54 protein-coding genes, 1 tRNA gene and 1 riboswitch (2 of these 56 only partly in view) are annotated in these 57671 nt (G+C 53.2%); of the genes, 41 read left to right on the top strand and 14 right to left on the bottom strand.

Annotated features, from left to right (window positions below):
• Both NK662_RS05720 and NK662_RS05715 read left to right on the top strand, forming a co-directional pair.
• Positions 1-398 carry the 3' portion of a MarR family winged helix-turn-helix transcriptional regulator gene (locus NK662_RS05720; RefSeq protein ID WP_254757937.1) on the top strand. The gene continues 52 nt to the left of window position 1, outside the view, so 398 of the gene's 450 nt are visible here — the last part of the coding sequence; its start codon lies off the left edge, out of view; it ends in the stop codon at positions 396-398.
• 5 nt (positions 399-403) lie between these two features.
• Entirely contained in the window at positions 404-3562 is a 3159-nt protein-coding gene (locus NK662_RS05715; protein WP_254757936.1) for an MMPL family transporter, read from the top strand.
• 91 nt (positions 3563-3653) lie between these two features.
• Here NK662_RS05715 and NK662_RS05710 read toward each other — a convergent pair whose 3' ends face one another.
• Positions 3654-4055: a hypothetical protein gene (locus tag NK662_RS05710; RefSeq protein WP_254757935.1), complete on the bottom strand. Its 402-nt coding sequence runs from the start codon at positions 4053-4055 to the stop codon at positions 3654-3656.
• Between the two features lie 371 nt (positions 4056-4426).
• Between NK662_RS05710 and NK662_RS05705 the strand changes: the two genes are divergently transcribed.
• Complete coding sequence (locus NK662_RS05705) at positions 4427-4624, top strand: hypothetical protein (protein WP_254757934.1); 198 nt, start codon at positions 4427-4429, stop codon at positions 4622-4624.
• Positions 4625-4733: 109 nt separating this feature from the next.
• Here the strand turns inward: NK662_RS05705 and NK662_RS05700 are convergent.
• Positions 4734-4830: transfer RNA gene (locus NK662_RS05700), tRNA-Sec, on the bottom strand.
• Between the two features lie 114 nt (positions 4831-4944).
• Between NK662_RS05700 and selB the strand changes: the two genes are divergently transcribed.
• The 10 genes from selB to NK662_RS05650 all read left to right on the top strand — a co-directional run bounded on the left by selB (position 4945) and on the right by NK662_RS05650 (position 17037).
• Positions 4945-6822: a selenocysteine-specific translation elongation factor gene (gene selB, locus NK662_RS05695; RefSeq protein WP_254757933.1), complete on the top strand. Its 1878-nt coding sequence runs from the start codon at positions 4945-4947 to the stop codon at positions 6820-6822.
• Positions 6785-8182, top strand: coding sequence for an L-seryl-tRNA(Sec) selenium transferase (selA, locus tag NK662_RS05690; RefSeq protein ID WP_254757932.1), 1398 nt, complete (start codon positions 6785-6787; stop codon positions 8180-8182). The genes selB and selA overlap by 38 nt, the downstream gene beginning before the upstream one ends.
• A gap of 114 nt (positions 8183-8296) precedes the next feature.
• Positions 8297-8403, top strand: a riboswitch (SAM riboswitch).
• An 85-nt stretch (positions 8404-8488) separates the two neighbouring features.
• Positions 8489-9790: a bifunctional O-acetylhomoserine aminocarboxypropyltransferase/cysteine synthase gene (locus NK662_RS05685; RefSeq protein WP_254757931.1), complete on the top strand. Its 1302-nt coding sequence runs from the start codon at positions 8489-8491 to the stop codon at positions 9788-9790.
• Positions 9771-10676 carry a homoserine O-acetyltransferase MetA gene (metA, locus tag NK662_RS05680; RefSeq protein WP_254757930.1) on the top strand — a complete coding sequence of 302 codons (906 nt, stop codon included), beginning with the start codon at positions 9771-9773 and terminating at the stop codon, positions 10674-10676. The genes NK662_RS05685 and metA overlap by 20 nt, the downstream gene beginning before the upstream one ends.
• 216 nt (positions 10677-10892) lie before the next feature.
• Complete coding sequence (locus tag NK662_RS05675; RefSeq protein ID WP_254757929.1) at positions 10893-12188, top strand: homoserine dehydrogenase; 1296 nt, start codon at positions 10893-10895, stop codon at positions 12186-12188.
• A complete protein-coding gene (gene thrC, locus NK662_RS05670; RefSeq protein ID WP_254758039.1) occupies positions 12188-13246 on the top strand; it encodes a threonine synthase in 1059 nt (352 codons plus the stop codon). The genes NK662_RS05675 and thrC overlap by 1 nt, the downstream gene beginning before the upstream one ends.
• On the top strand, positions 13243-14166 hold the full coding sequence (gene thrB, locus NK662_RS05665; RefSeq protein ID WP_254757928.1) for a homoserine kinase: 924 nt from the start codon (positions 13243-13245) through the stop codon (positions 14164-14166). The genes thrC and thrB overlap by 4 nt, the downstream gene beginning before the upstream one ends.
• 165 nt (positions 14167-14331) lie before the next feature.
• Complete coding sequence (locus NK662_RS05660; protein ID WP_254757927.1) at positions 14332-15138, top strand: SGNH/GDSL hydrolase family protein; 807 nt, start codon at positions 14332-14334, stop codon at positions 15136-15138.
• On the top strand, positions 15135-16052 hold the full coding sequence (locus tag NK662_RS05655; protein ID WP_254757926.1) for an ABC transporter ATP-binding protein: 918 nt from the start codon (positions 15135-15137) through the stop codon (positions 16050-16052). Before NK662_RS05660 ends, NK662_RS05655 begins: the two co-directional genes overlap by 4 nt.
• Positions 16045-17037 (top strand): ABC transporter permease, encoded by a 993-nt coding sequence (locus NK662_RS05650; protein ID WP_254757925.1) that lies wholly within the window; start codon positions 16045-16047, stop codon positions 17035-17037. Before NK662_RS05655 ends, NK662_RS05650 begins: the two co-directional genes overlap by 8 nt.
• A 170-nt stretch (positions 17038-17207) precedes the next feature.
• Here NK662_RS05650 and NK662_RS05645 read toward each other — a convergent pair whose 3' ends face one another.
• The 3 genes from NK662_RS05645 to NK662_RS05635 all read right to left on the bottom strand — a co-directional run bounded on the left by NK662_RS05645 (position 17208) and on the right by NK662_RS05635 (position 19056).
• Positions 17208-17468: a hypothetical protein gene (locus NK662_RS05645; protein WP_254757924.1), complete on the bottom strand. Its 261-nt coding sequence runs from the start codon at positions 17466-17468 to the stop codon at positions 17208-17210.
• Positions 17469-17470: 2 nt separating this feature from the next.
• A complete protein-coding gene (locus NK662_RS05640) occupies positions 17471-17752 on the bottom strand; it encodes a hypothetical protein (RefSeq protein ID WP_254757923.1) in 282 nt (93 codons plus the stop codon).
• A gap of 68 nt (positions 17753-17820) precedes the next feature.
• Positions 17821-19056 carry an NADH:flavin oxidoreductase/NADH oxidase family protein gene (locus NK662_RS05635; protein ID WP_254757922.1) on the bottom strand — a complete coding sequence of 412 codons (1236 nt, stop codon included), beginning with the start codon at positions 19054-19056 and terminating at the stop codon, positions 17821-17823.
• 89 nt (positions 19057-19145) lie between these two features.
• On the opposite strand from NK662_RS05635, the gene NK662_RS05630 reads away from it, so the two are divergent.
• The 3 genes from NK662_RS05630 to NK662_RS05620 are packed head-to-tail and all read left to right on the top strand — an operon-like array spanning position 19146 to position 21705.
• A complete protein-coding gene (locus NK662_RS05630; protein ID WP_254757921.1) occupies positions 19146-19823 on the top strand; it encodes a uracil-DNA glycosylase in 678 nt (225 codons plus the stop codon).
• 11 nt (positions 19824-19834) lie between these two features.
• Positions 19835-20299: a CD3072 family TudS-related putative desulfidase gene (locus NK662_RS05625; protein WP_254757920.1), complete on the top strand. Its 465-nt coding sequence runs from the start codon at positions 19835-19837 to the stop codon at positions 20297-20299.
• 50 nt (positions 20300-20349) lie between these two features.
• Complete coding sequence (locus NK662_RS05620; protein WP_254757919.1) at positions 20350-21705, top strand: glycosyltransferase family 4 protein; 1356 nt, start codon at positions 20350-20352, stop codon at positions 21703-21705.
• Positions 21706-21807: 102 nt separating this feature from the next.
• Here the strand turns inward: NK662_RS05620 and NK662_RS05615 are convergent, their stop codons facing one another.
• Together NK662_RS05615 and NK662_RS05610 are read right to left on the bottom strand one after the other, a co-directional pair.
• Positions 21808-22629, bottom strand: coding sequence for a Cof-type HAD-IIB family hydrolase (locus NK662_RS05615; RefSeq protein WP_254757918.1), 822 nt, complete (start codon positions 22627-22629; stop codon positions 21808-21810).
• A gap of 78 nt (positions 22630-22707) precedes the next feature.
• Positions 22708-23985 (bottom strand): purine/pyrimidine permease, encoded by a 1278-nt coding sequence (locus tag NK662_RS05610; RefSeq protein ID WP_254757917.1) that lies wholly within the window; start codon positions 23983-23985, stop codon positions 22708-22710.
• 97 nt (positions 23986-24082) lie between these two features.
• On the opposite strand from NK662_RS05610, the gene NK662_RS05605 reads away from it, so the two are divergent.
• The 3 genes from NK662_RS05605 to NK662_RS05595 are packed head-to-tail and all read left to right on the top strand — an operon-like array spanning position 24083 to position 25745.
• The gene (locus NK662_RS05605; RefSeq protein ID WP_254757916.1) at positions 24083-25075 is read left to right on the top strand and encodes a potassium channel family protein; all 993 of its coding nucleotides are present in this window, start codon (positions 24083-24085) and stop codon (positions 25073-25075) included.
• Positions 25076-25085: 10 nt separating this feature from the next.
• Positions 25086-25331, top strand: coding sequence for a YwdI family protein (locus NK662_RS05600; RefSeq protein ID WP_254757915.1), 246 nt, complete (start codon positions 25086-25088; stop codon positions 25329-25331).
• Between the two features lie 42 nt (positions 25332-25373).
• The gene (locus NK662_RS05595; RefSeq protein WP_254757914.1) at positions 25374-25745 is read left to right on the top strand and encodes a DUF423 domain-containing protein; all 372 of its coding nucleotides are present in this window, start codon (positions 25374-25376) and stop codon (positions 25743-25745) included.
• A gap of 33 nt (positions 25746-25778) precedes the next feature.
• Here the strand turns inward: NK662_RS05595 and gerQ are convergent, their stop codons facing one another.
• The 3 genes from gerQ to hemQ form a co-directional block, all read right to left on the bottom strand.
• Positions 25779-26186, bottom strand: a complete 408-nt coding sequence (gene gerQ / locus NK662_RS05590; RefSeq protein ID WP_254757913.1) for a spore coat protein GerQ — start codon at positions 26184-26186, stop codon at positions 25779-25781.
• Between the two features lie 17 nt (positions 26187-26203).
• Positions 26204-26632, bottom strand: coding sequence for a cell wall hydrolase (locus tag NK662_RS05585; RefSeq protein WP_254757912.1), 429 nt, complete (start codon positions 26630-26632; stop codon positions 26204-26206).
• Between the two features lie 138 nt (positions 26633-26770).
• Entirely contained in the window at positions 26771-27514 is a 744-nt protein-coding gene (gene hemQ, locus NK662_RS05580; protein WP_254757911.1) for a hydrogen peroxide-dependent heme synthase, read from the bottom strand.
• Positions 27515-27723: 209 nt separating this feature from the next.
• On the opposite strand from hemQ, the gene pta reads away from it, so the two are divergent.
• Entirely contained in the window at positions 27724-28695 is a 972-nt protein-coding gene (gene pta, locus NK662_RS05575; RefSeq protein WP_254757910.1) for a phosphate acetyltransferase, read from the top strand.
• A gap of 144 nt (positions 28696-28839) precedes the next feature.
• Entirely contained in the window at positions 28840-29706 is an 867-nt protein-coding gene (locus NK662_RS05570) for a helix-turn-helix domain-containing protein (protein WP_254757909.1), read from the top strand.
• Here NK662_RS05570 and lipL read toward each other — a convergent pair.
• Positions 29698-30534, bottom strand: coding sequence for an octanoyl-[GcvH]:protein N-octanoyltransferase (lipL, locus tag NK662_RS05565; protein WP_254758038.1), 837 nt, complete (start codon positions 30532-30534; stop codon positions 29698-29700). The genes NK662_RS05570 and lipL overlap by 9 nt on opposite strands.
• Positions 30535-30606: 72 nt before the next feature.
• Positions 30607-31308, bottom strand: coding sequence for an RsfA family transcriptional regulator (locus NK662_RS05560; RefSeq protein ID WP_254757908.1), 702 nt, complete (start codon positions 31306-31308; stop codon positions 30607-30609).
• A gap of 223 nt (positions 31309-31531) precedes the next feature.
• On the opposite strand from NK662_RS05560, the gene NK662_RS05555 reads away from it, so the two are divergent.
• The 3 genes from NK662_RS05555 to NK662_RS05545 all read left to right on the top strand — a co-directional run bounded on the left by NK662_RS05555 (position 31532) and on the right by NK662_RS05545 (position 33627).
• The gene (locus NK662_RS05555; RefSeq protein ID WP_254757907.1) at positions 31532-31756 is read left to right on the top strand and encodes a YuzB family protein; all 225 of its coding nucleotides are present in this window, start codon (positions 31532-31534) and stop codon (positions 31754-31756) included.
• 93 nt (positions 31757-31849) lie between these two features.
• Positions 31850-32215: a hypothetical protein gene (locus tag NK662_RS05550; protein ID WP_254757906.1), complete on the top strand. Its 366-nt coding sequence runs from the start codon at positions 31850-31852 to the stop codon at positions 32213-32215.
• A gap of 110 nt (positions 32216-32325) precedes the next feature.
• Complete coding sequence (locus NK662_RS05545) at positions 32326-33627, top strand: HD domain-containing protein (protein WP_254757905.1); 1302 nt, start codon at positions 32326-32328, stop codon at positions 33625-33627.
• A gap of 24 nt (positions 33628-33651) precedes the next feature.
• On the opposite strand, the gene thmT is transcribed toward NK662_RS05545, so the two are convergent.
• Entirely contained in the window at positions 33652-33840 is a 189-nt protein-coding gene (gene thmT, locus NK662_RS05540) for a 2-hydroxymuconate tautomerase (protein ID WP_254757904.1), read from the bottom strand.
• Between the two features lie 83 nt (positions 33841-33923).
• Between thmT and NK662_RS05535 the strand changes: the two genes are divergently transcribed.
• Positions 33924-34598 (top strand): site-2 protease family protein, encoded by a 675-nt coding sequence (locus NK662_RS05535; protein ID WP_254757903.1) that lies wholly within the window; start codon positions 33924-33926, stop codon positions 34596-34598.
• Between the two features lie 12 nt (positions 34599-34610).
• Positions 34611-35114: a YwhD family protein gene (locus tag NK662_RS05530; protein WP_254757902.1), complete on the top strand. Its 504-nt coding sequence runs from the start codon at positions 34611-34613 to the stop codon at positions 35112-35114.
• Between the two features lie 322 nt (positions 35115-35436).
• Here NK662_RS05530 and NK662_RS05525 read toward each other — a convergent pair whose 3' ends face one another.
• Positions 35437-37497, bottom strand: a complete 2061-nt coding sequence (locus NK662_RS05525; RefSeq protein WP_254757901.1) for a transglycosylase domain-containing protein — start codon at positions 37495-37497, stop codon at positions 35437-35439.
• Positions 37498-37834: 337 nt separating this feature from the next.
• Here NK662_RS05525 and speE point away from each other — a divergent pair, with 337 nt between their 5' ends.
• The 15 genes from speE to NK662_RS05450 all read left to right on the top strand — a co-directional run.
• On the top strand, positions 37835-38662 hold the full coding sequence (speE, locus tag NK662_RS05520; RefSeq protein WP_254757900.1) for a spermidine synthase: 828 nt from the start codon (positions 37835-37837) through the stop codon (positions 38660-38662).
• 51 nt (positions 38663-38713) lie between these two features.
• The gene (gene speB / locus NK662_RS05515) at positions 38714-39592 is read left to right on the top strand and encodes an agmatinase (protein ID WP_254757899.1); all 879 of its coding nucleotides are present in this window, start codon (positions 38714-38716) and stop codon (positions 39590-39592) included.
• Positions 39593-39770: 178 nt separating this feature from the next.
• Positions 39771-41099 (top strand): glycosyltransferase family 2 protein, encoded by a 1329-nt coding sequence (locus NK662_RS05510; protein WP_254757898.1) that lies wholly within the window; start codon positions 39771-39773, stop codon positions 41097-41099.
• 247 nt (positions 41100-41346) lie between these two features.
• Complete coding sequence (locus NK662_RS05505) at positions 41347-42072, top strand: glycosyltransferase family 2 protein (protein WP_438503593.1); 726 nt, start codon at positions 41347-41349, stop codon at positions 42070-42072.
• Positions 42073-42074: 2 nt separating this feature from the next.
• The gene (locus tag NK662_RS05500) at positions 42075-42419 is read left to right on the top strand and encodes a DUF2304 domain-containing protein (RefSeq protein WP_254757896.1); all 345 of its coding nucleotides are present in this window, start codon (positions 42075-42077) and stop codon (positions 42417-42419) included.
• Positions 42416-42751 carry a DMT family transporter gene (locus NK662_RS05495; protein ID WP_254757895.1) on the top strand — a complete coding sequence of 112 codons (336 nt, stop codon included), beginning with the start codon at positions 42416-42418 and terminating at the stop codon, positions 42749-42751. The genes NK662_RS05500 and NK662_RS05495 overlap by 4 nt, the downstream gene beginning before the upstream one ends.
• Before the next feature lie 15 nt (positions 42752-42766).
• Entirely contained in the window at positions 42767-44047 is a 1281-nt protein-coding gene (locus NK662_RS05490; RefSeq protein WP_254757894.1) for an ArnT family glycosyltransferase, read from the top strand.
• A 495-nt stretch (positions 44048-44542) separates the two neighbouring features.
• On the top strand, positions 44543-44971 hold the full coding sequence (locus NK662_RS05485; protein ID WP_254757893.1) for a YwiB family protein: 429 nt from the start codon (positions 44543-44545) through the stop codon (positions 44969-44971).
• Positions 44968-46638, top strand: coding sequence for an arginine--tRNA ligase (argS, locus tag NK662_RS05480; protein WP_254757892.1), 1671 nt, complete (start codon positions 44968-44970; stop codon positions 46636-46638). The genes NK662_RS05485 and argS overlap by 4 nt, the downstream gene beginning before the upstream one ends.
• Before the next feature lie 221 nt (positions 46639-46859).
• Positions 46860-52136, top strand: coding sequence for an Ig-like domain-containing protein (locus tag NK662_RS05475; RefSeq protein WP_254757891.1), 5277 nt, complete (start codon positions 46860-46862; stop codon positions 52134-52136).
• A gap of 52 nt (positions 52137-52188) precedes the next feature.
• The gene (locus NK662_RS05470) at positions 52189-52776 is read left to right on the top strand and encodes a class D sortase (protein ID WP_254757890.1); all 588 of its coding nucleotides are present in this window, start codon (positions 52189-52191) and stop codon (positions 52774-52776) included.
• Between the two features lie 111 nt (positions 52777-52887).
• Positions 52888-53397 (top strand): PaaI family thioesterase, encoded by a 510-nt coding sequence (locus NK662_RS05465; RefSeq protein ID WP_254757889.1) that lies wholly within the window; start codon positions 52888-52890, stop codon positions 53395-53397.
• A 340-nt stretch (positions 53398-53737) separates the two neighbouring features.
• The gene (locus NK662_RS05460) at positions 53738-55177 is read left to right on the top strand and encodes a sigma-54 interaction domain-containing protein (protein WP_254757888.1); all 1440 of its coding nucleotides are present in this window, start codon (positions 53738-53740) and stop codon (positions 55175-55177) included.
• Between the two features lie 200 nt (positions 55178-55377).
• Positions 55378-56478 (top strand): DUF917 domain-containing protein, encoded by a 1101-nt coding sequence (locus tag NK662_RS05455; protein WP_254757887.1) that lies wholly within the window; start codon positions 55378-55380, stop codon positions 56476-56478.
• A protein-coding gene (locus tag NK662_RS05450; protein WP_254757886.1) for a hydantoinase/oxoprolinase N-terminal domain-containing protein crosses the window boundary here: on the top strand, positions 56475-57671 show its 5' portion. Its footprint extends 360 nt past the window's final position; only the first 1197 of its 1557 coding nucleotides appear in the window; the start codon lies at positions 56475-56477; its stop codon lies beyond the right edge, outside the window. The genes NK662_RS05455 and NK662_RS05450 overlap by 4 nt, the downstream gene beginning before the upstream one ends.

The following is a 57671-nucleotide window of genomic DNA, read 5'->3' as shown; positions in this document are numbered from 1 at the left end:
TGTTTGCCAACCGCAAGCTGAACAGCATGCTGTCCGGGCAGCTGTCAGACGATGTGACGAGCGAACAGTATAAGATGCTGCGGCTCATCAAGCATTACGGTCCCTGCACCTCCAGCAAGCTGTCGGAAATCAACCAGGTGAACCGGAGCGCCATTACCGCCATGATTGACCGGCTCGTGGCCAAGGGATATGTAGAGCGTTTGGCAGATCCGCAGGACCGCCGTGTCACGCTGCTGGAAACCACGCCTGCGGCAGAGCGCGTGCTGCAGGAGGGGGAAGAGAAGATCCGCCAGTTCGTGGGCACGTATATGCAGGAGCTGGAGGATGCGGAGATTGAAACCTTCGTCTCTATTTACGAGAAGATATGGCGTATCATCAACCAGAAAGAGGGGAACTAGACACGATGCGGACGTTGTTGAAGCTTCGTTGGGTATTTGTGCTTCTATGGGCTGTGGCCCTCACTGTGCTGCTCATGTTCCAGCCGAACATGAGCCAGCTTGTCCGGGATAAGGGGAACATCACCGTTCCGGGCGGCTACTCCTCAATGGATGCGAAGGATATCCTGAAGCGCCATAGCACGGAGGATGCCAAAACAATAACCGGCACACTCGTCTTCCATGACAAAAAGGGCATGGATGCGGCTGATGAGGCCGAAATCAAACAGGTGATCCAAGCTTTGGAGGATAAGAAGGAAAAGCTTGGCATCATCCAAATCACTTCTTTTGCGGATAATGAAGAAATTCGCAAGCAGGTCATTTCAAAGGACAACAAGACGATTCTTGTCCCGGTTGAAATTGATCCGCAGAAGCGCAAGGTGGCGGAAATCCGCACGCAGCTCCAGGATACAATCGGAAAGACAAAGGTGGAGCATTACCTCACCGGCGAGAGCTTCATCAGTGAGGACGTAGTGGCAAGCTCCCAGGAAGGCTTGCACAAAACAGAAGTGATTACCGTTGTCTTCATTCTGCTTGTGCTTGTCATTGTGTTCCGTTCCTTGGTGGCGCCGCTCATTCCGCTGATTACCGTCGGCCTGGCGTATGCCGGAAGTGCCGCGGTTGTGGCTTACTTGGTGGATTGGTTCAACTTCCCGTTGTCCAACTTCACCCAAATTTTCATGGTGGCCATCCTCTTCGGGATCGGCACAGACTATTGCATCCTGCTGCTGAGCCGCTTTAAGGAAGAGCTGCCGAAGCATGAGACGGTCACAGATGCGATTGTGAAAACCTATCAAACAGCCGGAAAAACGGTGTTTTTCAGTGCATTGGCTGTTTTGATCGGCTTTGCTTCCATCGGGCTGTCCAAATTCTCGCTGTACCGTTCCGCAACCGGGGTTGCCATCGGTATTTTGGTCATGCTGATCGCATTTGCCACCATCGTGCCATTCTTCATGGCGGTGCTGGGGCCAAAGCTGTTCTGGCCGGCGAAAAACATTGCCGACCACAGCGACAGCAAAATTTGGGGCTTCCTTGGCTCCTTCTCCCTGACAAAGCCGTTCCGCGCTTTGCTGGTGGTGGCGGTCATCATTGTGCCGCTGTTCATCAGCTATAAAGGAAATCTTTCCTTTAACTCCTTGAACGAAATTGGAGAAGGCTACGATTCGGTAAAGGGCTTCAACACGATTGCCGACAGCTTTGGGCCGGGGGAAATCATGCCGGTGCAGGTTGTCATTGAAAGCAAAAAGAATCTGAACAACGGCGAAGGTCTTGCGGCTATTGAAAAGGTAAGTGAGGAGCTGTCCAAGGTGAACGGTGTGGCCAAGGTGCGCAGTGCCTCCCGTCCGCTTGGCGAGGAAGTGAAGGATTTCACGGTTTCCGAGCAGGCGAAGAAGCTGAGTGACGGACTTGGGCAAGGAAAAGACGGCCTCGGCCAAATCGGCAGCGGCTTGACGGAGGCGAAGAACGGCCTCGCATCCAACGCGCCGAAGCTGCAGCAAGCAGTGGATGGGGTTGGCAAGCTGGCTGACGGCACCAAGACGGTCATTGAGAACCTGAACAAGGTGCAGACGGGTCTGCAGGCCATTGCCAAAGGACTGCAGGACGGCTCTATGGGTGCCGGTGAACTGAAAAAAGGTGTTACGCAAATGCGTGAACAGATGGAAGCAGCCGGCAGCCAAACAGGTGCCATGGTCACAAGCTATCAGCAGCTGGCATCGTCTCTGCAGCAATTGAGCGGCGGCTACGGACAGATTGCCGGCGGCCTGGAGGCTATCCAAGGACCGCTGAATGCGCTGAACGGTGCGTTCACCCGCCTGGAAGCACAGCCGGGCTTCGGCACATTTGCCGCAACAGCTGATTATCAGCAAATTAAAGGCACGGCGCTTGGCGCCCAGCAGACAGTCAACAGCCTGCTGGATCCAAAGCAAGGGCTTCCGGCGCTGAATGCGGGCTTGCAGCAGGCGGCGGATGGCGTGACAGCCGGCCAGGCGCAAATTGAAGCTTCTGTCAAAGGACAGCAGCAGCTCGTCGCAGGCCTGCGCCAAATCGAAACAGGACTGGATAAGCTGGCGACCGGCTTGAACCAAGGGGCGGCCGGACAGGTGCAAATCGTGAACGGTGTGCCGCAGCTTGTGGGCGGCTTGTCCAAGATTGAAGACGGCCAGCGCCAGACAAAGGACGGCTTCGGCCAGCTCGTATCCCAGCTGCAGACGCTGACGGACGGACTTGGCAAGAGTGTGGACGGCATCCAGAAGGTGTCCGACGGCCTGACACAGGCGAAGGATTATCTGGGTAATCTGTCCACAGCGGAAAATGCCGGCTTCTATGTGCCGAGCCAAGCCTTTGAAAACAGCGAATTCCAGCAGGTATTTGACCGCTATCTGTCCAAGGACAGCAAGGTGGCGAAGTTCGATGTAATTCTCAAGTACAATCCGTACAACATGAAGTCGCTGGACACGGCAAAAACAATTAAGGGCACTGTGGAGCGCTCTCTGAAGGGCACCGGCCTTGAAGGAGCAACATACGGAGTGACCGGCGCGTCCGCGATTTCCTCGGACCTGCTGGCAGCCTCGGACCGCGACTATACGCAAACTGTTGTGTATATGCTCGTCGGCATCGGGCTCATCCTGGTGCTGCTGCTGCGCTCTCTCGTCATGCCGCTGTATCTCATCGTGTCGCTGGTGCTGTGCTTCTACAGCTCCCTGGCACTGAACGAAGTCATCTTCGTGCGGATCCTCGGCTATGATGGCCTGAACTGGACCATGCCGTTCTTCGGCTTCGTATTGCTGATGGCGCTTGGCGTGGACTACAGCATCTTCCTCATGGACCGCTTCAATGAGTACAAGGGGATGCCGGTTGCCCAGGCGATGCTGCAGGCCATGCGCAACATGGGCACAGTCATCTTCTCTGCCGTCATCATCCTTGGCGGCACCTTTGCCGCGATGTATCCGGCAGGCGTACTTTCCCTGGCACAGATTGCGACGATTGTATTGGTGGGCTTGCTGCTCTATGCGCTCGTCTTCCTGCCATTCTTCGTGCCGGCCATGGTGAAGCTGTTCGGCCGGGCCAACTGGTTCCCGTTTGACCGGAGCCAAGAGGTGTATAAGAAGGACGATGTATCAATGTAACAAAAAAAACGAGGCCCAAAGCGGGTCTCGTTTTTTTGTTATATAGAGAATAGAATGCAGCGGTCTGCCGCACGATATGGAATGAAATGGTTCACACAAGCAGAAAAATGCTGGCATCCTCCTGCGGGCCAAAGCAGAGGTGCTCATAGAACTCTTGCGGAGATACGTTGGATTGGTTCACGGCCAGCATCCATTCATATACAAATTTCGGGCCGTATACACTTTCCAGAATATGAGCCGGGCTGCAGTCCTGGAACATTTCATCCAGGTTCAATCCCTGAATCGGATCCTCCTGCAGCTGAATCATGCAGCTGCGCTGGGATGCCGCCTTCTCCAGCAGGTAATTGATGAGCTCCCATTCACTTGCCTGCAGGGGGGCATCATAATATAAAAAGTCGTCTGAAACGGAAAAATTAATTTTACGCAGCTTCATGTCAAGCAGCGCAGCCTTTTGATGATAAGCTTGAATCGTTGTGAATAATGTATCCTTCATCCTAAAGTCCCCCTGATGTCTCTTTTATTTTAAGTATGTAACAGAATAGAAAAGCTTACGTATGGTAGTTTCTTGCACGTTTCATAATCTGTATATAAAGTTTTTCATGATAATCAATCAGATGAAATACACGATGCTAGAAAATACATAAAGAAAACTATCACGACCACATTTTACCTTAACTCTTTTCATTTTGGAAGTATCTATATAATATAATTAACGAAATATATATAAAAGTGAAAGATTTTTGAACTCTGTTAAGGGGGACTTGTCGGAGAAGTCTATATGTTTAATCTTTTTGAATGCTTTGACTGATGGGATCGAGAGAAGAAATGCTGGATACAGGGGGATGGGAGTGAAGGTGATAACTTATGCAGCCTGCGGCCCTCCGGATGCACTGGAGCTTTGGAGAATGGGAAGGCTATGCCTGTAATTGCCAGAAAGTACACGCTGCCGGACGGTTGTTCATCTTGTGCGGGTCTGTGCTGTTCCTGATTGGACCCGCCATGGCAGCCATATTGGCTTACGAAGATTTGCAGAAGAAGCCCGCTGATGCCGCAGTCCATTGAATGTACAGGATATGCTCGAGCTTCCTGCTTTCGGCAATGGGCAAGAAGCTTTTTTGTGCACAAAAAAACTCCTCGTTTTCAGCGGGAGCGGACAGCTTTTGAATGAAATTGGCGGGATTGCGTGGGAATCGAACCCACCGGAGACGTCACGCGCCTCCCGAGCAGTTTTGAAGACTGTGAGGGGCACCAGCACCCCAATCAACCCCAAGGAAACAATTCCTATACTACTACAGCAATCCCCCTCCATGCAACCAACTTGAATCTTCCTGTATTTCTCAGTAAAGTGAAAGCTATATATGAGGAAAGTAGTGAGGAATTTCATGCAAAAGCATTTTACCGTCGGCCTGGCCGGGCATGTGGACCATGGCAAGACGACTTTGACAAAGGCATTGACGGGCGTGGACACGGACCGTTTGAAGGAGGAGAAGGAGCGGCAGATTTCGATTGAGCCGGGCTTTGCCCCGCTGCATCTCGAGCAAGGCATCGTCAGCATCGTGGATGTGCCGGGGCACGAGCGTTTCATCCGGCAGATGATTGCCGGGGTGTCCGGGATTGACTTGATGCTGCTGGTGGTGGCGGCGGACGAGGGCGTGATGCCGCAGACGCGGGAGCACCTCGACATTCTGAAGCTGCTTGGCGTCGGGCAGGGCATCGTCGTGATGACGAAGGTGCATGCGATGCCGGAGGATTTGCGCGAGCTGGTAGAGGAGGAAATCCGGGAGGCGCTGCAGGGAACAGTGTTTGCGGATGCCCCCATTCTGCAGGTGGACAGCCTCGACGGAACGGGTATTGTGGAGGTGAAGTCCGCCATCGCGGCAAGGCTTGCGGAGACGAAGGAGCGGAATCATACGGTCCCGTTCCGTATGTCCATCGACCAGGTGTTCACGATTAAGGGAAGCGGAACGGTGGTGCGCGGCACGGTAACGGAAGGAATAGTCCGGGAAGGCGAGCATCTCAGCCTGCTGCCGGTTGGGACAGAGGTGCGGGTGCGGCAGGTGCAGGTGCACGGGCAGGCGCAGACAGAGGCAAGGGCCGGGCAGCGGGCCGCGCTGAATCTGGCGGGGCTTGGCAAGGATGAGGTGGCCCGCGGGGATGTGCTGGCAGCGCCGGATACCTGCCCGGTCACGGAGGTCGTGGACGTAAGGGTGGACTGGCTGGCGGAGGTGCAGCATGGCATCAAGCAGCGCAGTCTTGTGAAATGCCATATGGGAACGGCAGAGGTAATGGCAAAGGTCGTCTTTTTTGACCGGAATGAGGCGGAAGGCGGGCAGGAAGGTGTGTTGTGCCAGCTTCGTTTGGAGCAGCCCGTTGCCAGCAAACGGGGTGATCATTTCATTCTGCGGCGTCCGTCCCCTGTTGAAACGCTGGGCGGCGGCACCGTGATTGACCCGCAGGGCGGCAAGTACCGCTTTGGTCAGGAGACGGTGGAGCAGCTGGCACGCAAGCTGGAGGGGACGCCGATGGAGCGGATTCAGGCTGTGCTGCAGCGGGAGAAGCTGCTGGAGAAACGGGAGCTGCTGGCGCTTGCTTCTATCACGGAGGCGGAGCTGGAAGAGGCAAACCTGATTGCAATCAGTGCCGCTTTTACCTCCCAAGCTGTGGCGGCAGAGGCAGCTGCCGCACTCCAGGCGGAAGTGGGAGCGTACCACGAGAACCACCCAATGCGCCCGGGCATCAGCAAGGCGCAGCTGCTGGAGCGTGTGCCGTATCCGAAGCGTTTGCTGGAGCAGGTTCTCCCGCAAGCCTGCGAGGTCATTGGGCAGCATGTGGCATTGCATAATTTCATTCCCCATTTCCCGGGAAAATGGGCGAAGCGGATGGAACGGGCGCTGGAGACCTTGCGGCAGGATGGCTTTGAGGCAAAGCTCTGGGATGTTTATATGAAGGAAGCAGGCATTCCGCAGCCGGAAGCGGAGGAATTGTCCCATTACCTGCTGCGTACCGGGCAGCTGTACCTGCTGGACAAGCAGCCGGTGTCAGCTGAGGTTTTACAGGATGGCATTGCGAAGCTGCGGGCTGCAAGCGGGGCTTCCTTCAGCATTCAGGAGGCCAAGGATGTGCTGGGGCTGTCGCGCAAGACAGCCATTCCGTTCCTGGAGCTGCTCGACAATCTGGGGCTGACGGAACGGAAGGAAAACCGAAGAGAGTGGAGGGAATCGCATGAAGGAGCATTTGCGCCAGCTGCCGCCCGTCCATGAGCTGCAGCGGGCGCCGCAGTTTGCAGAAATAACGGAGTCCTTTTCATTGACGGGGGAAGCGGTGACGGCACTCCTGCAGGAGCAGATGCAGCATGTCCGCGGGCAGCTGCTTGCGGGATCTTGGGAAGGACCGGCAGTGAAGGAGGAGCTGGCAGCTGCGATTTTTGCCGGGACCAGGGAAGCGGCAAGCCAGCTGACAAAGCCATTTTTGCGGCCTGTCATTAATGGCACGGGTACGGTGCTGCATACGAACCTTGGCCGGGCCCGCCTGAGTGGGGAGGCCGTCCGGCACGCAGCGGAGATTGCCTCCTTTTACTCGAATACCGAGCTTGATTTGCAGACGGGAAAACGGGGCTCCCGCCATGACATTGTCGAGTCCCTTCTCTGCCGGCTGACCGGAGCCGAGGCTGCCATGGTCGTCAATAACAATGCGGCGGCTGTCTATCTCATCCTGCGCGGATTGGCAAAGGGAAGAGAGGTCATTGTCTCTCGCGGCGAGCTGGTGGAAATCGGCGGCTCCTTCCGTGTTTCTTCCATTATGGAGGAGAGCGGGGCGATGCTGAAGGAAGTGGGCACGACAAATAAAACACATCTGTACGACTATGAGAATGCAATCTCGGAAGGGACAGCGATGCTGATGAAGGTGCACACCAGCAACTTTAAAATCATCGGCTTCACTAAAAGCGTGTCTACGGAGGAGCTTGTGTCCCTCCGGCAGCAGCATGATGTCCTGTACTATGAGGACCTCGGCAGCGGCGACCTTCTCGGTTACCGCCACTACGGCATCGGCGAGGAGCCGGTGGTGCGCGAGGTGATTGAAGCCGGGGCGGACCTTGTGTCCTTCAGCGGCGACAAGCTGCTCGGCGGACCGCAGGCGGGCATCATTGCCGGCAAGAAAGAGCTCATTGCCAAGCTGAAAAAGCATCAGCTGGCGCGGGTGCTGCGGGTGGACAAGATGACGCTGGCCGCACTGGAAGCGACACTGCTGTCGTATGTGCGCGGGGAGGCAGGCATGCGGGAGATCCCGACCGTGCAGGCCATCCTGGAGCATCCGGAGCACATTCGGGAACGGGCGGAGCAATTCCGGCAGGAGCTGGAGGGGCTGCCATTTTACAGCCACCGTTTGGAAGAAAGCACATCCATGATCGGCGGCGGCACGATGCCGGATGCCGTACTGCCGACATACGCGGTCGTGCTGCGGCATGCGGGCAAGTCGGCGGCTGAGCTGGCAGCGGCATTACGGGGCACATCAGTTCCTGTAATTGTCCGTGTGCAGGAGGATCAGGTCTGGCTCGATTTCCGCACCATTCCTGCCGCTGAGGTGCCGGTGCTCCTGCAGAGCCTGCAGGAAGTTATGTGAGAAGCAGTTCTAAATGAAGACAGGCAATTATAAGATAAGAGAGAAAGTTTGAAATATTTATGAAATAGGTTGACTCTGGAAATAGTTTCTTTTACAATCGGAATAATGACATACAACTTATCAAGAACAGGCAGAGGGAACAGGCCCGATGAAGCCTTGGCAGCAGCCGCGAAAGCGGAATTTGTGCCAAATCCTGCAGGTGTAATCCTGAAAGATAAGAGAGGTATGAGTGACATATTTTTGTGCACACAACTGCTTTCTCTTATGGGAGGGCAGTTTTTTATTTTATAAAAAAGGGGTGGCAGTATGGGAGAGACGTGGAAGCAGGGGACGATTTGTGTACAGGGTGGCTATTCGCCAAAGAATGGGGAGCCGCGGGTATTGCCGTTATACCAAAGCACGACGTACAAGTATGATACACCGGATGACTTGGCAGCATTGTTCAATTTGCAGGCGGAAGGGTATATTTACACCCGCATCGGCAACCCGACCATCGCTGCCTTTGAAGCGAAGTTTGCCCAGCTGGAGGGCGGTGTCGGGGCGGTTGCGACGGCATCCGGCCAGGCAGCCATCATGCTGGCAATCTTGAACATTTGTAACGCCGGGGACCACCTGCTGTGCGCTTCGACTGTGTACGGCGGTACATACAACCTGTTCGCGGTCAGCCTGAAAAAGCTTGGCATTGAAGCGACATTCTTCAATCCAGACCTCCCGGCAGCGGAAATTGCGGCGCTGGCAAAGCCAAATACACGGCTCGTGTACGCGGAAACGCTGGGCAACCCGGCGATGAATGTACTGGATTTTGCCGCTCTTTCGCAGGCCTCCAAGGAGCTGGGTGTGCCGCTTGTCATTGACAACACGCTGGCAACGCCTTACCTGTGCCGGCCGTTCGAGCATGGCGCCAACATTGTGGTGCATTCCACCACGAAGTACGCGGACGGACATGCGAGCGCCATGGGCGGCATCGTGGTGGACGGCGGCAATTTCGATTGGACCAACGGCAAGTATCAGGAGCTCGTGGAGCCGGATCCAAGCTATCACGGCGTCCGCTATGTGCAGGATTTCGGGGCGGCCGCTTACATTGTCAAAGCGCGTGTGCAGCTGCTTCGCGATTATGGAAACTGCATGAGCCCGTTCAATGCCTATCTCAGCAACCTCGGCTTGGAGACGCTGCATCTTCGCATGGAGCGCCACAGCCAGAATGCCCTGGCCATCGCCAAATGGCTGGAGCAGGATGAGCGCATCAGCTGGGTGAACTATCCGGGCCTCGCAAGCAGCGACCAATATGAACGGGCGCAGGCCTATCTGCCGAAAGGGGCAAGCGGCGTGCTGACCTTCGGGGTGAAGGGCGGCCTGGAGCAAGCAAAAGCATTCATTGAAAACTTAAAAGTGGCAGCATTGGTGACACATGTTGCGGATGCAAGAACATGCGTCATCCACCCGGCCAGCACCACGCACCGCCAAATGACAGAGGAACAGCAGCGCCAAGCGGGCGTGACACCGGACCTCATCCGCCTTTCTGTGGGCATTGAAGACGTAGAAGACCTGATCGCAGACTTAAATCAAGCACTATCTGGAGGAAAGCAATATGCCCATCATCGTGGCTAAGGATTTGCCGGCGCGCAAGGTGCTGGAGAATGAAAATATTTTTGTAATGACGAAGGACCGCGCGGAATCCCAGGATATCCGCGCGCTGCGGATTGCCATCTTGAATCTGATGCCGACAAAGCAGGAAACGGAGGCGCAAATTCTGCGCCTCCTCGGCAACACCCCGCTGCAGCTGGATGTGCACCTGCTTCATATGGAATCCCATACAGCCAAGAACACGTCCCAGGAGCATCTCACCAGCTTTTACCGCACCTTCCGCGACGTGGAGGGGGAGAAGTTCGACGGCCTCATCATTACAGGGGCGCCTGTGGAAACGATGCCTTTTGAGGAAGTGAACTATTGGGAAGAGCTGAAGCGCATCATGGAGTACAGCCTGACCAATGTGACCTCCACCCTGCATATTTGCTGGGGGGCGCAGGCTGGCTTGTACTACCATTACGGCATTAATAAGCACGCGTTGGACCATAAGGTATTCGGCGTATTTGAGCATGAAACAAAGGTGAAGCACATGAAGCTGCTGCAGGGCTTTGACGAATCCTTCCTGGCCCCGCATTCCCGCCATACGGAAGTGCGGCGCGAGGATATCGAACGGGTGCCCCAGCTGCAAATTCTGGCGGAGTCAGAGGAAGCCGGCATCCATATCGTGGCGGACCAGACGGGCAAGCAGGTCTTTGTGTTCGGCCACAGCGAGTACGGCCGGGATACGCTGAAGCAGGAATATGAGCGCGATGTACAGCGCGGCCTGGAGATTGAGGTGCCGAAAAACTATTTCCGCAATAATGATCCGTCCCAACCGCCTTGCGTCAACTGGCGCAGCCACGGGAACCTGCTGTTCTCCAACTGGCTGAATTATTATGTGTATCAAGAAACACCATATGAACTGTAACAGGAAGCGGCGGGTGTTGATCATTCGCCGCTTTTTGCAGAACTGAAGCCTCTGGCACCGTTTTCTTTGCAGGAAGGCTTACATATTGTTCGGAATATTATAAATATATTGTGTTCTGGGTTGCCAGATTATATAATTGCACATAAATGTAAAAGCTGTCTGTCGGTTTTTGTCAGCAGCATGCACGTTATACTACACATAAGGGGGAAGATGGAAATGCAGGAAATTCGCGTTGGCTTATTAGGGCTCGGCACAGTCGGGAGCGGTGTTGTCACCATTATTGAAGACCATCAGGACCGGCTCATGCACCAAATCGGCTGTCCTGTCAAAATCACAAAGGTACTTGTGCAAAATCCAACGAAGGAGCGAGGCGTCCAGCTTCCCCAGGACATTTTAACGACAAATGCCAGTGATATTCTGGAAAATAAAGAGATTGATATTGTCATTGAAGTAATGGGCGGCGTGAACCAGACGCGGGAGTATATCCTGCAGGCGCTGCGCAATGGCAAGCATGTCGTGACAGCCAACAAGGACTTGATGGCGGCGTATGGCACAGAGCTTCTTGCTGTTGCGAAGGAGCACCAGTGCGATTTATTTTATGAAGCGAGTGTTGCCGGTGGTATCCCAATTCTGCGCAGCATCGTCGACGGCCTTTCTTCTGACCGCATCACCAAAATGATGGGAATTGTGAATGGCACAACGAACTTCATCCTGACAAAGATGTCCCAGGAAGGCAAAGCCTATGACGATGTCTTGAAGGAAGCGCAGGAGCTCGGCTTTGCTGAAGCGGATCCGACTTCTGACGTGGAGGGCCTCGATGCTGCCCGGAAAATGACGATTCTGGCGACTCTCGGCTTTTCCACAAACGTGGAGCTGGCAGATGTGAAGGTGAAAGGCATCACATCCATTACTGAGGAAGACCTGGCCTACAGCAAAAACCTCGGCTATACGATGAAGCTGATCGGCCTGGCAAAGCGTGACGGCGATAAGCTGGAGGTTGGCGTGGAGCCGACTCTGCTGCCGAATGCCCATCCGCTCGCATCTGTACAGAACGAGTTCAACGCCATTTATGTGTACGGGGCGGCTGTTGGCGAGACGATGTTCTACGGACCGGGGGCCGGCAGCCTGCCGACAGCGACCTCTGTCGTGTCCGACCTGGTGGCGGTCATGAAGAATATGCGCCTTGGCGTGAATGGCAACAGCGCGGTATCTCCTCAGTATCCGAAGGTGCTGAAGAGCGAGGATGAGGTCATGGCGAAGTACTTCCTGCGCCTGCATGTGCGTGACGAAGTTGGTGTCTTTGCCCGCATTACATCTCTGTTCTCCGAGTACAATGCCAGCTTTGAGCGCATCATCCAGATGCCGCTGGAGGAGCGCGGCACAGCGGAGATTGTGCTCGTGACGCACCGCGCCGTTCTGGCTGATTATAACAAGCTGCTGCAAAAACTGGAGGGGCTTGATGTGGTGAAATCCATCAAGGCAAGCTATCGGATCGAAGGAGATGCACGATGATGTGGAAGGGACTTCTTGCTCAATACCGCGAATATCTGCCGGTGACTGACAAAACACCGCAGCTGACTTTAATGGAAGGCAATACGCCGCTGATCCCGCTTACCTCTCTGTCTGAGGAATGGGGCATTGAATTGTATGTAAAAGTGGAGGGTGCGAACCCGACCGGCTCCTTTAAGGACCGCGGCATGGTCATGGCCGTGGCAAAAGCCAAGGAAGAAGGCAGCAAAACGGTCATCTGCGCTTCTACCGGCAACACATCCGCAGCGGCAGCAGCCTATGCGGCACGCGCGGGCATGAACTGTATCGTTATGATTCCAAACGGAAAAATCGCTTATGGCAAGCTGGCGCAGGCTGTAATGTACGGCGCGGAAATCATCAGCATCGACGGCAACTTCGACCATGCCCTGTCCATGGTGCGCAAGCTGAGCGAAACATCGCCGATCGCGCTGGTGAACTCGGTGAACCCGTACCGCATTGAAGGCCAGAAGACAGCAGCCTTCGAAATCTGCGACGCACTTGGCAGCGCGCCGGATGTGCTGGCCATTCCGGTCGGCAACGCGGGCAACATCACTGCCTACTGGAAGGGCTTCTCCGAGTACCATGCCCTGAAGGGAACAGGTCTGCCGCAAATGCGCGGCTTCGAGGCGGAAGGATCTGCGGCAATTGTCCGCGGCCACCGCATCGAGAATCCGGAGACAGTGGCGACAGCGATCCGCATCGGCAACCCGGCAAGCTGGGATAAGGCGGTTGCGGCAGCGAATAACTCCGGCGGCAAAATTGATGAGGTGACAGACGCGGAAATTCTGGCAGCTTATGAGCTGTTGGCAAAACGCGAGGGCGTATTTGCTGAACCGGCTTCCTGCGCATCCATCGCAGGTGTCATGAAGCAGGTGCAAAGCGGCGAAATTGCAAAAGGAAGCCGTGTGGTGGCAGTTCTGACAGGCAACGGCCTGAAGGATCCGGATATCGCCATTGAAACGAAGAAAATCAAGCCGATTGTGCTGCCAAACGATGAGCGGATTGTGTTTGCGCACATTGAGGGAGTGGTTCTGCAATGACGCAAGGTCCCATGTTTACCATCCAGGTTCCGGCCAGTACGGCCAATCTAGGACCGGGCTTTGATTCCATCGGCTTGGCCTTGGGCAAGTATCTCCTTGTGGATGTGTACGAGGACACGGCCTGGCGCTGTGAAGCGAAATCGCCGATGCTTGCAGGCATTCCGGCAGATGAAAGCAACCTTATTTTCCAGACCGCTTTGGAAGTGGCGTATGAATATAATAAGGCGCTGCCGCATTGCCGTCTGGAAATCGAGAGCGACATCCCGCTGACCCGCGGCCTCGGCAGCAGCGCCTCCGCCATTGTGGCGGGCATTGAGCTGGCGGACGTTCTGTGCGGGCTGCAGCTGACCATGCAGGAAAAGCTGGAGATCGCCTGCTCGATGGAGGGGCACATCGACAATGCCGGTGCCTCCCTCTTTGGCGGATTGATTATCGGCATTTACAACGGACAGACAGCCTCCTACGTCCAGCAGCCGATTGATGAGCTGGAGGTTGTCGCCATTATTCCAGAATATGAATTGAAGACATCGGATGCCCGCAATGCCCTGCCGGCTGAGCTCTCTTACGCAGAAGCCATCCAGGGCAGCGGCATCAGCAACCTGCTCGTGGCTGCCATTCTGAAAAAGGATTGGCAGCTTGCCGGGGAAGCGATGACCCGCGACCTCTTCCATGAGCCGTACCGTGCCCGTCTTGTGCCGGAGCTGCAGGCATTGCGCCAGCTGCCGGCCCATCCTGACCTGTACGGCTACGCGCTCAGCGGCGCTGGCCCGACGGTTCTCTGCTTTGTCCGCAAGGGCGCGGGCAAGCAGGTCGAAGAGGAGCTGCAGCGCCTCTTCCCGGATTGCAGCGTGGAAGCCCTGCCGATTGTCAACGAAGGCTCCAAAGTCATTTTCCATAGCCCGGCCCACCTCGAAAGCTGATGCTTTCGGGGTTTTTATTTTTTGTGGGAATCTGAAATCAGCTGGTGGACTGACCAAGAGAACCTTACCATGTCGTGACAAATTGCTGTCAGAGTCCTTTCTTTTTTGGATTGCCCTCTACAGTTTGGTATAATATGGGCAAATCTGATAGTGGAGAGGGTAGAAATGAGACCTTTATTGATAAAAGCGCTGCTCACGGTTACAGCTGCTTCGCTGCTGCTGTTTCTGTACGGATTCGTGGCCGGTGCCCGTGATGTGCTGTACCCGCAGGCGGGCAGCAGCGTGGCGAAGCCGCAGGAGCAGGCGAAGAAGAAAGCGGGCACGCTGCAGATTGTCAGCCTTGGCGACTCGCTGACGCGCGGCGTGGGCGATAAGGAGGGTATCGGCTATATCGGCCGCGTGAAAACCAGCCTCCAGCAGACATATGGGCAAAAAGCAGCGCTGACCAATCTGGCTGTCAGCGGCGCCAAGGCTCCGGATTTGCTGAAGCAGCTGTCTGACAAGGGGGCGCAGTACACCCTGAAGAGTGCGGACCTGATTGTCCTGACCATCGGCGGCAACGACTTGTTTCCCGATTGGGGTGTGATGGGCACAACGGATTTCTCCAATTATCGTCCGGACACGGCAACCTTCCAGAAGAATGCGCAGGCCATTCTGGCAAAGATTCGTGAGGCCAACCCGAAGAGCCCGATTTTTTGGATGGGATTGTATAACCCGTTTGAGGACGTCCAGGAGCTGAAGAACACGTCTTCCATCGTGGTCAACTGGAATGCTTCTCTGGAACAGACAGCCCTGGCTTATCCGAATGTGTACATTGTGCCGGTATTTGACCTGTTCCAAAGCAGAGGCAAGGACCTGCTGTATACAGACCATTTCCATCCAAATGAGAAGGGCTACGCCTTAATGGCGAACCGGCTGCTGCAGAATCTGGCCAGCCAGCTGAGCCTTGAGGAAGCAGGTGCAAAGAAATGACAAACGTACTTTCTGTAAAAGGCCTGAAAAAAGTCATCGGCAAAAAGACGCTGGTGCAGGATATCTCCTTTGAGGTGAAGCAGGGCGAGGTGTTCGGCTTCCTTGGGCCGAACGGCGCCGGCAAGACAACAACCATCCGGATGCTGGTGGGCCTCATTAAACCGACAGAAGGCTCTATTGCGATTGGCGGCTACGATGTGCGCACGGAGTTCCGCAAGGCCATGCGGCAGGTCGGCAGCATTGTGGAGAATCCGGAGATGTATACTTATCTGACCGGGTGGGAGAACCTGAAGCAGTTTGCCCGCATGCTCGGAGACGTCACCGATGAGCGCATTCGGGAAATTGCAAAAATGGTACATCTTGATCAGCGAATTCATGACCGGGTCAAGACCTACTCGCTTGGGATGAAGCAGCGCCTCGGCATCGCGCAGGCCCTTCTCGGCAATCCGAAGCTGCTCATTCTGGACGAGCCGACCAACGGCCTGGATCCGGCCGGCATCCGGGAGCTGCGGGAGTTTGTCCATCAGCTTGTGCAGGAGCAGAACATCAGTGTGTTCATCTCCAGCCATCTTCTGAGCGAGGTCCAAATGATTTGTGACCGCGTTGCTATCATCAATCACGGAAAAATGATCACTGTTTCCACCATTGAGGATTTAATCAAACGGTCCTCGGACCGGGTGGAGTGGCGGGTCGAGCCGCTGCTGCCGGCCTGGCAGCTGCTGAGTGAGGCGCCGGATATACAGGATGTGGCGGAGGAAGACGGAAGGCTGCTGTGCCGGATGCCGGTGCAGCGCATCAGTGAATATAACAGGAAGCTTGTGGAAGCGGGAATTGCAGTTCACAGTGTACAGGAAGTCGTTGTAACATTGGAAGACCTGTTCATGGAGCTGACGGGAGGCGAAGGCATTGCGTGAGTTTTTCAATCTCATTTATAACGAAGGGGAAAAGATATACCGGAAAAAGCGGGTATTTGTTGTGATGCTCATTCTGCTTGTGCTGATTCCGATCTTTGTGTACGCCCAGTATCGGGAGGTGCAAACGACTGTGAAGCGCTTGGGCACAGCCGACTGGCGTGTCGCCCTGCAGCAGCAAATCGTGGATTCACAGAACCGTCTGAACAGCTCGCGCCTGCCGGAGGATTGGAAGAAGTGGCTGAAGGTGCGCATTGAGCAGCAGCAATACTATCTCGACAATGACATCAACCCGAATGCGCCGGGGGCTCCCACCTTCGTCCGGGCATTTATTGAACAGGGCATCAGCCTGTTTGTACCGCTGCTTGTCATGATTATTGCCATCGATATTGTATCAGGGGAGCGAAGCGACGGCACCATTAAGATGCTGCTGACCAGGCCGGTCCGAAGGTGGAAGGTGCTGCTCAGCAAGTACGTCACCATGCTGTTGTTCGTCTCCCTGATTGTACTGATGGTCGGGATAATCGCATATCTCCTGTCCGGTGTCGTCTTTGGCTACAGCGGCTGGAACCTCCCAGTTCTGACAGGCTTTGTGGTGAGCGGAGACAATTTGGATACCAGCCTGGTCCACCTTATTCCGCAATGGCACTATATTTTGATGGCCTACGGCTTGGCGTGGTTCGTGGCTGTGGTGGTCGGCACCATTTCCTTTATGGTATCCGTCCTCATCCGCAACACACCGGCCGGCATGGGCGTCATGCTGGCGGCGCTGATTGCCGGGGGCATCCTGAGCGGCTTTGCGACCTCCTGGGAGGGCGCAAAATATATCTTCAGCGTCAATCTGCAGCTGACAGACTATCTTGCCGGACAGCTCCCTTCTTTAAAGGGCATGTCCATGGGCTTTTCCCTGATGAATCTGAGCATCTGGGCGGCTGGCTCCCTGCTGGTCGCGTTCCTTGTGTTCACGAAGCAGGATATGTCAAGCTAATAGAAAAAGGACAGCCGCGGCTGTCCTTTTCCGCTATGCTTCGGTATGTTCCGTTTTATCCGACACTTCTTCCTCTTTATCTACATAAATTCCCCATTTATATACAGATATTGAGATTTTATATACAACTTTTTGGAATTTATCTACAAAAACAATGGAAACAGGATGAGTCATCCTGTTTCCATTCTGCGAAGCTTATAATAGAGAGCCGCCAGAGCCATAGCCAGGGCACCGGTGGACCAAGGCCAAAGCAGGTTATCTGTCATGTACATGAAACCGAAAAGAAGCAGGAACAGAATGCTACCGATGCTGAAAGCCACTGGCGACTTGCGGGCGACTCCCCAGGCAATACAGAAGGGAATGCCGATTATAATCAGCAGAAGCAGCAGGGCAACAACAGAGAACATGGCTTCCCAAAAGAGTTCCATCATCATCACCGCCCCTTTGCTTTTCGCAGTATAAAAGCAGCCGCAAACAGCACGATTGTGATGGTAACAAGCGACAAAGGATTCAGCCACGCGGCGGAGAGATCAAACCAGTACACGAGCCCCGACAGGAGGAGGGAACACAGGCCGCCAACCGCAAACGCACGCGGCGATTTCCGCCAGATGCCCCATACGGCCGCAACCGGAATCCCAATGATGCAGCCCCACAGAACGAAGCCGAATACATAAAACAGAAGGTCGGTCCAATGTCCAGAAAGTCCATCAAACATCTCAATCACTTCCCTTCACTATATATATACGCGCCTCCTCCCCAAAAGCCTTGTGGCAGTTTTCGCAACTATTTGCCGCGCCGCTTCTGAAATACGTTGAAGCCCTGCTCCGCAATGGTCTGCAGGAGGGAGGCCCAGGCACCCCGCTTCGGGTCCGGCTGCTTCCCTTTCCCAATCCGGGCCAGCTGCTGTTCGTACCAGATGAGCTCCAGCATGGCCGCATCATCAAGGGCCTTCACCCCGGTCAGCACAGGCGGCAGCTCGCGGGACTCTTCGTCCCCGGCCAATATCTTATTTGGCAAATCCGGCTCCACTGCTAAGGGCCGGGCCAAGCCGACCATGTCCGTTGCGCCCTTCTGTACTGCCCGGCCCATGCCCGCGGCCGAACGGAAGCCGCCGGTCACGACGAGCGGCACATCCACGAGCTGGCGAACCTGTTCTGCGTAAGTTAGAAAATACGCTTCCCGCTGCCGGGTGCTCTCCCTTACGTTCTTCCCGGTCATGCTGGGGCTTTCGTATGTGCCGCCGGAAATTTCAATGAGGTCGATGCCGGCATCGGCAAGTGCCAGCACCACCTGCATGGACTCCTCTTCCGTGAAGCCGCCGCGCTGGAAGTCTGCCGAGTTGAGCTTCACCCCAATCGGGAAGTCCTTGCCTGTCTTGTACCGGATGTTGTAATAGATTTCAAGCAGGAAGCGCATCCGGTTTTCCAGGCTGCCGCCCCATTTGTCCCCGCGCTGATTGTGAAGCGGGGAAAGAAATTGGCTGACGAGGTAACCGTGGGCTGCGTGGATTTGCACACCGGTGAAGCCGGCCCGCTTCGCGATTGCGGCCGCATTGCCGAACCGCTCAATGAGGTCCTGAATTTCGGGCTCTGTCAGTGCCCGGGGTGTCCCGAAGAATTTGGCCATGCTGCCGGACATCGGCAGGGCACTCGGTGCCACGGTTTCCTGTACAAGCGCCTGGAAGGCCTGCTTGCCGGGATGGTTCAGCTGCATCCACAGGTGCGTACCATTTTTCGTGCCGGCTGCCGCCCATGCCCGGAACAGGTCCAGATTTTGTTCATGCTCCAGCACGACGTTGCGGGGCTCTCCGATTGCCTTGGCATCAATCATGACATTCCCTGTCACCACAATTCCGCTGCCGCCTTCCGCCCACTCTTCATACAACCGGTGCAAAAGCGATGTCGGACGATGGTCCACAGTGGACAGGCCCTCACTCATGGCTGACTTGAAAAAGCGGTTCTTCACCACGGCGCCGCAGGGCAGCGCCAAGGACTGGCTTAATGCATCTGCAAATTCCATTTCAACCCCTCCCATTCTCCTTTTTCGTCTCCTTATTGTATCATGGAAGAACATGGGTCAGATAATAAGGAAAAAAGGAAGTGACAAGCATGGCACCCATTTTAACAAACGACTGGGCACCTCTTTTGGAAGAGGAATTTCATAAGCCATACTACCTGCAGCTGCGGGAATTTTTACAGGATGAATATGCGGCGCATCAGGTGTATCCGCCGATGCATGACATCTTCAATGCCTTGCATTTTACAGGCTATGCGGCCACCAAGGTGGTCATTCTCGGTCAGGACCCGTACCATGGACCGGGGCAAGCCCACGGTCTGAGCTTCTCCGTGAAGCCGGGCGTGAAAACGCCGCCGTCTCTGCGCAATATGTACAAGGAGCTGCAGAGTGATCTGGGCTGTACCATTCCGAACAACGGCTATCTGGTCAAATGGGCGGAGCAGGGTGTCCTGCTGCTGAACACGGTGATGACAGTGCGGGAGAGCGAACCGAACTCCCACAAAGGAAAAGGATGGGAAACTTTTACGGACAGGGTCATACAATTATTGAATGAGAGGGATGAGCCTGTCATCTTCGTCCTGTGGGGCAGCCACGCGCAGAAAAAGAAGGCGATTATCACCAATCCGCGGCATCATATCATTGAAGCGCCGCATCCGAGCCCGCTTTCTGCCAGCAGGGGCTTCTTCGGCAGCCGTCCGTTTTCCCAAATCAACGCCTATCTGCGGACAGCCGGCAAGCAGGAGATTGATTGGCAAATCCCCGATTTATAAGGGGGAGTTTCATGCGGCGCAGCAAGCGCATTGTTGTTCTGTCACACTGTCTGTTGAATCAGAATACGGTCATCCATGAGGAAGCCCGGGCGATGGGGGCGGTATCCTCGGTGGTGAACTGGGCACTGGAGGGCGGCTACGGTCTCGTGCAGCTGCCCTGCCCGGAGTTCACCTTTCTCGGAGAGGACCGCCCGCCGATGACCTATGAGCAGTACGACAACCCGGCTTACCGGAGCCATTGCCGGCAGATTTTGCAGCCCATCATTAAGCAACTGCAGGAATATCAGCGCGCGGGCTATGAGCTGACCGGGTCTGTGGGCATCGGCAGGAGCCCGTCCTGTGACCCGGGGCGCGGTGTGTATATGGAGGAATTCCGGCAGCTCCTGCAGGAAGCGGAATTGGAGCTGCGGCACTCTTGGTTCCTGCCTCCGGTTGAGGATCCCATTTTTGACCCGGACCGCCATAAGGCGTTCTGATTGGTGGAAAGCGAACTGTCTTGCTATACTGAAGGAAAAAAGGGGATTTTATGAAAATTCTAGTATTTTCAATGGCGACCATCATGAAGGACGTATCCATGGGCGGCTCCCAGCGGCATCTGCGCGAGCTGGTCATGTATTTTGCGGAGAAAGGGCACCAGGTGACGGTGCTGACAAATGGCCGGAGCGACAACCGGGAGCCCTTCCAGCTTTGTGAGGGTGTGGAGGTATTGCCGATCTTGCGCTTCAAGGAGACCTTCCCGATTCCGTATGACACGCATCCATTCCACTTGGCGCATTCCTATGACATCATCCGCCGCTATGCCAAGGAGCATGATGTGTTTTACATCCACGATGCCCAAATGGACTACAGCTACCTGCATGCGGGGATTCCGACGGTCGCTTCTATTAAAAACTTTATCTATCCGGAAGCGCTGATTTCCGCCTTCCATACGAATCGCGACCGGCTCATTGTTGCATGCGAATACACGTATGAATGTGTGAAGGGAACGGTGGGCCGGGTGCTGCCGCGAATTGACGACATTTTGACCGTGGTGCGGAACGGCATTGACCTGCAGACCTACAAGCCGTCACCAAGCCAGTGGCGTGAGAAACTGGGTCTTGCGGCTGACGACTTTGTTGTCTTGTTCCCGCACCGCCCTGACCTCGGCAAGGGAATTCTCGAATCCTTCCAGGTGGTGGCCAAGCTGCAGGGGCGGATGGAACGTCCAGTTAAGCTCATGATGCCGCGGCACTTTGACGTGAATGTGTCTTCAGGTACGGTTGCCTTTTACGAGGAAATGGAGAAGAAGGCAGCGGAATATGGGGTGGAGAGCATTGTGTACTATCCATGGCTGCCAGGGCATGAGATGCCTGAAATATACTCCATGGCTGACGTCACGCTTTGCATCGGCCATTTCATTGAGGCATTCGGCTATGTGCAGATTGAATCCATTGCCTGCGGCACGCCTGTTGTGGTGTCCAAGGTGGGGGCGCAGCGGTCCATTGTGCCGGACGGCTATCATCTGGAGAAGGTGGATTACGGGGATATCGAGGGAACGGTGGAAGCGGTGCTGAAGCTGGCGGGGCAGCCGGTGGATGTGGAACGGGTACATACCTTCCTGCATCGGGAATACAGCTACGAGGCAAATCTCGCAGGCTATGAAAAGCTCATTACAGGCTGTGTTCCTTATGAGGGGGATTTGAGCGCGGAAGCAGAGGACCCGCGCCTGTATAAGCTGGCGCCGTGGTGTGATTTGTCAGAGAAGGGCATCTATCATGACTACCTGCATCAGTACTTGCCGAAGGATGAGCTATATGAGTTCTTGAAGCTGCAGACGGGTCCGTTTTCTGAGGCGCCGCAGTTGGAGAAGGCGTTGGAAGAAGGGATTGTTGTGCCAATCTAAAAGAGGGTGACGTGTGTCACCCTCTTTTATCGATAAATTGAAAAAAGTGATTGATAACTTTAGAAAATTGATAGATAACCTGAAAAAAGTGATAGATAAAACCTATACCCCGGCCGGCTGCTTCAGGACAAACTCCTCTACGACCTTGGCGACACCATCATTCATGTTGGTATCCGTCACATAATCCGCCTGCTCCTTGATATCATCCGGCGCATTGCCCATGGCCACGCCAAGGCCGGCGAATTCAATCATAGCCAGATCGTTGTAGCTGTCACCCATCGCAATGACTTCCTCGCGGGTGATGCCCAACTGTCCAATAAGGTGGCTCAGGCTTGTCCCTTTGGTGACGCCAGCTTCTGTGAACTCCAGGAAGAATGGTTTCGAGCGCATCACGCTCAGCTCACCGGCCAGTTCATCCTGCAGCTTTTTTTCCACTGCCGCGAGACGCTCAGGGTCTTCCATCATCAGCACCTTCACCACCGGCTCGCGCACGGCATCGTGGAAGCTTTGCACCTCCACAATCGGCATGCCTGTAATCACGCCCTCGATTTCTGTGTACTGATTGTTTGCCTCTGTGACGATGGCATCGTTCACATAGGTTTGAATCCAAACATCCTCGCGGCGGCTCAGGTCATACAGACGGTGTGCCATTTCCGGGGAAAGGGTACTGTTGAACAGCTCTTCATCCGTCTGGCAGTTGATAATCTTTGCCCCGTTGAAGGATAAAATAAAGCTGCCGTATTCCTGCAGGCGCAGTTCCTTGGCGATGGCGCGCATCGCATAGGTCGGGCGGCCGGATGCCAGAACAACCTTAACCCCCTGCTCTTGTGCCGTCATCAAAGCTTCCTTAGTGCGCGCAGAAATGGTATGGTCATCGCGTAGCAATGTGTCATCCAAATCGAGAACAATCATTTTATATGTCATGCAGTGTCATCCTTCCTCTAGGAATCTACTACAATCCTAACAATCTCCCCTTGCCGTGGCAAGGGGAGTCATTTCCAATCAGGCGCGCTGCCGCGCTTTGGAGGACAGGACCTCCAACAGGATGACGATCACAGATCCGAGAACAAGGCCATTGCTGAGCAGTGAGGTCAGGAATGGCGGGAAGGAAGCCCAGGCGCCGGATGGCACGAACATGACACCGATCCCGGTGAACAGGCCGAGGCCTGTCGTCCGGCGCAGCCTTTCCTTGTCTGTTACGCTGTCATATTCCCGGAAGGCCAATCCCACCATGCCGGCGAATACGGGATAAATGGCTGCGTAGCCGATGGCAGCGGGGATTGTTGCAAAAAAGGCTGTGACGCCAGGCAGGAGGCTGATCAGAATGACCAGCCCGGAGCCAAGCAGGAATGGCAGCCTTTTGTTGATGCGGGTTGCTGCGATAAATCCGGCAGATCCGGAAATGGCAACAGGGCCAACCGCAGAGAACATGCCGCCTAGTATTTGTGCCACACCGGACATGATGCCGGCCTGCTTGAAGCGGTTTGCTTCAAACGGCACCTCCTGGCGGGCCAGGACCTGCTGGACGACGCGGATGCTGGCCAGCATATTGGTCAAGAGCAGCAGCGTCACGATTATGACCGTAATGACCATGCTTCCCTCAATCCGCGGCATGCCGAATACGAACAGCTTTGGCAGCTGAAACAGCGTATCGGAATGCGGGATGGGCTTTGTCAGGCCGAATAGATAGAATAGCAGCCAGCCGCCGCCCATGCTGAGCAGCACGGAATAGGAGCCGACATATGGCAGCTTCACAGCCAGAATGGCAATGGCAACGACGATGATGGACAGCGCGAACATGCTTCCGTTCCCGGCCGGATTCGCGTTGCTGGTTCCCAGCATGCCCTTCAGGAAGGAGCCGCTCAGCTGCGCGACAAGCAGGAACAAATAGGTGCCGACAACGGTCGGCGTGAAGTAGCGCACGAGCTTGTCCACCAGCCCGAACAGGCTGAGCAGGATACAGATGATGCCGCTTAGAATGAAGGAATACTGCAGCACCTGCAGGGTGGCCCCGGTGGAGCCGAACAGGACGGAGCCGAGCCCGGCATACAGGGTCATCACGCCCCACCAAAGCCCGGCCGGCCCTTCATAGACGGGGAGGCGGTGCCCGAACAAGGCCTGCAGGAAGCCGGCGATGCCGAGCACGAACAAGGTCCGCTGCACGAAGGCCACGGCGTCCGCGCCCTCCAATCCATAGGAGGAAGCCACACTGATCGGCACGACAAGGCTGCCGGCCAAAATAAAGAAAGCCCATTGCAGGGCTGAAAAGAAGAGTTTCATGAAATCAGCCTTTCTTTGTTAAAATAGGGAGAGGCATTGTCTTCCTTTCTATAGTATATACCTGTTTCCTACAATCTGGCAAAGAGGGGTGGTCCTCATGTACGCATCGAAGCAGCTGGGCATCGCCGTCCTCAGCATGCTTGCCGTCATTATCGTCGGCACCTTCGGGTTTATGTGGCTGGAGGAAATTGATCTGTTTCACTCGCTCTGGATGACGGTCATTACGGTGCTGACAGTCGGCTATGGGGATGCCATTCCTATTACGAGAGGCGGAAGGATTTTCGCGCTGCTGATCATTCCCATGGGCATCGGGATTGCCACCTATGCGATTGGAGCGGTGACCGCACTTATTATTGAGGGCAATATTTTTCAGGCAGTCGGGAGGAGACGTATGGAGAAGCAAATTGCCAGGCTGCAGGACCACATTATTGTGTGCGGCTATGGGCGGGTTGGCGCCCAGGTCGTGCAGGAGCTGCAGCAAAAGGACATTCCGCTGGTCGTCATTGATAAGGAGCTGAGCCTGCTGGAGGGGGAGGGCATCCCCTTTATCGAGGGAGATGCCACGGAGGATGAGGTGCTGCAGCGGGCCGGGATTACCAGGGCCGCCGGGCTTGTGGCTGCCCTGCCGCAGGATGCCCAGAACGTGTTCATCACCCTGACCGCACGGGGCATGCAGCCGGACATCCAGATTGTGGCGCGGGCCGAGCGGACGAACTCGGAGGAGAAGCTGCGCCGGGCCGGCGCTGACAAGGTGATTAACCCGGCGAGCATTGCCGGGCGCCGCATTGCCATGGATATCGTCAAGCCCCTCAGTGTCAGCTATGTGGATACCATCCTGTATGACAATGAGGATGTATTCGGCATTGAGGAGATTCAGCTGAGCGAGGGAGCCGCACTGATTGGCAAAACACTGCGGGAGAACGACTTGCGCGGCCGCTTCCATGTAACCGTGCTGGCCATTCTCCGCGGCGGCCAGGTGCGGCACAACCCGGCCGGGGAGGAAATGCTGCATGAACGTGATATGATTATTGTGTTCGGTCCGATGGAACAATTAAGACAGCTGGAGAAGGCTTGTCAAATGACAGAATGAGGTGAACAGCATGCAAATTTCAGCAGAGCAAATTGTAATGAAGATGACGCAGGAGCTGGCAGCGGCACAGCAGGAGCCGGCCAAATTGCGGGAGCATGTGGCGGCGGTGCGCGCCCTGTGCGATCTGCTTTTGGAGGCGCAGCCAGCTGCCCTGCCGGCGTCCCCGGTGATGCCGGCGGTTCCGCAGCCTATGTTCCGCACAATGCCATTACCGGCAAAAGAAGAGGATGGCGGGGGCTCTCTCTTAGACTTTTAAGCTGAACTTCAGTATGATAGAACTAAAAAAGCAGGTGACTACATGAAGGTATTCTTTCTATTAGGCTGCATCAGCGCGTTTCTATCTGTCGCGCTTGGCGCGTTCGGCGCCCATGGCCTCGAGGGCCGCATTTCCGCCAAGATGCTGGAGGTATGGAAAACGGGCGTTACGTATCAGATGTTCCACTCCGGGGGCCTGTTTGTGGTGGCATTCTTGCTGAACAAGCTGCCCAACATGTCCCTCATCAACACAGCGGGCTGGTTTATGACAGCCGGCATTATTATTTTCTCCGGAAGCCTGTATGCCCTGAGTACATCAGGCATCAAGATTCTGGGAGCCATCACCCCGATTGGCGGCGTGGCGTTCCTTACAGCATGGGTCATGCTGGGCATCGCGGCGGTAAAAGGACTATAAAAAAAGCTGGCAGCGGGGGCTGCCAGCTTTTTTCTAGCGGGATTGATAGGTAGAAGGCTGTGTTGGATAGAAGTAGTTCACTTCCCCTTCAAACTCCACATAATCGAGATAAATCATAAGGAGCAGGGACCGTTTGCCGGTGGTCGGGTCACTGATGATGATATGGTCGCGGCCGGCCGCTTCAATGATGCCCTTATAAGCCTGTGTGCCAAGTGAACTGCCCCGCTCGTAGGTCATGTAAATCGTTGCCGGTTTCCCTTTGTTCAAGCGCAGAATATTTTCAATGTAAGACTGCTCCAGCGGCAGCAGGCCCGCCTGCTGGGCATATTGCGCCTGCATTTGCTGCACTGTTGGCTGCTGCATAGGCTGCTGCATAGGCTGCTGCAAATACCCTCCTGAAGGCTGATAGAATCCATTTCCGCCATATTGGCCCTGTGTCATAGAAACCCTCCTCACATTTAAATAGAGTAGACCTTTGGACAATCTTCTCCCGTCGGCTGAAAGAAGCAGTGGTTTTTATAGCGCCCCGAGTTTTCCTGGCTGAACCAAGTTGACGGACAATCGCCGCCCGGGCGGAAAAACCAGAGTGCATAGTTGCCCGGCCAGAAGCGCTCACCGTTGATGACGCGGCGCGCCAATGCGATGTCGCTGTCGCGTGCCCGCTGGTAGAAGTATCCTTTTTGGGTGGCCTCGAAGCCTCCGGGGTTCTGATAAATCATCTGCCGGAGATCGCGGACCTTTTTGAAATCAAGACAGTTGCCAAGCACACGGTTTACACCAACGTTGCCGACCAGAAGCATGCCGAGCGGTCCTTCCCCCTCTGCCTCAGCCCGCATTAAGCGCGCCAGCATCTTCACGTGTTCCTCTGTATATGGAATGACTCCCATATCTTCACCTCGCTTTTGTGATTCTAAGGTGCCTGCGATGAAGTAAGAAAGAATCACTATTTCATATGTATGGGATACAGGGGAAGGATATGCCTGGAAACAAAAAACGAGACAGCCGAAACTGTCCCGTTTTGTTTCTTATACGTGAAGGAAGTGTGCCACCTTTTCTTCAGGCAGGATGTTGCCCACGAAGAAGGAGCCGAATTCGCCGTAGCGCGCGCTCACTTCGTCAAAGCGCATTTCATAGACAAGCTTCTTGAACTGGAGCACATCATCAGCGAACAGCGTGACGCCCCACTCATAGTCGTCAAAGCCGACAGAGCCTGTGATGATTTGCTTGACCTTGCCCGCGTACTGGCGGCCGATCATGCCATGGCTGTACATCATCTTCTTGCGGTCCTCCATGGACAGCATGTACCAGTTGTCTTCGCCCTGGCGGCGCTTGTCCATCGGATAGAAGCACACGTGCTGTGCCTTTGGCAGCGTCGGCTTCAGGCGCGCAATGATTTGCGGATTCTGGTATGGATCCTCTGTCGCCGGCAGGTAGTTGCTCAGCTCGACAACGGATACATAGGAATACGCAGGGACAAGATACTCAGCCAGCGTAGTCTTATTAAAGGCTGTTTCAATGTCGTTCAGCTCTTCCATGGTCGGACGAAGAATCATCAGCATGATGTCCGCCTTCTGTCCGACAACCGTGTAGATGGCGTGGCTGCCGGCATTGTCATCCTGCACAGCGTTCCACTGCTCTGCCATATTTAAAAATTCATGAATTGCTTTCTGGCGCTCATCGCTGGACAGCTGCTTCCATGCAGACCAGTCAACAGAACGGAAGTCGTGCAAACAGTACCAGCCGTCTAACGTTTTTGCTGCTTCACTCATGACTTGTCACCTCTAGATACGATTTTACATACATTCCTACTATAACATAAATACGGGGAAAAATAGAAAGGAAGGCTGAAAGTAAGTTTTTGAAAATTGTCAATACATAATCATTTCCTTTTCATCTATTTTTTGAGGTCGAAACGTTTAAATTATAGACAAAAAGTTTTATGCTAAGAAGTGGACATTTGAATTGGGAGGTCTCTATTGTGAGCGACTTATTTGCAACAATTAAGCAACAGATTCACGGCAAGGGAGTTACGATTGTATTTCCTGAAGGTACAGATGAGAGAATTCTGGGCGCGGCTGAGCGTTTGGCGAAGGATGAAGTAGTAAAGCCGATCTTGATTGGTGCTGAGGCTGCCATCCGTGACAAAGCGGCTGGGATGAATCTGACGCTTTCTGGAATCGATATCTATGACCCGGCTACATACGATGCAATGGAAGACATGGTGGCTTCCTTCGTGGAGCGCCGCAAAGGCAAGGCGACTCCTGAGGATGCCCGCAAAATTCTGCAGGACGAGAACTACTTCGGCACGATGCTCGTTCACATGGGCAAGGCGCAAGGCCTCGTAAGCGGTGCGGCTCACTCTACAGCTGACACAGTGCGTCCGGCTCTGCAAATCATTAAGACAAAGCCAGGTGTGTCCAAGACGTCCGGCGTGTTCATCATGGTGCGCGGTGATGAGAAGTATGTGTTCGCGGATTGCGCGATCAACATTTCTCCATCCAGCCAGGACCTGGCGGAAATTGCGGTGGAAAGCGCGAAGACGGCGCAGCTGTTCGGCATTGACCCGCGCGTGGCGATGCTGAGCTTCTCTACAAAGGGCTCCGCGAAGTCCCCTGAGACAGAGAAGGTTGTGGAAGCAACAGGCATTGCGAAGGAAATGGCGCCCCAGCTGACACTGGACGGCGAGTTCCAGTTTGACGCGGCGTTCGTTCCGTCTGTGGCAGAGAAGAAAGCGCCGGGCTCCGTTCTGAAGGGCGATGCGAACGTATTCGTATTCCCAAGCCTGGAAGCCGGCAACATCGGCTACAAAATCGCGCAGCGCCTTGGCAACTTCGAGGCAATCGGCCCGATCCTGCAAGGCCTGAACATGCCGGTGAACGACCTGTCCCGCGGCTGCAATGAGGAAGATGTATACAAGCTGGCGCTGATTACAGCCGGCCAGACACTGTAATGGTGGAGGATACCGCTTTGGGGCGGTATCCTTTTTGTGTGGAACAATCTTTTCGAAAAATGAAACAATCACAAAACATTTTTCCCACTTTTGCATGTTCAGCTTTATATATAGGGCGAAAATCTATGTTTGGAGGACGCCCAGATGAGCAAACTGTTCGAGCTAATGAAGGAAAACCGCCAATTTGAGACGGCTGCAGCCTGCAATGAGTGGAAAGCGGAGGTGCGCCGTTTATATAGAGAGGAATTGAATGATACGGACCTGCTGGTGCTGGATATCCTGAGCCGCTATGCGGTGAATGAGAAGCTGGGGAGCTGCGGTGCCGCCTGCCTGCTGCTGGAGACGCTGGCTGAATTGGCCGGAAAAAGCATGCGGACAGTGCGCCGCGCCGCCTCTAAGCTGGAGGGGCTCGGCATCCTGCAGCGCATTGCCACGAAGGAGCGCAGGAAGCAGGGCGGCTACAGCGCGAACATCTATGTGCTGCAAAAAGCCGCGGTTGACCGCATGAGTGACCGCATGATGGTGTCCGTATGCAGAGAGCCGGAGAAGCCAGCTGCCGCAACGCCTGCAGCCCAAAAAGCAGCGCCAGAAGCTCTTGCTTTTTCTAAAGCTCCTGATGACCTGGAGAAAAAAGAAAGTATAACGTACCTCGATGAGACGTACGCCGGCCACCATGTCCCGGAAGTATTTATCCGCACGATGGTGCCGATGACCCGCTGCCCGAAGACAATCAAGGATGCCTGGTCCAAAATCCAGATGGCCTTCCGCAAAAGCGGCCTGCCGGAGCAAGGGCTGCAGCTCGAGGAGCTGTGGGAGCAGCAAGAGGCACAGCATGAGCTGCTGCGCCGGGTGAAAGGTGCGGTGCGTGCCCACCGCTTCAACGAAATCCGAAAAGACTTCGGGGCTCTGTTGTATGGCACGTCTCTGCAAATGTTCCGCGAAGAAGCCGCAGAGCTCAGTGCCGCCGCCAGACGCGCTGCCGGGGTGAAGCTGTACAACTTTTTAGAATAGCGCCTTGTTGTTGCGCTCAACCACGCGCTCGAGGTGCTGCTCATACAATGGCACTTCCTCGGGGAGCAGCTGTGACGGGACAAGCTCCGGCGTGAAGCCCTGCAGCGTCCGCAGCAGGCGCAGCATCAAATCGCTGACCGTGATGTGCTCGCCAAGCAGCTCGGACAGGGATGCCATCACATGCGGTGTGATATCCGGATAGACAAACTTCGTCTCCTCGCCTTTTCGTGCCAGCTGATAGAAATCGCGTACGAGCGCTGCCCGCTCAGAGCCGCTGCCGGTGGCGCACAGGTAAATCTGCACCGCGATGCCGCCGCGGATGCGGCGCTGGGAAATGCCGGCGAACTTCTTGTCATGAATGCTGAGGTCATAGCTGCCCGGGCAGTAGGAGCCGACAATTTCCTTCGCCTCAATCTGGACGGGATAATCCTTCAGCATGTCCTGAATGAGGTGCCACATGGCATCGTAGCCAAGGTTAATATCAATGCCTTTTTCCGTCTCGCGCAGAATGAGGGAGATGTTCAGCACGCCTTCATCGAGCACAACAGCCAAACCGCCGGAGTTGCGGACAATGACCTGCCAGCCCTTCTCCTGTAAGAAGCGGATGCCCTCCTGCAGATAGGGAAGCCGCGTGTCCTGGATGCCAAGGACAATCGTGTTATGGTGCACCCAGGAGCGCATCGTTGCCGGCGAGGCTCCGTTGCCGACCACGGTGCAGAGAGTGTCGTCCATCGCAAAGGACTGCAGCGCATGAAACTGCGGGCCGAGGCTGGACTGATCTATAATACGCCACTCGGGCTGATATAAGATGGAATCGCTCATGATCAAAACTCCTTTTGTAGACATACTCTCCATTATAATACAAAAAGGAAGATAGCCATATTGCTACCTTCCCATCTATCACTCTGCGATTTTTTCCAGATTGCCGTTGCGGTCCATCCGGAAGGCCGTTGCTGTTTTCTCTTCATCATCGAGCAGCGCCAGCTTGCGGGCCCTGTTCATGATCTTCATCAGCATCTCGTAATCTTCCTGAATCGTATTGGAGTTTTGCTCCAGCTTGGCGACCTTTTGCTCCAGCTCTTCATTCCGCCGCGTGTACTCGGCAATTTCGCGGCGCAATCTTTCATTCTCCCGCTCCAGGGCGGCTGCTTTCACATCTGTGTGGCCCAGGTTTTGCAGAAAGTGAATCACGTCTGCCATTGTCATTTCACCGGACTGAGCGACAACAGGCGCCTGCATCGGCATGGCCGGCAATGCCCAGCCCTCTTCACCGGCGGCTTCCATTTCCTCTACGGACGCGCTCATGATCGCTGGAACGGCTGGTGTTGGCGGTGTATACAGCAGCTTCTTCTTCGCCTGCTCGCCGCCGACTGCCCGCATGCGCTCCTTGCGATGCTTCTTCGCCAGCTGCAGCGCTTTATCATAGTTATAACGGACCACCGCGTTCCAGCGGAAGCCGCAGGCTGCCGAGGTCCGGTTCAATTTGTCTCCCACTTCTTCAAAGGCATTGAGCTGTGTGCTTCCCTCGCGCACATGGCGGAGCACTGTCTCCGCCAGCAGCAGATCATCTTCATCTGTCCATGCATCTTGTCTGACTTTCATAGAGTTGCTTCATCTCCTTTTTTTCCCTGTCAAGCTTGCTTTTCTATCTTTAGAATGGACAAGTGCTGCAGGTTTTATACAAACCTTTCAAAAATATGGTAGATTGAAAAGGTATGTTAAGTTGCATTGCAGGGGAAAGAAGAGTAAAATACCTTTTAGCGATTTGCATACTGGTGAATACTAAACTTAAGTCAAGTTTGAGATAGAGGAAGTGTTGTACATTATGGCAAATGAATTTCGCATCTGCGATGATTGTCAGGCCACGAATATTAAGACGCTGGTGCCAAAGCTGAAGAAGGTGGATGCCGAAGCGGACATCAAAATCGGCTGCCAATCCTACTGCGGCCCGGGGCGGAAGAAGTCCTTCGCCTTCGTGAACAATCGTCCGGTTGCTGCACCGAATGAAGATGAACTGATTGTGAAGATTCAGGATAAGCTGAAGAAGTGAGAGCCGGCCGCCATGGTCCGGCTCTTTTCTTAAGCTATTTTTAAGAAATGTACTATACACTGGCAGCAAAAACGGACAAGAGGAGCAGAAGACATGAGATTGAAAACCGGAGTTCCCATTGTGCTGGCGGTTCTGTCATTGTGGCTGACAGCGGGCTGCCAGGCACAGGCAGTTCAGCAGACTTCCAGTACAAGACAAGCGGAGAAACCCCAGGCCAGTGAATGGATGGACAGCGGCATCAGCCGTTACAATAAGATGATGAACAGCGGTACTGAGCAGAGCGGTGACGGCACATTTCAGGCGTTTATGAAGGACTATATTATGAAATCCGCCCAGCAGGCCTTGGACAAGGGCGCAGATTTGTCCAAGTATAAGTGGCTCACCATTCAGGATGGAAAGGTGACAGCTGTGGACTGGAACCAATATCAGCAATTCGTTTCCCAATTCAAAAAGATATAGCGGATCCCCCCGCCATATCTTTTTTCGTGTTTGCCTGCCATTTGCTTTTCGTTTCCATGGCCGGATAGATTGGGTATAATAATAGTACGAATGGAAAGGGGGTCTTTGTTTTGTTTTACGCAAATGGAAAGCTGGCAGAGAAAAAGGTTTTCAAAGATCCTGTACATAAGTATGTCCATGTGGAAGACCGGTTGATTTGGGACTTGATCGGGACGGCGGAATTTCAGCGGCTGCGCCGGATTAAGCAGCTCGGCACCACATTTTTCACCTTTCACGGAGCGGAGCACAGCCGCTTCAACCACTCGCTCGGCGTATATGAAATTGTGCGCCGCATGATTGATGACGTGTTCGACGGCCGGCCGGAATGGAAGACGGAGGACCGCATGCTTTGTCTGTGCGCGGCCCTGCTGCACGATATCGGCCACGGCCCGTTTTCGCATTCCTTTGAAAAAGTATTTGAGCTGGATCATGAAGAATTTACGCAGCGCATCATTATGGGTGACACCGAGGTGAATGCCGTATTGCGCCGCTATGATTATCACTTTCCGGAAAAGGTGGCGGCGGTCATCGCCAAGACCTCGGACAACAAGGTGGCCATCAGCATGATTTCCAGCCAGATTGACGCGGACCGTATGGATTACCTGCTGCGGGATGCGTACTTCACAGGCGTCAGCTACGGCAACTTTGATCTCGAGCGGGTGCTGCGCGTCATGCGGCCGTACAATAATCAAATTGTCATCAAGCAAAGCGGCATGCATGCGGTGGAGCACTACATCATGAGCCGCTATCAAATGTACTGGCAAATTTATTTCCATCCGGTGACCCGCAGCGCGGAGGTTATCCTGACCAAGATTCTGCACCGTGCGAAAACGCTGCATCAGCAGTACTACACCTTCAAGCATCAGCCTGTCCACTTCTATTCTCTGTTTGAGGAGGAAGTGAATCTGGAAGAGTATCTGAAGCTCGATGAGAATATTATGTATTACTATTTTCAAGTATGGCAGGAGGAAGAGGATTCCATTCTGCAGGATTTATGCCGCCGCTTCATGAACCGCAATTTGTTCAAGTATGTGGACTTTGTGGAAAGCAAGCATGCCCTGAACAACTGGGTGGAAATCAGCAGCCTGTTCAAGAAGGCGGGCATTGATCCGGAGTACTATCTGGTGGTCGATTCCACATCGGATTTGCCGTATGATTTTTACCGGACGGGAGAGGAAGAGGCGCGGCTGCCGATCATGCTCCTCATGCCGAATGGGGATTTGCGCGAGCTGTCGCGGGAGTCAGAGATTGTGGAGGCCATTACCGGCAAGAAACGGACGGACCGGAAGCTGTTTTATCCGCATGACCTGCTGACGGAGGATCCGAAGAAGGCGAAGATCAAGGAGCAAATTCTGAAGCTGCTGAAGGGATAAAAAAAGCAGCCGGCAGGCTGCTTTTTACTCGGCGTCGCTCAGGCGCTTACCTGCAACGGCGTAGTGGTTTTTGGACATTTCTTCAATGAACACAACAACCTTCTCAGCTGGTGCGCCCGTTGTTTCCACAACCGCTGCTGTTACCTTTTCCGCAAGAGCCTTCTTTTGCTCTTCAGTGCGGCCTTCAAGCATTTTCACTGTTACGTATGGCATTGGATTCACTCCTTTGATATGTAGGTACATGCATTATTATAACGCATTCTTAGACAGAACAGTAAAAAATAAGGAGCTGGAGAATGGAACATTTATTTGTATATTCACTGCAGGAGCTGCCGCTTGTCGCGCTGGCGCTTGTGATTGCCTTTTCCGTGCATGAGTTCGCGCACGCCTATGTAGCTTACAAGTTTGGCGATCCGACTGCCAAGCAGCAGGGGCGCCTGACGCTGTCGCCGCTGAAGCACTTGGACCCGATCGGAACGCTGGCCATCCTGCTGCTTGGCTTCGGCTGGGCGCGCCCGGTCCCGGTCAATCCGTATTTCTTTAAAAAGCCGCGCCTCGCTGGTATTCTTGTATCCGTTGCCGGCCCTCTCAGCAACCTCGTGCTGGCTGCGCTTGGCTTCATTATCTGGTATGCCATGCTGCGGTTCGGCGTGGCGGATGCTGTGCCGCAATCGGTGGCGGATACGCTGCATCAGTTTTTCAGCATTTTCGTGAACCTGAATATTGTGCTGCTCGTGTTCAACCTGCTGCCGCTGCCGCCTTTGGACGGCTATCGCATCCTGGAGGACTTGATGCCGATGGGCGTGCGGGCGAAAATGACGCAGTATGAGAACTATGGAGCGATTGTTTTCCTGATTTTGGTCATTACGCCGCTGGATCAATACACGATTCAGCCGATTTTCAATATTGTCATTCCGCGTGTCTCGTATGCGCTGAACAGTATCATTGCCCCGCTGTTCGGGATTGTGTAAGGAGGAAATGAGATGGAAGAGAAAAAGAAGAATATTGGCTTTAATATTTTAAAAAATGACTCCACGAGCGGCCACGGCGGCTTTGGGGTCGGCGCGCTGAGCTTGGAAAATATGTCTCCGGTATTTGTGGACGTGGAGGAAGGCACCGCGTTCGTGGATATGGGCGCCATGCATGCGCGCAGTGTGGTGGAAAAGGGGATCAAATTCCTGACGAATAGAGATGAGGTGCCAAACGGCAAGCCGTACTGGCTCGTATGGGTCACCGTTGAACGCACAGAAAGCGGCGCTTACTATGCAGGCGTGACGGCCTGCGACATGACGGTTGACCGGGAGGCGCGCCGCGGCTACAAGCTGCTGCCGGACCATGTGAACAAGATGGATAAGTCGCTGAAGCGCCACATCATCGTGGATCACATGGATGAGAAGTCCAAGAAGGTGCTGGCGGCCTTCCTGCAGGAGCATGACCCGGGCATGTGGGAGCGCTCCGGCGACAAGCTGAAGCAGGGCCTCAGCTAAACTTTTCTTGTAGAATTTTCAGAATTCAAGTAAACTAAATGCAAGCCTGTCTACAGGAAGAACTAGGACACAGAAAGGTCTCCGCATACCCGGCGGAGACCTTTCGAATTATGGGGGACTGCTTTGGGACACTTGTGATTGTAGGAAGTCCCGTCTGACTGTCGGGAATCGCCCGCAATTGTAGGAAAGCCCTTTTGAATTGTAGGAAAGCCCTTTTGAATTGTAGGAAAGCCCTTCTGAATTGTAGGAAAAGCCCTCCGAATTGTAGGAAACCTCGTCCCACTGTCGGGAATCCGTCCGCAAGCCTGTAGAAATCCCGCCCCTACCAAGGGAAGTATTTCTTCCACCAGCCGTTCTTGGCATCCTCCTGCCCCTTGATCTTCATACGGTTGAAGCCGTCCTCGCCGTCTAAATGCTCCGTACAGTAGTCTGTCGGCTCCGTTCCTTTTACAAAGTACATCTGCACCGCCACAGGGCAGCCCTTCGTGGCAAGCTTGCCGTTGGCCGGATTGATTTTCAGCCCGACGACGCCGCTTGGCTTCTCGAAATCCTCCTTCGGCTCATCCGCCAGGCCCTGTTCCATGACGTTGACCCAGATTTCCTTGGCGTAGCGCTGCTCAGCCGCATCGCTCAGCACCTTGTTGCGGTCATAGCCTGTCCAGACACTTGTGACAAGCTGCGGGGTGAAGCCGATCATCCAGCTGTCCGTGCTCGTGGAGCCGGACTTGCCCGCGTAAGGGCGGGAGAGCTTGCCCGAAATGGTTTGTCCGGTAACTGAGGCATAGCCGTTATACTTCTTATTGAACATGCCGGTCATGAGCTCGTCCATGACAAAGGCCGTCTCCTTGGACAGCTTCTGCTCGGCTTCGAGGTGGGCATCATATAAAATGGTGCCGTCCTTGTCGGTGACCCGGCGGATGAAGACCGGATTCACCCGCTTGCCGCCGTTGGCGAACATGCTGTAGGCGGTTGTCATTTCAATCGGGCGTACCGGCGAGGTGCCCAGGGCCAGGGAAGGGACCTCGTGCAGCGGACTCGTAATGCCAAACTCCTTCGCTGCCTTCACCAGTTGGCCCATGCCGAGGAACATGTGCGTCTTGACTGCATAGATGTTATCGGACACAGCCAGCGCCTGCGCCATGGTCACGAAATCATCCGCGTAATAATTGTTGTAATTCGTTGGTGCATATTGTGTAACGCCATCATCCATCTTAAAGGTAGTATACTCGCTCTTCAGCCGCGTGGCCGGGGTGAAGCCCTGCTTCAAGGCCGCGTAATACAGAAACGGCTTGAAGGTTGAGCCAGGCTGGCGGAGCGCCTGTGTGGCCCGGTTGAACTGGCTCTTTTGATAGTCCCGTCCGCCGAGGAGGGCTTTGACCTCTCCCGTCCGCGGGTCCATGGAGATGACTGCGGTTTCGAGTTCGGTGCTGCCCGGGATCGTGTTGGTCACCGTATCCTCGGCAATCTTTTGCAGCTTCGGATTCAGCGTGGTATAGACACGAAGACCGCCGCGTTCAATGGTCTGCTCCGGAATGTTCAGGTCACGCACCAGCACATTCTGCACCACATCCTGAAAATAAGGGGCAGTCCCGGCAGTTGCCCGTTCCTTGAAGGGCTGGAAGGCAAGGTCCGTATGCATCGCCTCCTCTTCCTGCGTCTTGGTAATGTAGCCCTGCTCCCGCATGGCTGACAAAATGAGAGCTTGCCGCCCGCGGGCCCGTTCCTTGCTGACGTAAGGGGAGTACAGGCTCGGTCCTTTCGGGATGCCCGCCAGCATGGCGGACTCCGCCAAGGTCAGGTCACGGGCATGCTTGTTGAAATAAAGCATGGAGGCCGCTTCAATCCCATAGGCGCCGTGCCCATAGTAAATCGTGTTCAGGTAGCCTTCCAGAATTTCATTTTTACTGTAGTTGGCTTCCAGACGGATGGTGTAGACCGCCTCTACAGCCTTCCGCCGCCAGGTTTTATCGTGGTCCAAATAGAGGTTCCGGGCATATTGCTGGGTGATGGTGCTCGCGCCCTGCACCTTGGCCATCGCCTTCAGGTCCGCGACGAGCGCCCCGCCGATGCGCCGGAAATCAAAGCCGTGGTGCTCGTAAAAGCGTTGGTCTTCAATGGAAATGGTCGCCTCCCGCAGGTACGGGGAGATGCGGTCCAGCGAAACCCATGGCCGCGCCTGCCCGGTGTCACTGCGGCCGAGCACAGAGTCGTCGCTGGCATAAAAGGTTGTTGTCTGCGGCGCAGCTATAGGAGGGGGCCCCGCAAGCCTTGCAATCCCGTAGCCGGCCAGCAGCAGGAGCCCTACAGACAGAATGCCTGCGGTTGTAATGATCACAAAAGCCCGAAGCAGCCTCTTGGTTGTTTTGGCGGCGATGAGTTCCATATCTTTCACCCTCTCGCAAAAAAAGTGCTTTTACTAGTATGAGAGGATTTCAGCCTTTTTAAACGAAGCGGACTGAAAAAAGCGCCTGCATAGAGCATTTGGCAAATGCTAAAAATAACAGGGCGCAAAGATGACGATTCGACAAAAAATGAGGGCGGCACATGACAGCCATGTAAAATCTTCGTGTTTTTTGTATTTTTAGCTATACTTTTCAGACGTTTTGTTTTATTTTTGTTAAGGGAGTTTTTAAGTCAACTCTTCCGGTTGGTTCATTTGAAAAGCAAGAAATAAGCTGACAAGCTTTCTATACATTATTACAAAGAAAGGCGTGACCCCAATGGAACTATGGTTCACCGAGAAACAAACTGAGAACTTTGGCATCACAGCGAAAATTAAGCGTACTTTACATACAGAGCAAACGGAATTCCAAAAGCTTGATATGGTAGAGACAGAAGAGTTCGGCAACATGCTGATCCTTGACGGCATGGTTATGACAACGCAAAAGGATGAGTTCGTCTACCACGAGATGGTGGCGCACATTCCTTTGTTCACGCATCCAAACCCTGAGAACGTGCTGGTTGTGGGCGGCGGCGACGGCGGCGTCATCCGTGAAGTGCTGAAGCACCCAAGCGTGAAGAAGGCGACACTTGTGGAAATCGACGGCAAGGTCATCGAGTACTCCAAGAAGTATCTGCCGGAAATCGCCGGCGAGTTGGACAACCCGCGCGTGGAAGTGAAAGTGGATGACGGCTTCCTGCACATTGCGCAAAGCGAGAACGAGTATGATGTCATCATGGTTGACTCCACAGAGCCGGTTGGCCCTGCGGTAAACCTGTTCACAAAAGGCTTCTATGCCGGCATCTCCAAAGCGCTGAAGGAAGATGGCATCTTCGTGGCGCAAACAGACAACCCATGGTTCACACCTGAGCTGATCACAAATGTATTCCGTGACGTAAAGGAAATCTTCCCGATCACGCGCCTGTACACTGCAAGCATCCCGACTTACCCAAGCGGTCTTTGGACGTTCACAATCGGCTCCAAAAAGCATGATCCGCTGGCAGTAAGCGAAGAGCGCTTCCATGACATTGAAACAAAGTACTACACAAAAGAGCTTCACAAAGCGGCGTTCGCACTGCCGAAGTTTGTGGGCGACCTAATCAAATAATCTGCAGCGCCTCTATATGGGGCGCTTCTTACATACAAGGAGGAACTACTCATGCGTTTCGATCCAGCATACTCTGGCAATGTGTTTATTAAGAGCCATGAAAATTATGAAGAGTCTGAAGCAGTCATTTACGGCATGCCGATGGACTGGACAGTAAGCTTCCGTCCGGGCTCCCGTTTCGGCCCTGCCCGCATCCGTGAAGTATCCATCGGTCTGGAGGAATACAGCCCGTACATGGACCGCCATCTTGAAGAAGTGAAGTACTTCGATGCCGGCGATATTCCGCTGCCATTCGGCAACCCCGGCAAGAGTGTGGATATGATTGAAGCCTACATCGACGGCCTGTTGGCGGACGGCAAGTTCCCGCTTGGCCTTGGCGGGGAGCACCTGGTGTCCTGGCCAGTCATGAAGGCGATGTACAAAAAATATCCGGATCTGGCTATCGTGCATTTCGACGCGCACACAGACCTGCGTGACGACTATGAAGGCGAGCCGTACTCCCACGCAACACCAATCAAGAAGGTGTGCGACCTGATCGGACCGAAAAACGTGTACTCCTTCGGCATCCGCTCCGGTCTGCGCGAAGAGTTCCAGTGGGCGAAGGAAGTCGGCATGAACCTGTTCAAGTTCGACGTGCTGGAGCCGCTGAAGAAGGTGCTGCCTGAGTTGGCAGGCCGCCCGATCTACCTGACAATCGACATCGACGTACTGGACCCTGCCCATGCGCCTGGCACAGGCACATTGGAAGCGGGCGGCATCACATCCAAAGAGCTGCTTGCGTCTCTTGTGGCCATTGCGGAGTCTGAGGTGAACGTAGTCGGTGCTGATATTGTGGAAGTGGCGCCTGTATATGACCACAGCGAGCAAACACCGATTGTGGCAAGTAAGCTTGTTCGTGAAATCCTGCTTGGTATGGTGAAATCTAAATAATTGGAAAGACCCTGTCCACAGGGTCTTTCTTGCATCTTCAACGGAGCCTGTCTATATGTAAAATGTTACAAGCTTGTTGTAGAAATTTAAGTTGAATGTTAAAGGAAATACTCTATAATAGTAAAAGGATTAGTTTTGTCGAAATTTCACACATGCTCTCAGAGCGGAGGGAGAAGGAATGGAGCTTATTAAAGACACGATTGTCACCGTTGTAGTGGGTTTGTTCTTCGTACTGACAATATATATTAACTTGAATACATTATACTATGTTATTTTAGGCTTTTTCGGCTTTGGAAAGGCAAAGCGCGACTATGAAATCACGGAAGACAAGACTCGTTTCCTGATTCTGGTTGCAGCTCATAACGAGGAAAAGGTAATTGCTTCAACAATTGAAAACTTGAGACAAATTGATTATAACCCGGAATTGTTTGATGTATACATTGTGAATGACAATAGTATAGACCGTACAGGCGCCATCTGTGAAGAAATGGGCCAGAAGTATGTGGATACAAGCAAGAAGCTGTTTGAACGGGAAGGTGTCGGCAAACCGGCGGGATTGCAGTATGCACTGCGTGAGCTTGGATTCGAGAAGCTGGTTGACAAATATGATTGCTTGATGATTCTGGATGCAGACAATCATGTGGACCCGACAATTCTGAAGGAATTGAACTCCCAGTATGTGGCCAAAGGGGAGCCTGAAGCCATTCAAGCTTATCTTGATTCCAAAAACTCTGCCACAAACTTGTCTCTTGGCTATGCCGTGAGCTATTATTTAGTAAACCGTTTCTTCCAGTTGGCGAAATACCGCCTTGGACTCATTAACTCCATCGGCGGTACTGGTTTTATTGTGAAAATGAGCTATCTCATGAAGCATGGCGGCTTCCGTTTCAAATCTCTGACAGAAGACATCGAGCTGGAGATGGAAATTGTAAAAGACAACGGCCGTGTTTTGTGGAACCACTTTGTCCGTGTGTATGATGAAAAGCCGGATAACTTTAAAGTGAGCATCAAGCAGCGTACAAGATGGTCCCAGGGCCACTGGTACGTAGCGTTTACAAATTTCAAGCCAATGGTGAAGCTGTTCTTTAAGGAAAAGCGTAAAATTAAGATTCTTGACCAGCTGCTGTACTTGTTCGGTATGGCGCGTGCGGTTCAGCTGACGCTGACATTGGCGGGGATTGTTATCATTTACGGCTATGGTTTCGTGACAAACAGGCTGCATGACTTCTCCACAACCGGAAATCAGCTGATTGATATGATCTTTGGTGTGAGCTTCCTGTCCTTGTTCATGTTCATTTATCAGTTTGGCGTCCTGATGTTCTATGCCATTAAGATGGACACAAAGCAGAAGTACAGCTTCCTGCGCATGACCTGGGCTACATTGTTCTATGCGTACACATACATCTACGCGCAGCTGGTTGGTTTGTTGAAGTGGCGCCAGCAGCACACATGGGTGAAAACAGAGCATAACAAAACAGCGGTTGACCATAATAGAGAAACCGCATAAGAGGGATAAAGTTCGGCAGGTGTCTGGTCTTAGCGCACGAATGTGCCCTAAGGCCAGCCCTCTGTTTTTATGTGGAAATTTTTAGATGGCTGCTGTGGCGGCAGGATGCAAGTGAGGGGATTTTGCATGGGAATAGCCTGTTTTCTCGTGAACTTTCGCCGCCATATCCTTAAAGCGTAATATGGTTACGTATCCAACGGAAGATTTAGAAGAGCAGTTTAGGCAAGAAAATAGCCAAAACAGTCTGATTAGGGAGGAAAAATCCATGCAAACATCTTCAGTTCTCATTATTGTTCCGGCATACAATGAGTCTGCCACTCTTGCGAATACTATCCGCCATTTGCAGGAGATCACAAAGGACAAAATGGATATTTTAATTGTAAATGACGGATCGAAGGACAATACGGGTGAAATTGCCGAAAGCTTGGGTGTTTCCGTTGTCCATATGCCTTATAACATGGGCATTGGTTCTGCTATGCAAACAGGCTACTTGTATGCCGCCGAGAACCATTATGATGTTGCCATCCAGTTCGACGCTGACGGTCAGCACCCGGCTCATCAGATCGAGCACCTTCTGTCCTATATTGAAAGTGGACAAGCAGACTTTGTCATCGGCTCCCGTTTCCGAGAGAAGACAGACTATCGGGGCAGCGTTATGAGACGTATTGGCATCTATTACTTTTCCGGCTTGCTTCGCCTGCTGACCGGCAAACAGTTCACAGATCCGACATCAGGCTTCCGTGCAGCCAATACTGCTGTAATCCAGGAGTTTGCCAAGGAGTATCCATACGATTATCCGGAGCCGGAGGTGCTTATTTCTCTGCAGCGCAAAGGCTACCGCTTGATGGAAACAAGTGTGAATATGCGGGAAAGACAAGGTGGGGTCAGCTCGATTCATGCCTTCAAGTCCTTCCATTACATGGTGAAGGTCACCCTTGCCATACTTATGCACACCTTTGCTAAGGGAGAGTAATCATGACAATCTATACATTTTCATTTTTAATTTCATTGCTCGCGCTGATTGTTGTAGTAATGTCCGTTCATAAGAAGCAGTTGGACATGCGTTTCTCGTTGTTTTGGATTTTTGCTTGTGTCGCTATGATGCTGCTTTCCATCAATGAATCCGTTGTGAATAACGCAGCCAAGTGGCTGAACGTATATTATGCGCCATCTCTGCTCTTTCTGGTCGGCTTCATCTTCGTCCTGCTGCTGATCTTCCATTTGACACGCATTATCACCAAGCTGGATCACCGTCTTACCCGTCTGACACAACGTTATGCTTTGCTGGAAGCGCAGCAGAAGGAAGAGGATGAAGAATGAAGTGGATTCTATTACTTTGCAATATGGCATGTATGGTCGGAGGTCAAATCGCTTGGAAGTATGCGGTTGGTGATAAGCTTGATGTCATAAAGCTCTTGTCCAATGTCTGGTTTTGGACAGGTGGCATTCTGTATGTAGCGGCTACCGGGATTTGGCTGCTGATTCTCTCCAAGATGCCGCTTAGTGTGGCTTATCCTCTGCAAAGCTTCTGCTATGTGCTGGGCATTATTGCAGGTGTAACGCTGTTTGGGGAACGTATTCAAAGCGGCCATATTTGGGGGAGCTTGCTCATTCTTCTTGGCGTCGCTATCATTGCAAAAACGCAAGCTTAATAACGGAGGAACGTAATGAAATCTATTCCTGTACTTCACCGCTGGGTATTGGGTGCCATTCTGTTGTTTGTGGGCTGTGTCGGTTTGCTGGCCATTCACAATCATGGTGGAACGATGTACCTCGGCAGCTTCACAACTTATAACAATGATGACGTGCGCTATATCCGCAGCGCCCAAACCCTTTTTAAAACCGGGGTATTCAGCTACTGGAACCCGAAAGAATCAACTGTCTTCATTATGCCAATGCTTCCGATTGTTGTGGGGGCTTGCTTAAAGCTGTTCGGCTTTTGGAAGGGCCTGCTGGCTTACCGCTTGCTTTCCCTGTTCTTGCTGATGGTGACAATTGTACTGATCTATCTGATTTGCCGCCGCATCTTTCCTGCCTCTGTCGGACTGTTTGCCGCTGCTCTCTACGCTCTTTATCTTCCAAATTATTGGTTGACAAATGTAATTCTAACCGAGATTTTGGGGCAATTCGGTCTTTGGCTGACAATTTGGCTTGGCATTGTGGCAGTGCAAACAAAGAAGCTTTCCTGGTTTGCTGCCTGTGCGGCTGCGCTTTCGTTTGCCATCTATGTCCGGCCGAACTTCGCGCTGATCCCACTTGTCTTCTTGGCCTACATGCTGCTGCAGCGTTATGAATGGAAGGCGCTTTGGAAGCCGATGGTGGTTGTGGCCAGTGTAATGGTTCTGCTCATGTCTCCTTGGTGGATTCGAAATGCGGTAACATTCCACAAGTTTATTCCGCTGACCAAGTCATCCGGAAACCCAATGATGCTGGGGGCTATGCTGAATTTCCAATATCCAGCCGGCGCGGAGACAGCGCTGCGGGATGTACTGAAAAAAATGGAGACTGCCAAGGGCGAAATTGCTTCAGATGAAGCATGGGTGGAAGCGGCGAAAGCAGTGCGTGACTACGGCTTTCAAACACAGCCGAAGGTGTATTGGAAGCACTACACAATTGAGCGTGTGGCGGAGCTGATTAAGGATCCGTGCTACTGGTCGCCGATTCTCGGGATATCTATGGAAGCTGCCACTGGACAGCACCGTGCCTTGGTTCTCATTGGATTTCTTGGTCTTCTGGCCAGTCTATGGCGCAAGGACCGGCGCAAATCATCCTCCATTATCCTGCTGTTGCTGGCATACTTTGTTGTGACAGCCATTCCGTTCGTCACCTTCTCACGCTACGGCTATGTGGTGATGCCGATGATGACCATCTATGCGGCTTATTTGCTTCATTTGATGTTCCCTGGAAAACGGCAAGCAGGTGCTGAAGCTGGAAATGAATCTGCCTGATCTAACCTTGATGGGCGGCAGTTTCCCCGGAAGAAGTCTAAAATAAAGGACAGTGGTGCCAACCTCAAAGCATACGCGTTGAGGTTGGCCCTCTGTCTTTTTGTTTCCCGGCCGGCGCCGTGCCAAGAGGTGGAAGAAAGCAAAGCATTTTGCAGGCACCTTCCTTCTTTTTTGCGGCATGTAGTATTTGTGGTCTTGTTCTTGGATATCTTTTTAATAGAAGATGTATGTAAGGAGTGGTAGCAATGGGGTGGGCCATCACGGTGCTGCTGGTGATTTCGATTGCTTACAGGGTGAATGATAAGCTGAAGCATGATAAGTAAGAAAGCATTCGTGCTCGTGTACGGATGCTTTTTTGCGTGGAGGGTAAAACCTTGACTTCGGGTGTACGCAGCCGTGTGTTTGGTTTGTCTATTGCATATTTTCACAAGACAGGGTGCTTATATGTTTGGTATGATAAAGAAAGTGATTTTTTGAGCAAGGGAGTGTGCACGGATGAACGGAATTCCCGTTTTCATCAAGTTTGTAACACAAATTCGCGACGGCGCCCGCAAGGAGACTATTGCGTTTGAAACAAATGGTCTATACTATGAAAAGGGTCAAAGTACATATGTTACGTTTCAAGAGCCGAATGAGCAGGGCGAAGTCAATACGGTCTTGAAGATGCAAGACGGCGATGTCCTCATCATGCGGTCCGGCGCGGTTTCCATGCGGCAAACGCACCGCAAAGGGGAATGGACGAACGGCACATACAACAGCGAGCTCGGCACCTTCGCGATGCAGGCGAAAACGGACAACATCCAGTTCCGCTGGTCGGAGAAAAAGCGGAATGGACAGTTGTTTTTCACATATGCGCTCCTTCTGAATGGAAGCGATGCGGGACGCTACAGCATTACAGTTGATTTCAAGGAGGTTTTACAATGAATTCCTTAGAGCAAGTGAAAGAGCTATTGAAAGAAGAAATTAAAGCGGCCGTCCTGAAGGCGGGCCTGGCGGCAGAGGACCAAGTGCCAAACGTGGTGCTTGAGCTGCCAAAGGATAAGGCGCACGGCGACTATTCCACAAACATGGCGATGCAGCTGGCGCGTATCGCGCGCAAGGCGCCGCGCCAAGTGGCGGAAGAGCTGGTGAAAAGCATCGACACAGCAAAAGCGCATGTGGAGAAGATTGAAATCGCGGGACCAGGCTTCATTAACTTTTACATGGACAACAGCTATCTGACGGACCTCATCCCTGCCATCCTGCAGGCTGGCATTGGATATGGCAAGACAAACACGGGCAACGGCCAGAAGGTACAGGTGGAGTTCGTGTCCGCCAACCCGACAGGTGATTTGCACCTGGGACATGCCCGCGGCGCAGCTGTCGGCGATACGCTGTGCAACGTGCTGGCGATGGCTGGCTATGAAGTGAGCCGTGAGTATTACATCAACGATGCGGGCAACCAAATTCATAACCTGGCCCTGTCTGTGGAAGCGCGCTATAAGCAGGCGCTTGGCCTGGAAGCGGAGATGCCGGCAGACGGCTACTACGGTGAGGATGTAATCGGCATCGGCAAGCGCTTGGCTGAAGAATCCGGCGACCGTTATGTAAATGCGGATGAAAAGGAAGCGTACGACTTCTTCCGTGGATATGGCTTGAAGTACGAGCTGGAAAAGCTGCAGAAGGACCTGGAAGCCTTCCGTGTCGGCTTCGATGTTTGGTACTCCGAGACGTCTCTCTATCAGAACGGTAAAATTGATGAGGCGCTGGCAGTGCTGCGCGAGCGCGGTGAAATCTATGAGCTGGACGGCGCGACTTGGTTTCGTTCCACAACGTACGGCGACGACAAGGACCGCGTACTGATCAAGAACGATGGCTCCTACACGTACCTGACGCCGGATATCGCGTACCACCGCGATAAGCTGGAGCGCGGCTTTGAGAAGCTGATCAACATCTGGGGTGCGGACCACCATGGCTACATCCCGCGGATGAGAGCGGCGATTCAGGCACTTGGCTACCCTGGCGAGGCGTTGGAAGTGCAAATCATCCAGATGGTGCAGCTGTACCAGAACGGCGAAAAGGTGAAGATGAGCAAGCGTACCGGCAAGGCCGTCACCCTGCGTGAGCTGATGGAAGAGGTTGGCGTGGATGCGATGCGTTACTTCTTCGCAATGCGCAGCAGTGATTCCCATCTTGATTTCGATATGGACTTGGCCGTATCCAAGTCTAACGAAAACCCAGTGTACTACGCACAGTATGCGCATGCCCGTGTATGCAGCATCCTGCGCCAAGGCGAGGAAATGGGCCTGAACGGCGCCGGTGAAGTGAACCACAAGCTGGTGAACTCCGAGAAGGAAATCAGCCTGCTGAAGAAGCTGGGCGAGTTCCCGGCAGCAGTGGCGGAAGCAGCAAGCAAGCGCCTGCCGCACCGCATGACGCACTACATTTTCGAGCTGGCAGCCGCCCTTCACAGCTTCTACAATGCGGAGAAGGTGCTGGACCAGGAAAATATGGAGAAGAGCAAGGCGCGCTATGAGCTGATGCAGGCGGTGCAGATTACCCTGCACAACTCACTGAAGCTGATTGGTGTAGCGGCTCCGGAAAAAATGTAAGTACACGCAAAACGAAAAGACCGGCAGAGGAGAAAACTCCTTTGCCGGTCTTTTTTATAGAATTATCTTGATTTACAAATATTTGATTTCCAATGAAAAATTACCTGTATACCCATCAAATCTATTGATTTATTCGATTATGAATCTATAATTATCTTTAGTTATATTACTATTAGAATCGTTATACTTTTGTATTTATTCTAAAACAAGGAGACATGAATTTGAAAAAAGCAGCTATTATTACTTCTCTCAGTTTGCTGACGAGCACGCTCGTTCCAGAAGGGACACAGGCAGCAACATCAGCACCGGCAGCTTGGCCGGCGGCATTTAAAGTGTACACCAAAAATGGCCAACCAATTGTGGATGTGGAAGGTGATGTAAGTCCGAGTGCGTCCGACCTTTCCCATGGCGGAAAAAATCTGCCAACCGTATATTATGCTTCTGATAACACAAATGTATTTTTCCGTATTCGTGTCAAGGGCGATCCCTACGACAGGAAGGGCGGCTTCACCTCCACTGCTTGGCTGGTGGACTTGGGAGTCAATAACCAGATTGTTGCGGCAGTCGGTATAGACGGCAAGGGGACAGCTGAAGATGATGTATATGTATCTGATCCAAGTGGTACCGAGACAAAAGTGTATGCAACTGACAGCACCGGCTCCAGCGTTCCGGGAACCCGGATTGTACCGGATGGAAACGGACAGTATTTCATAGATTTCCAGGTTCCAATTGCAGCTATTAAGCAGGCGTATCCTGCCTTCACTCCATCTACACCCGTGCAGCTTTTCTTTGGCTCTTCCCAAGCAGCCAACCTTTCTACGATTAACAAAGACTATATGAGCGGGTCCGCAGTAGATTTTACAGGTCTTCTGAATGTAAGCTTTAAATCGGATATTGTCATTTCCGGGGGCGAGCAGCGAACAGTCAGCACATCCCATCCAACAATCTCCGGTACCACATCTATTGCAGACGGGCGCCAGGCAACAGTAACAATTGACGGGCATACGTATACAGCCACTGTACAAAATGGCCAATGGAGCATAAATGTGGCGCATGACTTGGCAAACGGCACATACCCTGTAACAGTTACGGCTACGGACGAATTTGGCAATACAGTCAGCGATACACAAACTCTTGTCTGCCGTACAGTCAAGATTGCGGTTACAAGTGCTGCAGCCACAAATGATGCAACACCAACCATTACAGGCACGACAGATGCAGCGGATGGCAGCACCGTCAGTGTCAGTGTGAATGGAAAGAACTACTCCGCAACTGTATCTGCAGGCAAATGGTCGGTCACACTGCCGGATGCTGATGCGCTGGCAGATGGAACCTATACAGTGGCAGCAGCTGTAACAGAGGCAGGCACAGGAATTACAGCAACCACAAGCCAGCAGTTGGCAGTTGATACGAATGTGGCGGTCGCCATCACTGCACCAAAGAATGGTGCTTTCCTTAAAACAAGAAGACCAGCGCTGACGGGGACAGTGGATGCCGCTGCGACGGTAAAGGTGCAGCTGAACAATGGAGCTTGGGCAGATGCCGCTGTAACAGGAACAACCTGGACGTATACCCCGGCGGCAGATTTGGCGGACGGCGCGTATGCAGTGGCTGTGGAAGCGACAGACAGCCTTGGAAACAAAGCAAAAGCAACAAGTACATTCATCGTTGACACAGCAACCACTGTGACAATTGCGGGGCCGACAGGAACAATCCGCGATAAAAAGCCGGCCATCACGGGAACCGCTGAAGAAGGTGCGACAGTCGAAATCAGTTTGGACAAGGGAGTCTCCTGGACGCGTGTTCCGTATACGGGGACGACTTGGAGCTATACCCCGGCAGCAGACCTGGCGGATGGTGCACATGAAGTGCAGGTTCGTGCTGAGGATGCAGCAGGCAATAAGGACAGCAAAATAAGCACATTTATGGTGGATACAGCAACCACTGTGACAATTGCGGGGCCGACAGGAACAATCCGCGATAAGCAACCGGCTATCACAGGAACGGCTGAAGAAGGCGGGACAGTTGAAATCAGCCTGGACGGCGGAGTCTCCTGGGCACGTGTTCTCTACACAGGAACAACGTGGAGCTATACCCCGGCAGCAGACCTGGCGGATGGGGCTCATGAAATTAAAGTTCATGCTGAGGATGCGGCAGGCAATGAAACCAGCAAAACAAGCACATTTACGGTGGATACAGCAACCACTGTGACAATTGCGGGCCCGGCAGGAACAATCCGCGATAAGCAACCGGCTATCACGGGAACCGCTGAAGAAGGTGCGACAGTCGAAATCAGCTTGGACGGCGGAACGTCCTGGACGAATGTTCCGTATACAGGTATTTCTTGGTCCTATACTCCGTCAACAGACCTGACAGACGGTGCGCATGAGGTTCAGGTCCGTACGGTGGATGCGGCGGGCAATAAGGACAGCAAGACAAGCACATTTGCAGTGGATACAGAAACAACAGTTTCCATCAGCGGCCCGGCAAATGGCGCTACAGTCGCAACAAAGCGCCCTGAGCTGACAGGAACGAATGAAAAAGGCGCAGCGGTGAAGCTGCAGTTGAATGACGGCAGCTGGGCGGATGCAACAGTAGATGGAACAAATTGGACATATACACCAACAGCTGATTTGGCGGACGGCAGCTATACAGTGGCTGCGGAAGCGACAGACAGTCTGGGCAACAAGCAGAAGACCTCCAGCCAATTTACAGTGGATACAGTCACGGCAGTCACAATTGATGCACCGGCCAACCATGTGGTAGTGAATGATAAGAAGCCTGTCATCAGCGGAACGGCCGAAATGGGCGCTGCTGTAGAAATCAGTGTGGATGGAGGCGACTGGACGGCTGTTGCGCAGGATGGCGTGTCCTGGACATACAAGCCGGCATCCGACTTAGGCCAGGGAGAGCATAAGGTCGAAGTGCGCTCCAAAGACGCAGCCGGCAATACGGACAGCCAAACAAGCAAGTTTGTGGTGGATACAGAAACAACGGTTTCCATCAGTGCTCCGGCAAACGGAAGCTCCTCGGTGGAAAAGGCGCCAAGCATGACGGGGAAAGCAGAAGCAGACTCTCTGGTTGAGGTGCAGATTGACGACAGCAATTGGGTGAAGGCTTCTGTTGATGGCATCCTCTGGACCTACAAGCCTGCTAACCTATCTGTAGGCAATCACACGCTGAAGGTCCGAACGACAGATGCTGTGGGAAATAAAGGTGAAGCAACAAGTCAATTCACTGTAGAAGCAAGACCGGTTTCCATTGAGATTGACGGCGGCGACAAGGTGGAGACAACGGATGCGACACCTCTCCTGTCCGGAGCAACAACAGCCGAGGATGGCAGAATGGTTACACTTTCCATCGTGGATGGGGAAAATAAAGTTGTACGGACGCTGAACAGCACCGTAACAAACGGCAAGTGGAACATCCCTGTTGGAAATGCACTTTCAGCCGGCACTTATAAGGTTCGTACATCTGTAACCAACGAGGATGGTGCAGTCGGCAATGATGAGCAGACACTTGTATTGGGATATAGAGGCGCAGATTTAAAGCTCGCAACATCCAATCCCTCTCTCATCGGAGATGGACGATCCAAGTCTGAAATTACCGCAACTCTCCTGGACAAGAGTGGAAAACCAATTGTCGGAGAGCGTGTAACCTTTGCGGCAGAGGCGGGCACACTATCCAAGACAGAAGCTGTCACGGATGAAAATGGCCGCGCCACTGTTGTTCTGACGGCGCCAAATATGAACGGCACGCTGACACCTGCCACAAAGCTGGTAAAAGTGGCGGTGAATAACGAAGAGAACCTGCTGTCCGAAGAGGGCAACATTGAAATTCACTTTGAACCGGCCGTGCTGAAGGGGCAAATTGTTGATTCCGTAACGAAGAAGCCTCTTGGCGGCTCCGTGATTACCATCAAGGAAGACTTTAATAAAGATGGTAAGATTGACTTTGAAACGGTCGTGACGGCAGATCCAGAAGGAAACTATGAAATTGCGGTTCCTTATGGAGATTGGAACTACAGTCTGCATGTACAAACTAATATTGTAGTAGATGGGACATCCGTTCCTGTCGAGTTTGTACAGGACGGAGAAGTTGGCACACTGTCCGGAGGCACGGAAAAGGTGGCCGCGGAACAAACGCTGTCTGTCCCGGTGCTGTTCGCAGACCCGAATACAGGTAAGCCGGAAAGCCTGAAGGAAACATTCGGAAGCGGAAACGTGACCATTCAGCCGACTGTTTTGAATGATCCGGACGGCACACTGCAGGTGGTTGTGCAAGACACAGGCACACTGAAGATTACAGGCGGCGAGCCAGGCCAAACGTATGATGTAGTCCTGAATATCGTGGCAGACGGCCAGACATTGGTCGGCAAGAAGCTTCATGTGCAAATTCCGAAGGACGGTGTGGCGGCTGTGCAAGCAGAGCTCATTGACCCATACGGAACAGTGACTGATGCCGCAACACACAAAATCATCCAAGGCGCGGAAGTGAAGCTGTACTGGGCGGACACAGCCTTGAACCGCGGGAAGCAGCGTCCGGTGAACCAGCTGGTGAACCTGCCAATTCTGGATGGCTTTGCACCGAACCAGAATAAAGACCCGCAAATCACCGATAAGGCCGGTCAATATGCATGGATGGTCTTCCCTGATGCGGATTACTATGTTGTAGCGGAGAAGGATGGCTATGTTGTATACGACAGCCGCAATGAAAAGCGTGATGTGTCGGAAAAGCCGGGCGAGGACAGCTACATTACGGATGGTGTCATCCATGTGGGCCAGACCATCGTCAACTATGACTTTGAAATGAATCAGCCGGAAAAGGCAGCGCTGACGGTGGCTGACCAAAGCCTGCAAACAAAGGTGAACACAGCTGTGCAAGGGCATGCCAACAAGCCTGCCGATCAAGCTGGCTCTCTGCAGTATGCAGTCGGCAAGAAGCCGGCGCATGGCACAGTTGAAGTGAAGGAAGACGGCAGCTACACGTACAAGCCTGAACTGAATTATGCCGGCACAGACAGCTTCACAGTTGTTGTCACGAATGCGGAAGGGCAAACAGGAACAGGTATTGTAAAGATTAACGTAGAACGCAATGTACTGAAGCTGAGGGACCAAACGGTGGATCTGGGCACAGGCTCAGACATCAGCGGCAAAATAGAGGGTGAAGGGCTGGATGCGGCGGGCCTCGTGTACGACATTGTGGCACAGCCTAAGCATGGCACAGTTACCATCAGCCAGGACGGAACGTGGAAATACCACAAGACCGGCTCTTATGAAGGACAGGATATGTTCCGTATGCGAGTGAAGGACGCAACAGGCGCCATCGTAACGGCGGCTGTCTACCTGAATATGAAGCAGGCGGAAACGGCGCCGATAGTGGCGGAATTGCCAAAGACAGGATCTCCGCTGGACCGGAGCCTGCTGCTGGCACTGGCATCCCTGTTCACACTGGGCGGCTTCACGCTGCGCGGACGCAAGCGCACAAGCAAAAAGTAATGGGAAAGAGGGGGAAGCGCGGCTTCCCTCTTTTTTTAAAGGAGGCGGCTGGATGATGCGGATGATCGGCACGGGTATGATCCTTTTAGGCATTGTCATATTCAGTATTGTCGGGTATCAATGGTATCAAGAGAGAAGTGTGCAGCAGCGCATGCTGCACGAGATTGAGCAGCTTGAGGTCGGAGAAAAGTCGTCTGCCCAAACGGGAAACCAAGCGGCTCCAAAGGAAGGAAGCGCAATTGGCGAGCTTTCCATTCCCAAGATCGATTTGCGCGTGGCCATGGCAGAGGGGGCCGGCCAGGAAGACCTTCGTTATGCAGTCGGGCACCTGCCCCAGAGCGGGCGGCTGGGCAAGATGAATGAGAACTTTGTGGTGCTTGGCCACCGTTCCTATACGAGCGGCAAGTTCTTTAATCGTTTGAATGAGGTGGAAAAGGGAGATGAAATCCTGCTTCGCAATGCTGAGGGAGCGTGGAAATACGTGGTTACTGAAAAACGCATCATCTCTCCGGACCAGGTGGAGGTTACAAAGCCTGTTTCCGGGCGCTCCATGGTCACGCTGATCACCTGCCATCCGATGTACTCCAGCAAGCAGCGGCTGGTTGTGTTTGCGGAAAAGGAAGACAAGAAGAGTGAATAATTTCAATTTCCAAGGAAATATCCGTCCATGGCAGATTACAAAATTTTACACGTTCTGAACAGTGAATATGCTACAATTAAATATGAATAATCTTCCAGAGGAAATGGAGAGATGAAGTTGGAGCGGAACACACTGAAACAGCGGATGGAGCAGCTTTTACAGGAAGCGGATGAACATGACATAGAGCTATTGGACATTTTTCTGGGAGCATTGGAGCGGAAGAGACAGCCGGCCTCGCACCTGCCGCCCTCCTGCCTGCGGGATTTGCTGCAGTATGAGGAGAAGCTGCTGGATGACGGCGCCTATCAAATCACCATCCCGGTCACCTCGGTTACCCAAAATATTTTCGGGGCAGTCCACGGCGGCATCATTGCCACCATCCTGGACACCACCATGGGCTATGTGCTGAACCATGAGCTTGTGCCAAAGGGGCAGGGCGTCGTGACGACAGAAATGAAGGTGAACTACCTGCTGCCGGGCGACGGCAAGCACCTGCGCTGTGTGGCACAGACGGTGCACAGAGGACGGAAGCTCTGCGTCGTCGAGGGCAAGCTCTACAACGACCGGGACGAGCTGATTGCGATTGCGACGGGGAGCTTTTATATTTTTACAAAGCGGTGAAGGAGACTCTGAATGGAGTCTTCTTTTTTTGTATTTCTATCAGAAGCAATTGTACATGACCCCTTGTTGCTGTAAAATTACCAAAAATAAGAATATTTAGAATTCTGAGAGAGGTAGATAAAGGATGAAATGGCTGGAGCAAGAGTTTATGGAATCTGCATGTCTTATATTTCAGCACTATCCGGTTCAGTTTGAGCTCATAAGCAGACAGCAGGCAGGACAGAAGCTTTCTCTATTGCCGGAGCTTAAGAAGATTTTTCAAACAGGCATCCCCCTTTATGTGAACCAGTCCCCCCATTCCCATTTGTTAATGCCTGTGTTCCTAGAACAACAGGTCATCATGGTATTGCACCTTTTTCCCAATAAAAACGGACAAGAATGGTTTCAGAGCCATCAAGACCTGCTGTTGCATACAGCAGAATTAGTTTCCCATCGGCTTGCTGCGCAGGAGGAACTCAAGCAGCTGAACTGGGAAAACCAGGTGTTTCGTCAGGAGCTTCAAGAGCTATTGGCTGCCATGGAGGACTTCATTCTAGTGGTGTCTGCTGACGGCCGGATTGAAGAAATCAGCATAGGGCTGGCTGCAAAGCTGCAGCTGAAAAAGCACCAAATGGCCGGAGCAAGAGCTGCAGATGTCCTGTCAGAGTCCTGCTGGGGACAAATAAAGAGCATGGCTGCCAAGGCGCAGCTTGACATTGAGTTGGCTTCGTCTGCCCCAGGGCAGGCCTTCTCTGCTGTTGTCAGCCCTGTGATGCTGAATGGCCTTCCCCATTCCTATATCATAAGACTCATTGAAAAAAAGCTCCCTAAGCAAAAAAAGACGGCACAAGTGCTGTGCACCTTCCAACAAATCAAGGGAACAAGTGACAGGCTGATAGAGGTGATTCAGCGGGCAAGACGGGTTTCCGCCAGTGATGTCACAGTCCTGATAAGAGGGGAAAGCGGAACCGGGAAGGAGCTGTTTGCCCAATCCATTCATATGGAAAGCCTTCGGGCAGACAAGCCATTTGTAGCGATCAACTGTGCGGCCATTCCGGAGAACCTGCTGGAAAGTGAGCTGTTTGGGCATGTGAAGGGAGCATTTACGGGGGCAGTTGCTGATAAGCCGGGGCGATTTGAGATGGCGCACGGTGGAACCTTGTTCTTGGATGAGATTGGGGATATGCCGCTTCAACTGCAGGTGAAGCTTCTTCGGGTAGTGCAGGAGCGGAGAATTGAAAGGCTGGGGGACCGTTCCTCCCGTCATGTGGATGTGCGGATTATCGCCGCCACGCATCAGAATTTGGAGAAGCTTGTGGCAGATGGCCTGTTCCGGGAGGATTTGTTTTATCGGCTGAATGTAATCCCGCTTCTTCTTCCGCCGCTTAGGGAGAGAAGAGAGGACATTCCTATCTTAATTGAAGGCTTTATGAAGAAGCTGGCCGCAGAATTGAACCGGACCCCAAAAAGGCTTTCCGGCGAGGTATATGAAGCGCTCCTTGCCTATGCTTGGCCGGGCAATATCCGCGAGCTGTTGAATGTCGTGCAGCATTTCATTGAATTAGAAGCCGGAGAGGTCGTGACAATTGAAAGTCTGCCATCCAGAATTTTCACCAAGCAGCGACAGGCACCATCATCTCATGTAACTGTGAAAACAGGCGATAAGCCTGAAAGGGAGTATATGTTACAGCTTTTGGATGAGTTAGGGAGGGATACAACAGGGAAGAAAAAGGTGGCTGCACATCTGGGAATCAGTCTGCCGACTTTGTACCGCCGGCTGAGCAAACTCAAAATCAAATGAGAAATGAGAAAACATGAGAAAACGTGAGAAAACCATGTATAACCCCCTGAAATGGGACAATTTCAGTCATTTTCTCAGCTCTCATTCTCATTTTAATGGATTTCCATATAATGCTCCATTCCTTGAGAATCCTGTACGGACATATGGATAAGCGTTGGCACGCTAATTGCAAAAGTAAATGAGCGAAAGGAAGAGGCGGTATGTCTTGGATGATTCAGAAGAAGGATGTGCCCTATATTGCAATCGGGGCGAAGATGCTTTCATGTGGAGGAGGTGGTGATCCAAAAACCATTGAGTATATCATCAGGTCCGTCATGGATGAAACAGAAGGGATTCTGGTAAAGACAATTGATGAGCTGTCCGAGGATTGGATTGTACCCGTTGGCATTGCAGGTTCACCGATCCTGTTCAGCGAGGACCCGCCTGGGTTGGATGCCCCGGCAAGCGTCCTTTCGGCCTATGGGGAGATTGCCTGCAGGAAGGCAGAGGCTGTCATTTCATTTGAAATTGGCGGAGTGAATGCCCTGACGCCGCTTCTGTTCGCCCTGCGCACGGGGCTGCCGGTCGTCGATGGAGATGGCATGGGCAGAGCATTTCCTGAGCTCCACATGACTACCTACGCTTTACATGGAATTCCGATTCAGCCGATGGCGGCCCAGTCTGGGGAGACTCTCCTGCAGATTGGAGAAAGAGTCCTGCAGGAGCAGGCGATTTGCCGGTTGAAGGAGATGTGGCTGCAGCATTCCGGCTATGTCCTCTTGGCGTGCTACGGAGGCAGGGGAAGCAGCATCCGGCCAGCCATCATCCCGGGAACCCTCAAACTGGCCTTGCAGCTGGGCCGGGCAACCGAAAGCGGGTCCTATTCAGAAAGGCTGAACACCATTGGGCAGGTATTCACCAACTCTATGTACGGAAGCCCAAGCTATATTGCACTCGGATATGTCTCAAAGGTTGCCAGATGGTTTGAGCGGGGATCCTTGGTTGGAAGCTGCCACATAAGCGGCAAGGATGCCTATGGAGGAAAATCAGTCCAAATCAGCTTTCAAAATGAATTTTTGTCCCTTCACAGCGATGGGGAAGCAATCGTTGGCAGCCCCGATTTAATTTTGCTGCTGGATTATTATTCTCTTCTCCCGAAGCTGGCGTCGGAGCTGCAGGAGGGGGACATGGTGCACGTCCTGACGGTGCCGGCTCCATCTGTTCTGCGGACAAAGGGCATGCTGAGACTGCTTGAACAGCAGTCTCCCGTACCAAACAGTCCTTCCTCCCGCAACAAAGGGAAGGAGATGAATGCCGGATGAGATTGGGAATTGATGTAGGCGGCACAAACACAGATGCAGTCCTTCTTACAGATGAAGGAAGGCTGCTTGCAGTTGCCAAGCAGCCAACCTCAAGTGATATTCTGTCTGGCATACGGGAGGCTGTGCGGAATGTGCTTCTTGAAGCAGATGTGCGGCAAAGCCGGTTAGAAGGAATCTTCATAGGCACGACGCATGTATTGAATGCAATCCATTCGAGGAGAGAGCTGGCCCGCACAGCCCTGATCCGTATCTCCAGGCAGGCAGCCCCGCTTGAACCCGCCATTGGCTGGCTGAGTCCGTTAAAGCCATTCATCCACAGCCATCATTTTATTAAAAGCGGAAACGGCTATCATGGCATGAAAAGCGGGGAGCTGGAGCTGCAATTGCCTCAGTTCATGGAGGCGGTGCATGCAGGTGAAATTGAATCCGTCTGCATTGTCGGCGCTTACTCTCCTATGTATGAGCAGGAGGAGCTGTGTATCAAGCATCTGCTGAATGCCCGATTTCCTCATTTGCCTGTTACGGTTTCGCACCGCTTGGGCAGCATTGGGTTCATTGAAAGGGAGAATGCCGCTCTTTTAAACGCTATTTTGTCCAAAGTCATCCGAAAAGCGCTCGAGGGGCTTTCCGCCATTTTTAAGGAGCTTTCCATTTATTGTCCGTATTGGCTGATTCAGAATAATGGTTCGCTGATGCCGATTGAGGAGGCTATTGAGTACCCTGTCCTTACCATTGGCTCTGGCATTGCCAACAGCATGCGCGGTGCAGCTGTACTGAGCGGATACAGGGACTGCATTGCTGTCGATTTTGGCGGAAGCACCATTGATGTGGGTCTGGTCAAGAACGGCCTTCCGGTTGAAACAATCCGTCATTCCAGCCTGCTCGGTGCAAGCCTCGGCATTCCCATGCCCTCCTTTATTTCCTTGCCGATTGGCGGGGGAAGTGTAGTGAAGGAGGGGGGAGCAGACATTCGGACAGGACAGACAATTGCGCATGACCTGGAGAAGCATGCCGTTGCCTGGGGAGGCAAGACATGGACAGTAACGGACAGCTTTTTGAAGCTGTATCCGGATGCTTTTCTCAGCGGGCAAGATCACTTCAGGCATCTTGGGCAATTAGACGAAGATGCATGCCAGCGTGTGATTGAAAGCGTACTGACAGCTGTTAAGGACACCATTGAGCAGCTGACTGTC

This window comes from Ectobacillus ponti (genome assembly GCF_024294785.1).
Taxonomy (GTDB): Bacteria; Bacillota; Bacilli; order Bacillales; family Bacillaceae_G; genus Ectobacillus; species Ectobacillus ponti.
This window is presented reverse-complemented; position numbering and strand designations above follow the sequence as displayed.

Coding starts and splice junctions, on each gene's coding strand:
- NK662_RS05685 (WP_254757931.1), top strand. CDS start 8,489: ATGGGAGAGACGTGGAAGCAGGGGACGATTTGTGTACAGGGTGGCTAT.
- selB (WP_254757933.1), top strand. CDS start 4,945: ATGCAAAAGCATTTTACCGTCGGCCTGGCCGGGCATGTGGACCATGGC.
- selA (WP_254757932.1), top strand. CDS start 6,785: ATGAAGGAGCATTTGCGCCAGCTGCCGCCCGTCCATGAGCTGCAGCGG.
- speB (WP_254757899.1), top strand. CDS start 38,714: ATGCGTTTCGATCCAGCATACTCTGGCAATGTGTTTATTAAGAGCCAT.
- NK662_RS05655 (WP_254757926.1), top strand. CDS start 15,135: ATGACAAACGTACTTTCTGTAAAAGGCCTGAAAAAAGTCATCGGCAAA.
- NK662_RS05705 (WP_254757934.1), top strand. CDS start 4,427: ATGCAGCCTGCGGCCCTCCGGATGCACTGGAGCTTTGGAGAATGGGAA.
- argS (WP_254757892.1), top strand. CDS start 44,968: ATGAATTCCTTAGAGCAAGTGAAAGAGCTATTGAAAGAAGAAATTAAA.
- NK662_RS05535 (WP_254757903.1), top strand. CDS start 33,924: ATGGAACATTTATTTGTATATTCACTGCAGGAGCTGCCGCTTGTCGCG.
- NK662_RS05490 (WP_254757894.1), top strand. CDS start 42,767: ATGAAATCTATTCCTGTACTTCACCGCTGGGTATTGGGTGCCATTCTG.
- NK662_RS05500 (WP_254757896.1), top strand. CDS start 42,075: ATGACAATCTATACATTTTCATTTTTAATTTCATTGCTCGCGCTGATT.
- NK662_RS05510 (WP_254757898.1), top strand. CDS start 39,771: ATGGAGCTTATTAAAGACACGATTGTCACCGTTGTAGTGGGTTTGTTC.
- NK662_RS05630 (WP_254757921.1), top strand. CDS start 19,146: ATGGCACCCATTTTAACAAACGACTGGGCACCTCTTTTGGAAGAGGAA.
- NK662_RS05660 (WP_254757927.1), top strand. CDS start 14,332: ATGAGACCTTTATTGATAAAAGCGCTGCTCACGGTTACAGCTGCTTCG.
- NK662_RS05570 (WP_254757909.1), top strand. CDS start 28,840: ATGAGCAAACTGTTCGAGCTAATGAAGGAAAACCGCCAATTTGAGACG.
- NK662_RS05550 (WP_254757906.1), top strand. CDS start 31,850: ATGAGATTGAAAACCGGAGTTCCCATTGTGCTGGCGGTTCTGTCATTG.
- NK662_RS05555 (WP_254757907.1), top strand. CDS start 31,532: ATGGCAAATGAATTTCGCATCTGCGATGATTGTCAGGCCACGAATATT.
- NK662_RS05620 (WP_254757919.1), top strand. CDS start 20,350: ATGAAAATTCTAGTATTTTCAATGGCGACCATCATGAAGGACGTATCC.
- NK662_RS05465 (WP_254757889.1), top strand. CDS start 52,888: ATGAAGTTGGAGCGGAACACACTGAAACAGCGGATGGAGCAGCTTTTA.
- NK662_RS05585 (WP_254757912.1), bottom strand. CDS start 26,632: ATGGGAGTCATTCCATATACAGAGGAACACGTGAAGATGCTGGCGCGC.
- hemQ (WP_254757911.1), bottom strand. CDS start 27,514: ATGAGTGAAGCAGCAAAAACGTTAGACGGCTGGTACTGTTTGCACGAC.
- thmT (WP_254757904.1), bottom strand. CDS start 33,840: ATGCCATACGTAACAGTGAAAATGCTTGAAGGCCGCACTGAAGAGCAA.
- NK662_RS05710 (WP_254757935.1), bottom strand. CDS start 4,055: ATGAAGGATACATTATTCACAACGATTCAAGCTTATCATCAAAAGGCT.
- NK662_RS05640 (WP_254757923.1), bottom strand. CDS start 17,752: ATGTTTGATGGACTTTCTGGACATTGGACCGACCTTCTGTTTTATGTA.
- NK662_RS05595 (WP_254757914.1), top strand. CDS start 25,374: ATGAAGGTATTCTTTCTATTAGGCTGCATCAGCGCGTTTCTATCTGTC.
- NK662_RS05605 (WP_254757916.1), top strand. CDS start 24,083: ATGTACGCATCGAAGCAGCTGGGCATCGCCGTCCTCAGCATGCTTGCC.
- NK662_RS05525 (WP_254757901.1), bottom strand. CDS start 37,497: ATGGAACTCATCGCCGCCAAAACAACCAAGAGGCTGCTTCGGGCTTTT.
- NK662_RS05615 (WP_254757918.1), bottom strand. CDS start 22,629: ATGACATATAAAATGATTGTTCTCGATTTGGATGACACATTGCTACGC.
- NK662_RS05600 (WP_254757915.1), top strand. CDS start 25,086: ATGCAAATTTCAGCAGAGCAAATTGTAATGAAGATGACGCAGGAGCTG.
- thrB (WP_254757928.1), top strand. CDS start 13,243: ATGACGCAAGGTCCCATGTTTACCATCCAGGTTCCGGCCAGTACGGCC.
- thrC (WP_254758039.1), top strand. CDS start 12,188: ATGTGGAAGGGACTTCTTGCTCAATACCGCGAATATCTGCCGGTGACT.
- NK662_RS05560 (WP_254757908.1), bottom strand. CDS start 31,308: ATGAAAGTCAGACAAGATGCATGGACAGATGAAGATGATCTGCTGCTG.
- NK662_RS05485 (WP_254757893.1), top strand. CDS start 44,543: ATGAACGGAATTCCCGTTTTCATCAAGTTTGTAACACAAATTCGCGAC.
- NK662_RS05610 (WP_254757917.1), bottom strand. CDS start 23,985: ATGAAACTCTTCTTTTCAGCCCTGCAATGGGCTTTCTTTATTTTGGCC.
- NK662_RS05625 (WP_254757920.1), top strand. CDS start 19,835: ATGCGGCGCAGCAAGCGCATTGTTGTTCTGTCACACTGTCTGTTGAAT.
- metA (WP_254757930.1), top strand. CDS start 9,771: ATGCCCATCATCGTGGCTAAGGATTTGCCGGCGCGCAAGGTGCTGGAG.
- NK662_RS05460 (WP_254757888.1), top strand. CDS start 53,738: ATGGTATTGCACCTTTTTCCCAATAAAAACGGACAAGAATGGTTTCAG.
- NK662_RS05530 (WP_254757902.1), top strand. CDS start 34,611: ATGGAAGAGAAAAAGAAGAATATTGGCTTTAATATTTTAAAAAATGAC.
- NK662_RS05675 (WP_254757929.1), top strand. CDS start 10,893: ATGCAGGAAATTCGCGTTGGCTTATTAGGGCTCGGCACAGTCGGGAGC.
- NK662_RS05715 (WP_254757936.1), top strand. CDS start 404: ATGCGGACGTTGTTGAAGCTTCGTTGGGTATTTGTGCTTCTATGGGCT.
- NK662_RS05455 (WP_254757887.1), top strand. CDS start 55,378: ATGTCTTGGATGATTCAGAAGAAGGATGTGCCCTATATTGCAATCGGG.
- NK662_RS05635 (WP_254757922.1), bottom strand. CDS start 19,056: ATGGAATTTGCAGATGCATTAAGCCAGTCCTTGGCGCTGCCCTGCGGC.
- NK662_RS05645 (WP_254757924.1), bottom strand. CDS start 17,468: ATGATGGAACTCTTTTGGGAAGCCATGTTCTCTGTTGTTGCCCTGCTG.
- NK662_RS05495 (WP_254757895.1), top strand. CDS start 42,416: ATGAAGTGGATTCTATTACTTTGCAATATGGCATGTATGGTCGGAGGT.
- speE (WP_254757900.1), top strand. CDS start 37,835: ATGGAACTATGGTTCACCGAGAAACAAACTGAGAACTTTGGCATCACA.
- gerQ (WP_254757913.1), bottom strand. CDS start 26,186: ATGACACAGGGCCAATATGGCGGAAATGGATTCTATCAGCCTTCAGGA.
- NK662_RS05470 (WP_254757890.1), top strand. CDS start 52,189: ATGATGCGGATGATCGGCACGGGTATGATCCTTTTAGGCATTGTCATA.